Raw genomic sequence first — 57,671 nt, 5'->3', positions numbered from 1 at the left:
CATCAGTATCAAGGAACAATTACCATGCGCAGTGCCTTGACTCAGTCGCGAAACATTCCTGCGATTCGTGCACTACAAGCTGTCGGCATTACTAAAGCCCAAAACTTTATCGGCAAACTTGGTTTCCATTACAACAAACCTTTAGAGTTCCAAAACGGGATCGGTTTATATTCTTCAACTCTGCAAAATGCAGCGGCCTATGCGGCATTTGCTAATGGTGGAACTTATTACAAACCAACCTATGTCCGCAGCGTTGAAACCAACGATGGTGAAACCAAGAACTTTTCTTCCAGCGGTACTCAAGTCATGCAATCGTCAACAGCTTACATGATCACTGATATGCTCAAGGATGTAATTTCCAGTCCGCAAGGAACAGGTAAATTAGCCAACATCAGCGGCCTGTATCAAGCTGGTAAAACCGGTACTAACAGTTATCCTGATGATGTGGCTTCTAAATTCCCAAGCAATGCTGATATGGACTCTTGGTTCAACGGTTATACGAAGCATTATTCAGTTTCGGTTTGGGTCGGTTACGACCATCAATATGAAGCAGGAAATTATTTAACGCCTGCATCATCTGAAATTGCTTCTTATTTCTATAAAAATGCTATGTCATTTATTTCTGCCGGTCAGACTAATACAGATTGGCGGCGACCAAGCAATGTCTATGTGAAATATGTTAATGGTGTCAGAGAACTTTACTTGGCAGGTTCTCCAGGAGCAGGAACAACATCGGCCGATAGTGATGATAAAGCTTCATCACCAGCAGCTTCCAGTTCCAGCTCATCCAGCTCAAGCTCAAGTTCTTCAATCAGCTCGATCGTTTCATCAAGCAGTGTCTTTAGCTCATCGAGCAGCAGCTCATCATCAAGCAGCTCGTCAAGCAGCAGCACGCCATCGAGTAGCAGTGAACCGTCAAGTAGCAGTACGCCATCATCAAGTAGCTCGTCAAGCAGCAGTGCACCATCAAGCAGCTCAAGTTCGAGTTCAAACCCTGCTCAATAATAGTTGATTGAATAATAAGTATTGAAAATTAAAATCCGAAATATTCTTGTAAGTAGTAAACGAGGTTAGACAAATTAATCGTCTAACCTCGTTTTTTTACATTACATTTAGAATTGCCAATTGCTCAGTTTTGGTTGATAAACTAAAAAAAGCCCTACTTAGAGGGCTCATATAATTTCAGTTAAACTTCTATGCCTTAACTTGTTGTTGTCCAAAAGCACAAATTGATAGCAATGGACAGGTTTTACACAAGGGTTTGCGCGCCATACATTGATAACGTCCCCAAAAGATCATCCGATGGTGAGCGGCTATCCAAGATTCTGGTGCTAGTTTTTGTTTTAAAATTCGTTCAATTTCTCCAACATTGGCTGTTGCCGGTACCATTGCCAATCGACGTGCTACCCGTGAAACGTGGGTATCCACTGCTAGAGCTGGAATGTTAAAGCACTCAGCTAAAACTACATTAGCAGTTTTTTGGCCCACTCCCGGCAACTGCATTAATTCAGTTCGTGTTTGCGGGACCTGACCATTAAATTTACTAACCAAGCCTTGAGCACAGCCAATCAAATGCTTGGCTTTATTACGATAAAGACCAATCGTTTTAATCAAAGGAATCACTTCGGCTTCACTAGCAGCCGCTAGTGAAGCTGGATCTGGATATTGAGCAAATAACTGCGGCGTTAAACGATTAACTGCTTTATCAGTTGTCTGGGCACTTAAAATTACGGCCAATAAAAAATGAAATGGATTATCAGCAACCAATGAAGTGGCTGCGTTGGGAAAACGTTCTCCCATAACATCAATCGCCTGCTGTGTTTGAACAGCCGTTAACATTAATGATTGCCTCCTTTTAAATCATCCGAATGCGCCCAGCGTTTCAAAGGAATTTTCGGCTTGTGCTCATCCGGTGAACGATTTAAATTCATTTGCCGGTGTTTCAACTGCCTTTCCCGCTGCCGATCTTTTAATTGCTGAACTTGGGCTGCTGTTTTGATATTCTTCTTTTCCCAACTCAACAAAATTCGATCGATGTATTTTAAACTGTAAGCCTGACTGAGAACAGCTTCTCGTAATGCCAATAATATTAGTTCCGGTTGATAGTGGTCTTCTGAAAACCATTGTTCAATAGTTTCCATTTCAATGGGTGATAGAGTTCGGCCAAATTCTTTTTCAATCGCTTGAAATACCTCACTTTGATCAGTTGCCATTAATTGCTGATCAACCTGCTGATTCTTTTGTCGCTGGAGCCAAAACAGCTTTTCATACATTAAATCAAATTGATAAATGTCATGACTTTTGCCATCTTCATCAGTTACTGATTTAATTTCTAATAATTTCTTTTCAAAAAGTCGATGTAACAGCTGGTAAATCTGACTTGAATCACAATGCATATAACCCGCAATCTTATCAATTGCCGGAAATGAATCGCCCGCCTGAATTGAACTGCTTAATTCCAAAAACAATACCAATTCCTGCTCATTCATCCCCAACTGATGATAATTTTGCAGCAACAGATTTGCCACCGTCATATTACCGGCCCTTAGAAATTGCTGTAACGCTTTTTCCATCTGGTAGGCCTCCAATCTTCAGGTAATAAAAGCGCCAAGGTCGAAACGATCGACACCTGCCGCTTTCTAAAAGTATTAAAATTTCATCACGGATAAATTCGGTTCAGCAAACGTGGAAATGGAATCGACTCGCGAATATGTTCTTCACCAGTTATCCAAGTTATTGCTCGTTCCAGTCCCAAACCAAACCCCGCATGCGGTACACTTCCGTAGCGTCGTAAATCAAGATACCATTCATAGTCAGCTTCGTTCAAACCAGCTTTTTTAATCTGTTCCGTCAAATACTGTGGATCGACTGCTCTTTCCGAGCCGCCAATAATTTCCCCATAGCCTTCAGGAGCTAATAAGTCTGCACAAATGACAACATCATCACGTGTTGGATGTGGCTTCATGTAAAACGGTTTAATTGCTTTAGGGTAGTTCATTACGAAAACCGGTAACTGAAAATGTTCGGCCAAATAAGTTTCCTCAGGAGACCCGAAATCGACACCCCATTCTAAATCACCGAACTTGCCTGAATCCTGTAACATTTTAATTGCTTCATCATAAGAGATTCGCGGATATGGCAATTTAGTATACTTTTCCAAGACTTTTGGATCACGATTTAATAATTTAAGTTCATACTGGCAATTATCCAACACACCTTGAACCAGAAAAGCTACATAGCGTTCCTGAATCTCCAAGCTCTGTTCTTGGTGCATAAAAGCCATCTCCGGCTCGATCATCCAAAATTCAATCAGATGCCGCCGTGTCTTAGATTTTTCTGCTCGGAAAGTCGGGCCAAAAGAAAATACCTTGCCATAAGCCATTGCACCAGCTTCTTCATACAATTGACCTGATTGAGATAAATAAGCGTCACGATCAAAGTATTTGGTATGGAACAGCTCAGTGGTTCCTTCTGGTGCTGAACCGGTTAAAATCGGCGCATCAATCTTAATAAAGCCATTGCGGTTAAAAAATTCATAAGTTGCCCGAATCATTTCATTGCGAATTTTCATAATTGCAAACTGTTTTTTAGAGCGCAGCCATAAATGCCGATGATCCATCAAAAAGTCGACCCCATGTTCCTTAGGGGTAATCGGGTAATCTTCGCTGGCTCCAACCTTTTCAATTCCCGAAATTTCGATTTCATAACCAAAATGTGAGCGAGCATCCTCATGAATCGTGCCAGTAACGTAAAAGCTTTCTTCTTGGCGTAATTCTTTAGCCATTTTGAATAGTTCTTCGCCAACGACACTTTTGACAACTACTCCTTGAAAATAAGCAGTGCCATCACGCAACTGCAAAAAAGCAATTTTCCCGCTCGAACGCTTATTAGTTAACCAGACGCCAATTTTGACCTCCTGATCAACGTGATTTTTAGCGTCGATAATATTGATCGTATCCAACTTCTATTCCCCCTAGACGTACTGCTGCATAAATTCTTTAATCCGCTTAATCGCGGTTTGTAAACTTTCTAAATCTGTTGCATAACTTAAACGAATATGATCCGGCATTCCAAAACCAACACCCGCTACAACTGCTACATGAGCTTTGTCCAGTAGTGCAGCTGCAAATTCTTCGGTTGAAGTAAAACCAGCCAGCTTAACTGCAGCAGCCACCTTCGGGAATAAATAAAAAGCACCTTCTGGTTTCTGTGGCAATTCAAAACCTGGAATTGTAATTAATTCTGGATAAATCGTATTAAGCCGTTTTTCAAAAGCCTGTCGCATCGTTTCAACAACTGTTTGATCGCCAGTTAAAGCGGCTAAAGCAGCATACTGACTAACAGCCGCCAAGTTACTGGTTGCATGACTAATAATGATGTTCATCTTATCAATTATTTCTTGACTTGCCACTGTATAGCCGATCCGCCAGCCTGTCATAGCATAAGCTTTCGACAGTCCGCTAATCAAAATTGTTTGTTTTCTAATTGCTGCTGACAATTGAATCAACGACACAAACTGATGACCGTTATAAACTAATTTACCATACATATCATCAGCTAACAAAATAATATCATGTTCAACTGCCCATTCACCAATTGCTGTCAATTCAGCTTTAGAATAAACTAAGCCGCTGGGGTTTTGCGGTGAATTAATGATGACCGCCCGAGTATGTTCCGTTCGTGCTGCTTCTAATTCAGCAGCCGTTACTCGACCACCGGTTTGCGGTTTAACAAAAACCGGTTTAGCTTCAGCTAATTTAACCTGCTCACCATAACTGACCCAATATGGCAAAGGAATTAAAACTTCATCTCCAGCATCAAATAATGCCTGTGCTAATACGTATAATGAAAACTTGCCGCCAACTGTTACCGTAACTTGACTCGGTTGATAGCTGACACCAAAATCAGCTTGGAGCCGATCACAAATTGCCTGACGTAAAGGCAAGATACCATTGATAGGAGTATAAAAATCAGCCTTGCCTTCATTAATTGCTGTGACAGCTGCCGCTTTAATTGCTGCCGGAGTATGGAAATCCGGTTCACCAACTCCTAGATTAATTACATCAATACCAGCTGCCATCATCTGTTTGGCTTTGGCTGAGAGTGCTAAAGTTGCCGACGGTGAGGCTTGCAAAACTCTTTTAGCAAATTTCATTGGTAAATGCTCCTTTTATATCATCAGATATTTTGAATTGTTTTAACTAATGATCCATTCTTAAAACTAAGCAAAGTGTAGCACATCCGGCCATTCTTGTTTACATAAGTAACTTCCCAAACCGGACGTTTCTTCCATTTCCCCAAAGCTGTTTTAATAATTTTTTGGGGGTGTTCGCTGTTTTTGACAGTTTGCTGTGCCTGCTGGCTGGTAATTCCGCTTTTTCGCTGATAAATGTTAATATGACCACCCTTTTGGGCCACCATTACATAAACCGCTTGATTATCACGATTTTTCCCAGCAACTGTATAAAACGTCTGCTGGCGATTATACCAATAAAAAGCAGACGTAGATTTCAATTTGCCATACTTTTTAGCCATGGTGACCGCACTTTTTCGAGCATCATTCAACGGTGCTGCCGCCTGCCAGTAGATAATGCCAGCTCCGACAATCACTAAGACCAACAAAGCCCAAGCAATTGTTTTTGTCAACCTGCTTCGATGCTGATCAGCTCTTTTCATGAACGCCTCTCTTTTCCAAAAATTCTAATAAACTACTGCTCAATTATAGCAATAAACCACTTTTTTTTGAACCCGGCTGATTGATTTTCACCAAAACTTTGCTAATTCCTTAGAGATTTGGTCTGTCTTTAAGATCTGCAGCGGCATACTTTGCGGCAATGCCTGCTGTAATTGTTGTCCATATTTGCGAGTAACAATTCGGCTGTCCAAGACTATAACAACTCCGTGATCGTTAGGTGTTCGTATCAAGCGGCCGACCCCTTGTTGCAATCGTTGCATTGCTTCCGGCAATGAATAATCCCAAAAAGCTGATTGCTGTTGCTGCCGCAATTGTTTAAAGCGCAATTGATTCAGCGGCGTATCTGGTGAAGAAAAAGGAAGCTGAGCTATAATCAACTGTTCCAGCTGATCTTGCGGTAAATCAATACCTTCCCAAAAGGTTCCCGTTCCCAGTAAAACCATTTTTGAACCTAATGTAAAATTCTTGATGATTTTTTCATTACTGCCGGTAATTCCTTGTGCCAACAAGTGCCGCTTAAATCCAACTCCATTATCTTGCAGTGCCTGATAAACCGTTTCTAATGCTGCTTGCGAATTAAACAAGATCATTGTTTGCTTAGCCGGTGCACCCAAAAGAATTTGGGTTAAGGTTTTTATTAAATACTGTAGATAAGCTGTTCGTTGACTGACAACATCCGGGCCATCATTTCCAATCAAAGCAAGTGCCTGCTGCCGATAATCAAACAGATCCGGTAATTTAACAAACGGTGTCGTTGCAGGAAGATCCAACTGCTGATAAATAAATTGCTGATGTTTGCCTGGCAGCGTCAAGCTGGCACCGATAAAAATTGTCTGGGCAAAATTTTGATAAACTTGATTTTCTAAGAAATCGGCCGTCTGAAATGCACCAAACAAAGCATGCAGGTGCGCTGTTTGATGTGTTAACGGCAAACGTAATTTGAGGTAACCAGATGTTCCCCAGCTTTCAACTTGCGGTAAATCAAAATACTGCCAAGCTGTCAATTCTTGCAGCAGCTGCGTCAACCAATCACTCAAGTCAGCCACAAAGTTACTAGCTGTCGTATCGAGCCGCTGCCTGAATGCCGGTGTCTTAAATTTTGCTTGCAGTTTTAAAAATAATTCCAACAGTTGCTCTCCTGCTGCGGCAACTGCTTGAAAATCGTTAATGTTTTCTTTAATAAAGCCATAAATATCTTTTAATGAAATAAAATCTTCAAAAATTGCTGCGGTTGGTTTGGCTGGCAGTATAAACCGTTCGATGATTTTTCCACGAATTTCTGGAACGCGCTGATCGATCAAACGCACCAGCCGAATTAATTTATGCGCTTGCTGAACCGGCAGTAAACCTTGAGCAAGTAAATCTTTCAACGAAAAAGACTGCTGTGATTGCATCATTACCAGTAAAGTATCACTTTGAATCTTGATTTGATCAAAATCCAATTGCCGTTGACTTGCCAATAAGGCTGTTTGATTTAAATGCTGGGCCTCGTCAATAATTAAAAAACGCTGTTGATTTCCCAATTCGGCTGCATGCTGCAGCAAATAAGCATGATTGGTGACCACTAAATCAGCAGTTGTCAGTTGTTGCCGCTGGCGTCTCAGAAAATCATAGGGATAAAATACACTTTGTGGATTCAAACCAGACCAACCAGTATGACGAATCTGTTCAAAAAGCGGATCTTGATACTTAGTTAAATGCAATTCAGCCAAGTCACCCGTTTTTGTCGCTAACAGCCAAACTAAAATCCTTAACTGCAGCAAACGTGCTTGTCCAGTTTGTGGCTGCTTTAAAGAAGCTGAAAACTTAGCCAGATCCAAATAATGAAAACTGCCCTTAAAAACGGCAATATTAAAATTAAACGGTAATAACTGCTGCAGCAAGGGAACAACTTGATCAACCAGTTGATTTTGCAATGCCGTCGTTGCCGTGCTGACAACACAAGTCCGTTCATGCACCGCTTCATATAATGCCGGCACTAGATACCCCAAAGTCTTGCCTAAACCAGTTGGAGCTTCAACCAGTAATTTAGGCACCCGTTTTTCTAAAGCCTGATGGAGTTGATCCATCATTTCAGCTTGCGGCTGACGCCAATCCAACAACCCAGCAAATAATTTTTGCTTAGCCTGATCATCAGCAGGATAAACTGCTGTTCGTGGCTCGTTAGTTTGAAAACTGCTGCGGCGTAAAACCAAATTATCCACCTTAATCAAATAACTGGGCAGTGCAGCAATTTGCTTTTTTTGTTGCAGTACTTCAACAAAACAATCACCGGTTTGCCGTAAAAATGAATTTCGAAAATGACAAAGAAGCTTTAGAACCGGTATTGGCAGCTGAGCAATCATTCGCTGCAGCAATAAAAAAAGTTCAGCAGTAGCTGCTGCATCGCTATCAGCTTGATGCGGTCGTTCATGTGTCAAATTCAAATATGAACTTAAATAATTCAATTTGAAACTTGATAGTGTCGGCAGCAGTGTCTGACTTAATTGCACCGTATCAATTCCGGCCAAATCAAGCGAAGGATAGCCGATCCGCTCCAATTCCATATTCAAAAAGTTATAATCAAAATTAATATTATGCGCCACAAAAGTTGTATTTTGCAGTAATGCATAAATTGTTGGCGCAACATCTTCAAATAAAGGTGCTTTGCGCAATTGTTCCGGTTTTATTTTAGTTAGCTGTTGAATTTCTTGTGTTAAGGGCTGCTGCGGATTAACCAAAGTATTAAAAGTGTTAATAATCTGGTGATTTTTTAAAAAAACACAACTAAATTGAATTAACCGGCGCTGACCGTTTAATTCAGTTCCAGTTGTTTCCAAATCAACAACCGCATAAGTTATTCCTGATTTCATAATTATCTGCCTTTCCGAAAAAGGATCCAATCGTCATTTTATCATACTCAGCCAATTTAAAAAATTGCCTAATGATGACCAAATTCACCTTAAACTATCAATTACCCAGCCAGCTTTAAATCGCGACCAGCATTCAAGTAATCAGATACGTAAAAACAGCTAGTAAAAATCATTGTGCACTTCAAGCAGCTGCTATTAGTTTGTTTAAGATATATTTAGTTTTTAAATTCCATTTTTGTAGTATTATTATTATTGTGAAATTAAAAAAGGAAAAGGAGCTATCCGTTTTGGCTTCTAACAAAAATATAAAATCCGGTTTAGGACAAAGCCACGCTAAAATAATCTTGATTGGAGAACACTCAGTCGTTTATGGCAAGCCATCAATCGCATTGCCCTTGTCTGCAGTCAAAACTACTGCTCACATTACCTCGCTGGCAACAAAACAGATTTTAATCGAATGCCGTTATTTTTCAGGTGTTTTAACAGCGATGCCGGAAAGCATGCATGGTTTGCAGCATCTCATTAAATATATTCTGGAACAAAAATTGCTGACAACCAAATTAACTGCTGGAATAAAGATTAAAATAACCAGTCAGCTTCCAGAAGAACGTGGGATGGGTTCCTCTGCTGCGGTTGCAGTAGCTGTAACGCGAGCACTATATGACTATTTTAATCAATCGTTAAGTCAACAAGAATTATTAAAACTGGTCAATATTGCCGAAATTGATACCCATGGTAATCCCAGCGGCTTAGATGCGGCAACCTCTGCCAGTTCCCAGCCAATTTGGATGATAAAGGGAAAGCAACTGATAACCATCCCGATTAAGTTAGATGCTTGGCTTTTAATCTGCGATAGCGGTATTAAAGGTAAAACCGGCGAAGCAGTAGCCAGTGTTAAGCAGCGCCTGCATGATTATCCAGAAGAAACCAAAAAATTATTAACCAAGTTGGAAAAAGCGGCTTTAGTTGCACGAACTCAATTAGAAAACAATGATGTTACCGGCTTAGGTAAAACATTTTCAGCAGCTCAACAAGCTTTAGCAGCCTTGGGTGTCAGCAGCCCCCGGTTGGATAATCTGATAAAATTAAGTTTGCATTATGGTTCTTTAGGAAGCAAATTGACTGGTGGTGGCCGCGGTGGTTGTTTTATCTGTCTGATGCCGACTGAAGCAGCGGCACAAAAAGCAGCCCAGCTTTTAAAACAAGCAGGCGCAGCAGATTATTGGATTCAACCGCTATCTTCAAAGGAGAATTTATAATGACTAGTCAAAAAGCAAGTGCCCGCGCACATACAAACATTGCCTTAATTAAATATTGGGGAAAAAAAGATCAGCAATTGATACTGCCGATGAATGGCAGTTTATCACTTACGCTGGATCATTTTTACACAGATACTACGGTTGAATTTAATTCAGCATTTACAGAAGATACTTTCTATTTAAATCAAAAAAAACTTGACGCTATCAAAGTCAGTCCCTTTTTAGATCTTGTGCGCCAATTAAATCCCCAAGCCGGATATGCTCATGTTATTTCAAAAAATCATGTTCCCAATGCTGCCGGCTTGGCTTCTTCGGCTTCAGCTTTTGCTGCTTTAGCACTGGCAGCCAGTACTGCTGCCGGTTTAAAGCTTTCACGCCGCGACTTATCTCGTTTAGCACGCCGTGGATCCGGTTCTGCAACTCGCTCGATCTATGGCGGCTTTGTTGAATGGCTGCCGGGAACCTCTGATCAAGATTCATACGCTGTCCCTATTGACGAAAAAGTTGATTGGGATATTGAAATGTTGGCAATTATTATTGATCGAAAACAAAAGAAGGTTTCCAGTCGTGAAGGAATGCAGCGAGTGGTTGCCACCTCACCTTTTTATCCAGCGTGGGTAAAAAGCACTAATACAGATTTAATAGCCGCTGTCAAAGCCGTCAAGCAGCATAATTTAAAACTGCTGGGACAATTAGCTGAGTCGAATGCTTTACGGATGCATGCCTTGAATCTCAGCGCTCGGCCACCTTTTTCTTATTTCGAACCACAAAGTCTGGTGGCAATGAATATAATTGAAAAGTTGCGTTCACAGGGGGTTTGCTGTTATTATACATTAGATGCCGGACCAAACGTAAAAGTCATTTGTTCAACAGCTGAAAGCCGCCAAATTATTAGCGCGCTCTCAGCTGCCTTTGCGCCCGAACAAATTATTGAAGCTTTTCCAGGCCCAGGTGCTAAACTTATTGAATGTTAAAAACTATTTGTCGAAGGGACATGATTTTTTGATTACGGTCAAAGCTCCGGGAAAACTCTACATAGCTGGTGAATACGCTGTTGTGGAAACCGGTTATCCTGCAATCCTAGTGGCACTTAACCAATTCGTGACGGTCACGGTGCAAGAAAGTAATGATTACGGTTCGATCTATTCCAAACAATATCAAGAAAATTCACTGTTTTGGAAACGCGAAGGCAACAATATGGTCTTCGATAACCGTGATAATCCATTCCATTATATTTTATCAGCGATTCGCTTAACTGAAAGCTACGCTCAATTACTGGGCAAACAAATGAAATGCTATCATTTAAAAATCGATAGCGAACTAGACAGTCCTGATGGCAAGAAGTATGGTTTAGGCAGCTCAGCGGCAGTAACCGTTGCAACAATCAAAGCCCTTTGCCGTTTCTATCAACTGTCGATAAGCAAAGATCAGCTATTTAAATTAGCTGCTATTGCTCATCTTGATATCCAGGGAAACGGTTCTTTAGGTGATATTGCTGCCAGCGTTTATGGCGGTTGGATCGCCTACCGTTCATTCGATCGAAAATGGCTGCGCAGTGCTCGCCATCAATTATCATTGAAAAAATTGATCAGTGTTGCCTGGCCGCAATTACAAATTGAATTACTGACACCGCCAAAGAATTTGAAATTACTGATCGGTTGGACCGGATCACCCGCATCAACCTCACATCTGGTTGATGCTGTTGGTGTCAAAATCGCAGAAAACAAGGCTGGCTACCAGCATTTTCTGCATGAAAGCAAAGCTTGTCTAAAACGAATGATCAAAGGCTTTCAAAGTCAAAGTTTGCTATTGATTCAAAAAGAAATTCGTTATAATCGCAAATTGTTGCAGACGCTTGGCAATCTTAGCAATGTTCAAATTGAAACTCCCCTTCTTCGCCAACTTTGTGAATCAGCCGAACAAAGTCATGGTGCAGCCAAAACATCTGGTGCTGGTGGCGGTGATTGCGGAATAGTTGTAATTGAGCAACAGATCGATACCCATGATTTACTGGATTCTTGGGAAAAAGCCGGCATTGAACAGTTGGATCTGCATGTTCATCAAGTAATTGATTAAATTGCATTTTTAGAAAGGATGAGTTTGGTGTATATTCAACACTCCCACCGTAAAGATGAGCACGTTTTTTTAGCAGAAAAATTCTATCAAGCTCATACGGCTAATGGATTAGCTGAGATCCGCCTTATTCCCAATAACCTACCCGAAATTTCTGTAACAGAAGTTGATTTATCAACAACTTTGGCTGGAAAAAAAATAGCCGTACCTTTTTTTATTAATGCTATGTCGGGCGGTAGTCCAGCAACCGGCAAACTAAATCAACGCTTAGCTGCTGCTGCTGCACAAACAAAAATTCCGATGGCAACCGGTTCACAAAGTATTGCCTTGCAGTTTCCGCAAGCTGAAACCAGTTTTAAAGTCGTCCGGCAAACAATGCCGCAGGGACTGGTAATTGGCAACATTGGTGCCAACCACAATTTGGCTGACGCTCAAGCTGCCGTCGACATGCTGCAAGCTGATTTATTGGAAATCCATCTCAATGCCGCGCAAGAAATTGTTATGACTGAAGGTGACCGCCAATTTTATTGGAAAGATAATTTGCAAGAAATTGTTGCTGGACTTTCGGTACCGGTAATTGTTAAGGAAGTTGGTTTTGGCATTGCGCCAGCAACTTTGCGGCAGTTACGAAAGCTTGGCGTCCGAAACGTCGATCTTTCTGGGCACGGTGGAACTAATTTTGCTAAAATTGAAAATCAGCGCCGTCGACAAAAAGACTTCGCACTGCTGAATAATTTTGGTTTGACAACAGCAGAAACTTTACTAGCCAGTCAAAGTCTAGCTGCTGATTTTTCTTTCACCGCTTCTGGCGGAATCCGTGATGCCTTGGATATTATTAAATGCTTAATTTTAGGCGCAGATAATGTTGGCATTTCCGGTCTGTTTTTGCATACTTTAATTAAAGAAGATGTGGATGGACTAATCAACTTGATTGAAAAGCTAAAAGAGCAATTGAAAAGCTTGATGGCTTTACTGGGATGTGCCAATATATCTCAGCTACGACAGCTTCCATACTTGCTTTCACCAGAATTACTTAATTTTAAACAACAATTAAAATAAACTAAAACACCAGCTGATTTTCGTCCAGCTGGTGTTTTTATTCTAGTTAAGTTAATAGCTAATTTCCATAACGCAATCGCAAGCCCTTAGGAAAAGCATTTTTTAAAGTTCCCTGCGTTAATTTGCCAAAACAAAATGCTTTTTGTTGGCAGGTCAGCAAATACCAGCCGTTTGACAACTGGTTAAACTCAGTTGCTTGCAACGGCAATCCCTTCACATACTGATTCCATTGCTCAGGCGTCAACTCAATTACTCTTTTTGAACTAGCTGGAGCTAAAGCCAGTGCTAACGAATAAGTCGGTTCAAAACGACCCTTTTTAAAAGTTCCCAATTCTAATCCCGGCCGTAAAAAATGCAATTTAGAAATATCCGGCCAAGTGATTGGGTAATAATACAATCGATCATTAAAAACCCGTAAATCAGCCTGAGCGACCCAATTTGCTGCTAATACAGTTTGCGCAAATGTCTGCCAATACTTTTTTTCCGTAGCAGTTAATCCCCGAAAAATTGATCGGTTATTTTTATTTTTCTTAGTTCGGCTGGTTGTAGTTGTCGGTTCAATTGGTGTGGCAGTAATTTTAAATTTAGCAATAAAATGACCTTCACCTTGAAAATGATGCGGAAATAACCGTACACAATGCCGTAACTCAGCTTGCCCTGCTGCCCATTCTGGACGGCCACTTTCCATTCCCGGCCATTTCTTGATCGGCAAAATTTCGGCTACTTGTGGCTGCTCTAATAGCCAAGCTGCAATCTGCTCATCTTCTTCAGGAGCAAAAGTACAGGTCGAGTAAATCAGCTCGCCACCTGGTTTAAGCATCTGCAGTGCACTAGTCAAAATTTTTTGCTGCCGGGTTGCACATTCCGCAGAATAATCCGGTGACCAATATTCAACGGCTGCTGGGTCTTTGCGAAACATCCCTTCTCCTGAACACGGAGCATCTACTAAAATCTTATCAAAAAAGCCCTTGAAGGTGTTAACTAACCGATCGGGCCGTTCATTGAGCAATAAAACGTTTTTGGCACCAATTCGTTCCAAATTCTCAGCTAAAACTTTACCCCGTTGGCGATTAATTTCGTTTGCAACCAACAAACCCTGACCAGCTAATTTGCCAGCTAACTGCGTTGATTTTCCTCCCGGAGCTGCACATAGATCCAATACTTTATCTCCTGGCTGAACAGCTGCTGCTTCGGCAACATACATTGCACTTGGATCCTGACTGTAAATATAACCAGTCTGATGTTCAAGCGAACGTCCAGCCACTTCACCATAAAACCCTGTTGGGACATAAGCGATTGGTTTAGACAAATCAGCCTGAACAGTTCGCCAATTTGCTCGCAATGGATTTAAACGAAATCCCTTAACGATCGACTGCTGCAGGCTGGCAAAAAAAGCTGGTGCTTCAGTTTGCAATAAAGCCTGATATTTAGTTATAAACGCAGTTGGTAAATTTAAACTCACCAATCAAACCTCCCGTTTAACCAGCGAATTCAGCCGGATAATCAAATACAAATTAGCAACAATGAAGATGCTGCCTACAAATAGCAACAGTAGCAAATAATCATACATATTAAAAATAATCATTCCCGCAATTAAACCAAATATGAGCCCTACGCCGCTAAAAAGTGCATAATAACACCATTCCTCAAAAATAAATGTCTGTGATGTTTTCTGTAAAAAGCGGGCCTCATGATAGCGTTGGCGCGCAAGCAACCGCCACAAAACAGTTCCCAAAATAAAGCCGATCACTACGACCAGCAATCCTAAAACTTCAGCCCAATGAGCAACCGTCCAGCTTCCTTGTGAAACAAACAGTTTCTTTGACTTTAACCGTGAGATCTTATCCAATGGCAGGGCGGCTTTCAACTGACTGCTGGTTAGTTTCTGCTTGCCATCCACAATTATTCGAAAATGATTTGCCAACAGTTTTTTGCGAGCTGAAGTACTTGGTAAAATAAATAACTGCCGATCCAAGTCTGAGCGATACTTATCGCCCATAATTCCCAAAACTGGATAATAATGACCATGACGTTTTAAATAACTTTGATCTTTAGGTGTATATAATTTATTCTTCCAATCTTTACCAACAACCATTACCGAAACATCTGATTTGAAATCGCCGGCGGGAAAAAAACTGCCACTGATCATCGGCGGTGCAGCAAAATCACCCGTTCCAAAAAAATAAGTAGTGTTCTTTTTGGGACTTTGAAAGTGAATCTGCAAGCTGGGCAGCTTTTGGTCCTGATCGATCTTGTTTTCAAATTCTTCAATTGTTAACGGCTTTTTTAAAACCACATGATAAGCATCAAGTGAGAGATTATGATTGTTTAATTGAATAATCAAATCTCGTTCTTGAATTTTAAAGAAAATAAATACACTCAAAAAAGCTAGTAAAGCAGTATAAATTACTAGCCACAGTCTTTTTTTCAGCAAAGATCATTCTCCTGACTTCTAATAAATCCCTAATGCCATCTTGGCATAACGGGTCATGCGGTCAATTGTCCAAGCCGGTTCCCAAATAAATTGAACATCAACTTGCTTAATTTCTGGTAATGGTTGTAATGCACGCTCAACCATATCGGCCAAAATATCCGTTAATGGACATCCCATGGTCGTTAAGGTCATTTTAATTTGACATAGACCGCTTTTATCCAGATTTACTTCATAAATTAATCCTAGATTAACAATATCGACCCCTAATTCCGGATCAACAACATCTTCTAGTTTTTCAATAATCTCATCTTTAATTTGTTCAACACTTTTTTCTGCCATTTTTTCCTCCAAAATTACCGTCAGCAGCAACTACTGTGCAAAATACTCATGAAATTTTTGCGCCATTTCCAAGGTCGTCGGATAGGATACTTTATGTCCCGCTCCCTGAGTCGTTGTAAAAGTAACATTCTGAGCATAGGAGTGATCTTTAATCCGCTCATAAAAATCTTTAGTTGGCTGGTATGGTACCATCGGATCAGCTGAACCGTGCCAGAAATGAACTGGTCGGCTGGCAATTTTTTGCGGTTCTTGTGAAAGATCAATTACTGCCAACTGTGAAAGCTGCTGTTCAACATAGGCCGGATCAACATCTTGCATCCCAGGAATTTTAGTTAGTAACTTCCGGGCAAATTTAACCGGACAAGGTGACCCCATTAAACAAACAGCTGCGGTAATTTGTGGATAAACTCGCAATAAAGCGCAAGTTGTGATCCCACCCATTGATAGTCCGCTGACACCGATTTGATGTTGATAAATGCCAACACTTTTTTCATAAGCTTTTGTTAAAATAGGAAATTCCTTAACTGAATTAGCAATGATCTGCCAAAATTCAAGCTGATGTTCTTCAGCAGGACCAGCTACCTGTCTTTGTCCATGATAAAGCGCATCCGGCATGACAACACGAAAGCCCTGGCGTGCAAGCTCATATCCTTGAGTCAGAACCTTTTCTTTACAACCCATCCACCCATGGTAGAAAAAGACCAATGGCAAAACTTCATTTGCTAAGCCTGCATCTATTAATTCTAAAACGGGAATTTGTTTAACCGTTTTTTCAGTTACCGTGATCATACCTTCGCCTCCAAATTGTAATGTCTTTATTATACAACGGAATCCGGCGTAATCTCTAGTAAATCAGCATTTTTTGTGCTATCTTAAACATTATGAGTCTAAATTTAAGAGGTGGCTTTGTTAATGGAACAGAAATTAATTGCACTTGATCTTGATGGAACTACCCTCAATGCTAAATCAATGTTAACCGTCCGAACTAAACTTGTTTTAGAACAGGCTAAACAAGCTGGTCATATCGTTTCGATCGTAACCGGACGCCCTTACCGGATTTCCGCTAATTATTATGATGAATTGCATTTAAAAACACCAATGATCAATTTTAATGGTGCTTTGGGTCATATTCCGCATCATCAGTGGAACAAAGAATATCAAAAAACATTTTCACGTGAAGTTGTATTCGATTTATTAACCCACAAAAACGAATTAGGAATCAAAGTTATTGCTGCTGAAGCTAAGGACACTTTGTTAGTTGATCAGCCACAAGACTTTCATTCTGAATTTTTTCCGAATGACGTTTCAAAACAGCAGGCTTTGACAAAAGACAGCTTAAAAAATGATCCAGCTGCTGCAACCTTGATGATTGAAACGCAAAAAGAAGCTACCACTGCTGCTTGGATTAAAGAAAAATACCATCATGAAGTCGCAGTCGGTGTTTGGGGCGGACCAGCTCCAGTTATTGAACTTGAACCACAAGGAATCAGTAAAGCTTTTGGTCTAGCTTACTTAGCCGATAGTTATCATATTAAACGCCAAAACATTATTGCCTTTGGTGATGAGCATAATGATCGGGAAATGCTTGAATATGCCGGCTTAGGTGTTGCTATGAAAAACGGTACTGACAATATCAAAAAAATTGCTAATGATATTACTAAATTTGACAATCAACACGATGGTTTGGCCAATTATTTAGCAGATTATTTGCAGTTAGCCAAATAAATATTTCTTTAGGATTATCGGGACTGGCCAAAAGTAATTTTTGTCCAGTCTTATTTGTTTTACGGTTAAAGCTATTCGGCAATTAATTACATTACCAAGTAGCTGGTAAAATCGCTCGCGGAAAGCTTGTTTTCCACCAAAGCCCAAGAGCTAAAAATATCGAAAAAAAGCGGGCAACGCAAAATTTTAATTTGTGTCGCCCGCTTTGCTGTTAAATTAATTTTCTTTATTACCACTATTTGAGTGCTCTAAACTAGTTCATTCTGTTACATCACAATTTAACATGTCAGCATAAGTTTCCCGCCGAATAATTAACTTCGCCTGACCGTCTTCACAGAAAACAACGGCCGGACGCGGATTGCGATTATAATTGCTGGCCATAGTGTAACCATACGCTCCGGTTGAAGGGATAGCTAAGATATCACCTGGATGAGTGATCGGTAAAGCCGCGCTTCTAACTAAAATATCCCCTGATTCGCAATACTTGCCAACGACCGTCACAATTTGTTCATCCAAAGCCTGTGGACGTGCCGCCAAGAAAGCTTCGTATTTCGCCTGATACAAAGCTGGGCGGATATTGTCACCCATTCCTCCATCAACCGCCACAAAATGGCAAACTCCTTCAACATCTTTTCGCGAACCAACAGTATACAAGGTCGTCGCTGCCTCACCGGCAATTGCTCGACCCGGTTCGATCCAGATTTCTGGAAGTGGTAGTTGTGCTTTTTTGATCCGCTGTTTAACTTCGGTAATGATTTTAGTAGTAAATTCTTCTGGTGGTAAAGGCTGATCAGCTTCGGTATACTTGGTTCCAAAACCACCGCCTAAATTTAAAATCTCCGCAGTAAAATCAAACTCCTGCTGCCATTTTTGCAGCAATTCAACCATTTTGTCTACCGCCATTAAGAAACCATTAACTGCAAAGATCTGTGAACCAATATGACAATGGACCCCGCGAACTTTCATCCGCGGATTAGCTAATAATTCTTGTAACGCCCGGTCAGCTTGACCGCTAAGAATATCAAAACCAAACTTAGAATTTTGTTGTCCCGTAGAAATATACCGGTGTGTTTCAGCTTCAATTCCGGGAGCGACTCGCAAAACAACTGAGATCTCGGTATTTTTTTGCTGTAAAATTTCAGCTAAGAACTTGATTTCCTGAAAATTATCGACAACAATACAGCCAATTTGGGCATCAACTGCCATTTCTAATTCAGCCGGTAATTTATTATTTCCGTGAAATTCAATTTTTTCCGGCGGCATCCCGCCCTTCAAAGCTGCGTATAATTCGCCGCCAGAAACGACATCACAGCCAAGACCAGCTTGTGCAACCAAATGATACATTGCTAACGCTGAAAAAGCTTTACTGGCATAAGTTACGCGATAAGGCAATTCAGCTTTTTCAAAGGCCTGTTTGAAGTGTTTTATCGTAGTTTTGATTTGTTTGACATCATAAGCAATCACTGGTGTACCGAATTCTTTAACAATCTCTAAAGAATCTACTCCTCCGATTTCTAAATGTCCTGCCTGATTAATCGCAACTGTATCTGCTATTTTTGTCAACTTCAAACATCCTCCCAATTAATAAATAAACCCGCCTAACAGCAAAAACAGCCGGGGGCTAACCTCCGACTGTCCTTAATGTCTACTTTTCATCACTCTTAAGCACTCCACCAACGCTATAGCGATTCGGCTGCATTTCATTAAGAATAACGTGGACATGTTCAGCCGGGGCTCCCGTATTTTTGGTAACAGCCGAGGTAACATCTTCCACCAAGTGTTTAAGCTGATCCTCTGAACGGCCAGCAAGCAAATCAATATGTATAAGTGGCATCCCAATTCCCCTTTTCTCTAATTTGATACACGAATTATTAACTCTATTAAACCAAATATAAGATTAGAAAGCAATTAAAAATCAACAATTTTTCTAAAAAAGCAATTTTTGGATGCTAACGAGATAATATTTATTAATAAACAAAACTGTTATACTAAAGGTAAGAATTTTGTAAAGGAAAGGTCCCACAAATGGAAAGAAAAACTTTTTCAGCTTGTACCAGTATTTTAGTCGGCAGGCAGGCAACTGTCGACGGATCAACAATGATTGCCCGTACTGAAGATGCCAAAACAGCTTGGCCAAAATATTTTGTTGTTCATCCACATCAAGTATTACAAGCCGAACCGCAATTTGTTTCACCCGATAATGGGTTTACGATGACACTGCCCAAAATTCGCGGAAAATACACCGCTACTCCTGAATGGACTGATAAATACGGCATTTTTGAAGAATCTGGAATCAATGAGTACGGCGTCGCTATGAGTGCTACCGAAAGTGCTTATGCTAATGAACGGGTATTAGGTGCCGATCCCCTAGTTGAAAAAGGAATTGGCGAAGAAGCAATGGTGACCATTACCTTGCCATATATCAAATCAGCACGAGCCGGCGTAAAGTACTTGGGTCAATTGATCGAAAAATACGGCGCCAGCGAAACAAATGGTGTTTTGTTTTCCGATCAATCTGAGGTCTGGTATTTAGAAATTGCAACCGGTCATTATTGGGCTGCTCAGCGGATACCTGATAATTGTTATGCGGTTGTTGCTAATCAGCTGGCTATCCAAAATATTGATTTTAATGATCCGCATAATTTCCTAACCGCCAAAGGATTAAAACAGTTTGTACTCAACAATCACTTAAACAGTTCTCGGAGTAATTTTAATTTTCGAGAAATTTTCGGAACACAGGATCAAAGTGATACTGTCTATAACACGCCACGTGTTTGGTATGGTCAGCGCTATTTTAATCCGCAAAGCAAACAAGATCCACAAAGTCAGCAATTACCATTTGTCCGCCAAGCTGAGCGCTTAATCTACCGAGAAGATCTAGAATATTTACTTGGTTCACATTACCAAGGGACTGTCTATGATCCCTTAAGCCGGCAAAATACCGCTTTAAATCATAAATTTCGCCCAATTAGCTTAGCTAAGACCCAAGAAGCACACATTTTGCAGCTGCGGCCTGAATATCCGGCAGCGTTGAGTGGTCTTCATTGGTTGGCCCTAGGTGTAACTGCGCAAAGTATTTTTGTACCATTTTATGCTGGAATCACACAAACACCGACAAGTTATCAGCGCGGAAATGCAACCTACAGTTCTGATTCTGCTTATTGGCAATTTAAATTATTGGGAATTTTAGTTGATGCTCACTATCATCTTTTCGGCGACTCTTTAGCTGCCTTACAAAAAGAAGTTCGCATTCAACTTAATCAAAACGTTCGGCAAACTGACCAGCAAGCCCAAAACTTGTCCAATAAAAAACTGGCTGAGTTTTTAACCCAAGCCAGTTTGAAAAACGCTGCTTATGTGTCGCAAAAGATCAATGAATTAACTGCAGAACTAATTACTACTGCTACAGCTTTATCACCACTTGATTTTAAGACTGATGAGAACTTATAATTCTTATTTACTAAACCGATTCCGGCGAAATTGCTTCCAGCATCAGTGCGGCTGTTAATTCGCCGGCATTAGCTCCTGTTAGTCGTAACATTTGATTTTTGGGGTTTAAATCTAGTTTCATCTGCTGATCCATATACATTTTACTGTAACCCTTGATTTTGAAATTGCCGATATTTGAGGCAAGATCTTGATCATAATCATGGAGGTCCAGTCGATCGTCAGCCAATAAAACCCGGAAAACAGATGCTAAAGTACAACTTCCGACCCGAGAAAATGCTCCAACTCCGTCATCAAAATCTAATAACAGAACTTGATTAGCTGTTTGGTCTTGAGCTTTCTTGATTTTAGCTGCCGCTGAGGGCGTAACTGTTAAATACATGAAATTACCTCCTTGTTGTTTAATTAATTTTGACATGCATACTTTAGATTAGCAATCATTTTGCCTAGTACATCGATGAAAGGAACATTCTAATGCAAAAAATAATCGCTAAAACCGGAGAAATTATTTTTCCTAGTTCAAAGGGCATTATTCAAATCGACATCCAACAGCGGATTCTACCAACAACAAAATATTTGATTATTACTCATTTGACGCCATTAATTTTAGCTAAGCTGCAAAAAAACACCGACCCAGAGCTTAAAATTAAAGTTTCTTATGAATTATATTACTTGCTGCAAAAATTACAACGAGTCCGCTTACTCGAACCAATAAACCAGTTCCAGCAATTTCAAATCATTCCGGTTGGTTTCACGCAGCAATTTGGTGAAATTTCTTTGACTGCTTATCGCAATGACGACTCATTGACTGGTTCGCTAGCTTTATTAATTAAGACAAATGAACAGACTTTAGGATATTGTGCCGCGTTTGCTTTAGCCGGACCGCACCTCAAGCGCATTCACCGCTGGCAAAAAATTTTTCGTCAAGCAGGAATAACTCTATTTTTAACCAGTCAAACCATGTTTCAACCAGCTGCCCCTAACAGTTTCAGTGGTGAGGTCGGCTTGTTGCATCACTGGGAAAAATTCTTGAATCGGCATCAGGGATTGTTAGGTGTTCAGTTGAGCCCTTGGAACCCCGAAAGACTGCAACGTTACTTAGTCTTAGCTGCTGCACACCAACGCAAAGTATTCTTAGAACCACATTTTGCTAGCTTGTTGTCCCACTTTAGTGAACGAACAACTGATTGGACTACGCAAAAAACGGCAACGATTGAGCAAGCTGTCCAAGTTGGTGGCGTTTGGCAATTAAAGAAACAACAAGCTGCCATTCCAGCAACTGCAGTTTTTATTGATCCGGCCTGCCAAGCAGCCGACGAATTAACTCTGATCCTTGAAAAACTTGCTGAGCCCCAACAGCAAAAATTATTGCAGCAATTAGGCCAACCGCAATTGCAAATAATTTAAAAATACAGCTAACTTGGTTTTAATAATTAGTAGACCAAGTTAGCTGTATTTTTTATTTAAGATATTCTGCAAAAAAATGACCAACTTTTTGAGAATAACGTTTAGGATGATCGTAATATGACATTGCATGGGCCGCATGTGGAACTACCCATAATTGCTTAGGACCTGCAGTTGCGTGATAATTTTGATAAACCATCTTAGTCGGCACAAAATTATCACTACCTCCATGAATAAAGAAGGTCGGTAAATGGTTGTGATGTAGTTGAGTAAGTGCACTAGCCCGGTTGAAACTAAAACCAGTATGCTGTTTTACAGCCCAATCAGCCGTCGTAATTAATGGTTGCGCCGGTAAATTAAACTGGGCTTTAAGTTCCTGCGTTAACTCAGCTTCAATACTTGAATAGCCGGCGTCTTCGCAAATTGCTTTAACTTGTCGCGGCAAATGTTCTCCGCTAAGCATCATCACCGTTGCACCACCCATGCTGACTCCAAATAAACCGATTTTTTGCTGAGAGCCTTGCTTATTCAATAATAGATGCAGCCACTTTAAATAATCAAGCCGATCAGACCACCCAAAACCAACATACTTACCTTCACTGCCAACAGCTCCACGATCATCGGGAGCTAAAACATTGTAGCCTTGTCGATGAAATAAGCGAATATAACTAGCCATTGAACGATGATTCTCTCGATAACCATGGGCTACAACAATCGTTTTATTGCTTTTTTGACTGGCGGGAAAATAAACCGCATGTAATTGAAGATTCTGACCAGCCGATTTTTCATACCAATTTTGTTGAGCAGTCTGATCTAACCAATGCTGATCCTTAACCACCAACTTTTGTTTAGCTGATTTATACTTAGTGATCAGTCGTGGTTGCGGTTCAAAAGCATAGTAATACAAATATTGACTGGCTGCGAATAATCCCCCGATTACAACCGCCATAAAACAACTGATTATCAATAACCAATGTTTTTTAATTAACTTTAACATTCTCTATCCCTACAATCCCTAATTTTCGGCTATCAAAGAATCGGTGATAGCAGCCGTGAAAAATATTGTTTAAATCGCAGCCAACGTGATTGGGCAGCAAAATCAGCCAAGGTCAATTTAGTTGAATTTTTGACATCGGCCATAAAGGTCTGGCGCAATTCTTCACTGAATTCCGGATCATACAAAAAAGCATTTGACTCAAAATTAAGTTTAAAACTGCGATAATCCAAATTTGCAGAACCAACTGATGAAATGTGCCCATCAACAACCAGCACTTTGGCATGTAAGAAGCCTTTCTCATATTGATAAATCTCGACTCCGTTTTCTAACAGTGCGTGCGCGTAGTATTGCGTTGCTCGATACACAAAAGGATGGTCCGGCATTGAAGGAATCATAATCTTAACCTTAATCCCAGAAAAAGCAGCCAACGAAAGAGCTTCGTACAATGAATCATCTGGAATCAAATATGGTGTCTGAATCAGAACTTCATGATCAGCATTATTGATCATCTTAATATATCCCAATTTGATTTTTTGAACTTTACTTTCAGGACCACTGGAAACTATTTGAATTCCAACATTGCCGCTAGGCGTACTTAATGGAAAATAATTCTCATGATACGTAACTTTTTTATCTTTACCAGTTGCATTCCAATCCATAAAAAATCTTGACTGCATGGCCACTACTGCATTCCCGGTAATCTTGATATGTGTATCTCGCCAGTTACCGAATTTGGACGAGCGACCTAAATACTGATCACCCACATTAAAACCACCAATATAGCCAATATTGCCATCAATAATCACCAGTTTACGGTGATCACGATAGTTCAAACGCAGATTGGGGAATGAACGATAAGAACCAAAAAAAGGTTCAGCCGAGCCGCCAAGTTCTTCTAATTTTTGAAAAAATTTATGTGTCGTTCCTCGTGAACCAAAACCATCATAAATCACCCGGACCTTAACCCCGGCTGCTGCTTTTTGTTCCAGTAACTCACGTAATTGATTACCAATTTGATCATTATAAAAAGTATAATATTCAATATGGACATGATCTTTAGCTGCTTTAATATCTGCAAATAATTGAGCAAATTTTTGTTCCCCATTCGTGAACAACTTGACCCGATTATATTTAGTTAAAATCGACTTGTCGGTTTCTAAAAATAAATGCACCATTTGCCGTGATGTATCTGTGAGTTCATCTGCTGGTAATAAATCTTTTTGATGCCACTGTTCTTTTTGCAAATTTACTAGCTGGTCAAGGCCCATTTGCTGCTGGGTTTTGATATCATAAATATCATCACGCGACAGCTTCTTGCCAACAAATAAATACATAATAAAGCCAATAACCGGTAGCAGTAATAACACTAATAGCCAAGCCCAAGTAGCTGCAATATCGCGTTTTTCTTTAAAAACAGTAAAAAGTGCAAAAATCAAGTTCAAGAAAAAAATTATTCCCACCAAAATACTGACAATGTGCACGAATTTCCACCTTCTAACTTAAAATTAAATTAAGCAATTAAAAAATCCTTAACAAGCATCAGTTTACACTGTTACTAGCAATTTGTCATTTTTAACCCCTAGTGATTAATATTTTATTTGCTGGAACCGAACCACTTTTGGTTAATTTTAGCCAATGTTCCATTCTTTGCCAAAACTTTTAAACCACGATTAATTTTCTTACGCAGCGTTACATCACCTTTTCGCATTCCAACAGCAAAATCTTCCGTTGGAAAACCGATCACTAACTTACGGTAACTGCTGGCATCTGGTTGATGTTTAATATAATAATCTGCATACACGCTATCAATCAACAATCCCTGAATTCGACCTGCATTTAAATCTAAGAAAGCATCATTGAATGTACTGTATTGAACCGTATGCTTAACATATTTTTTTAAGTATTGTGGAGAATCTTCAAATGATTCATAGCCGGAAGATCCACTTTGGACTCCCAACGTTTTTCCCTGCATTTTGGCAGCCTGTTTGATTCCAGCAGCTTTTTTAGTAACTAAAATCTGTCGATTCTTTAGATAAGTATCACTGAAGGCCACTGTCCGTTCACGTGCTGGATTTTTAGTATAACCATTCCAAATTAAATCAATCGTTCCATTTCGTAATTCAGTTTCCTTCATTGACCAATCAATTGTTTGAAAATCAACTTTAATTCCGTAGAGTTTAAAGACTGCTCGCGCCAAGTCAATATCATAACCAACCAATTTACCACTTTTTTCTCGAAAGCCCATCGGTACAAAACTGTCATCTAAACCCACTACCACCCGCTGACGCTGAGCAATTTTCGGCCAAGTATCAGTAGTATTTGCTCGTTGTTTAACGCTGGTACAACCGGCCAACAGGAATAGTGAAACACCAGCTAATAAGCTCAAGAGGATGCTTTTATACCTCATTTTTTTCAATTCACTCACCCCTTTTTGATAACTCATTGCTGCGGCTCTAATTTAAAGGTTTGATCAGCAATTTGCCGTGCAAATTCCCAATCATGAGTAACAACAATTTGGGTAATACCGGCTTGTTTTAACTGTAAAATAATTTTTTTGACAGCATCTCGTAACCCGGGATCCAAAGCTGAAGTTGGTTCGTCATAACATAAGATCTTGGGTTTCATTGCCAAGGCACGTGCAATTGCCACCCGTTGTTTTTGACCACCTGAGAGCTGATAAGGATACAAATCAGCCTTATCACTTAACGACAAACGTTCCAATAACTTTTCAGCTGTTTGTTTGGCTTGCTTAGCTGATTGCTTTAAAGCTAATTCGGGTGCCAAAGTAATGTTATCAATTACTTTAAGATGCGGAAATAACTGATAATCTTGAAAAACCACTCCAATAACTGCATCGTTTTCATGCGGAGCTGTCGGATTAAATGATTGACCATCAATCAGCATTTCGCCTGCATCTAAAGTTTCCAGACCGCTGATGCAGCGTAAAAGTGTCGTTTTCCCACCACCGGATTGACCGACAATACACAAGATTTTCCCATCTTCAATTTTCAAGTTCAAATCATGCCAGACAGTTCGCTGATTAAAAGACTTACTAATATTTTTTAACTCCAACATTTTATTTGCCCCCTATTTCCAATAACTGTAATGACGTTCGAACTTGCGTAAAACAAAGGTCAAAACAGCCGTTAACAATAAATAAATAATTCCCACTAAGACCAGTGGAATTAAAGTTACATCCCGACTGGTTGCCACATTGCCAGCTCGCAGCAGATCACCTAAGCCGATAACATAGACTAAGCTGGAATCTTTAATTAAATTGATAACTTCATTTCCGATTGAAGGCAAAACAATTTTAACCACCTGCGGAGTTACAATTTTACGAATTGTCTGCCAATAACTCAAACGTAAAACTTTAGCACTTTCATACTGACCTTTAGGAATTGATTGCAGCCCACCACGAAAAATTTCAGCAAAATAGGCAGTATAATTTAAAATAAAGGCAAATAAAGCAGCATCATAGCGTTGCAAAGTAAAAATTCCATTACCGATCAACGGTAAACCATAAAACACAAAAATCAGCTGCAGCAATAATGGCGTTCCTCGCATCAGCCAAACATAAAAATGCAAAATAGCTTTCAATGGTTTAAAATGCGATGTTAACCCTAGTCCAACAATCAATCCCAACGGCAACGATCCAACCAATGTCCAAAAAAATATTTCGAGCGTTAACTTGGCTCCCCCCAATAATGAAGGCAAAATCTGTAAAATATAGTGCATCTGGCAACTCCCCTTTTATAAAAAGTACTAACAAAAAAGCCCTCTTAGACAAATTTGTCTAAGAGGGCGCATAACACGCGGTACCACCTCATGTACTCTGTCAGCTCACACTAACAGACTCATCAAGTTCAACCAAACTTTTAAGGGGTAACGGCGCTTCCGGAAAAGTTTACTAGCTTACTACAAGTGTTCAACTTATCAGCTCACAAAAGTGTTTCATTTAAAATTTTCGCAATTTTGCACCAACCAATTGCTCTCTAATAGAAAATTTTTAAATTACTCATTCGCTCACAGCTTTTTCAATAACGATTTCACTTTACCAATAAATCTGCTTTAAGTCAATTTATTTTTTCTTGAACCACGAACGCATCCGCAAAAACAAACCAGGCTTTTCAGCTTGTTCAATATTCATTAACGGTACCGTTTCACCCAGTAAACGACGCGCGATATTTCGATATCCCTGTGCTGCTTGATTATTTTCCTGCAACACGATTGGTTCACCGTGATTCGAAGTCGAAATAACTTGATCATCATCAACAATAATGCCCAACAATTTAATTGATAAATGGCGTGTAATTTCATCAATGTCCATTGTTTGACCATCATTCATTAAATTCAGTCGAATACGATTGATAATCAGCTGTGGCACTTCTTTAAAGTTGCGCTGTTCTAGTAAACCAATTACCCGATCTGCATCACGTACAGCAGAAATCTCAGGTGTTGAAACAACAATCGCCGTATCAGCTCCGGCAACCGCATTAACAAATCCTTGTTCAATTCCGGCTGGACAATCAATTAAAACAAAATCAAAATCTGGTTTTAACTCCAACACAATTTTTTTAACTTGTTCTGGTGTTAAATCGGTTTTTTCTGCGTTTTGAGCAGCTGGTAATAAGAAAAGCTTATTTTCAAATCGCTTATCTTTAATCAAAGCCTGCTGTAATTTGGCCCGGCCATTTGCAACATCAACAATATCGTAGATAATTCGATTATCCAATCCCAAAATAACATCAAGATTTCTCAGTCCGATATCCAAATCCAGCAAACAAACTTTTTTTCCTTGCAAAGCTAAAGCCGTTCCCAAATTAGCCGAAGTAGTCGTCTTGCCCACTCCACCTTTGCCAGAAGTAATCACAATCGCTTTTCCCATCTTTTAAAGTCCCCCCGTCCGTGCAAAAAGCTTTGGTCGAATTTGCTTGACCTGTTCTCTTTTAGTATAGTCTAAGACATGTAAATCATTAACATAAGCTGCTGTTTCAGCTGTCACCGCCTGTTTTTCTTGGGCAATAATTGCTATCGCATCCGAAATTCGGATCTGTTGTGCGCGGTGAAAATCGCCTACGATCACTGCTGCTGAATCATTAGGATAACCAGCTTGTAAAATTCCCTCACAATTTCCAAGCAAAAAAATACTGCCAGTTGTCCGCAGCATCCCACCTTGATGTAAAGTACCGATAAACAAAACATCACCGGTCAATTCCTTTACTTGTCCATTGCGGATAATTCCGCCTTCCAAATGCAAACTCTTTTGCTGCAATATTTCACGTGCTTGACTTGTCAAAATAACGTCAGCTGAAAACTTATAAATTGTAAACTGCGGATAGGCACTTACAATTGCTTCAATTGCTTTTCTTTGCTCAGCTAATAATAAACGGGTTCCAGTTGTAATCTCAAATGCAACTGACTCCTGCTGATTAAAAGTTTGTTTAACACTCAAATCAGCAAATAACAGTTTCAGTTCTTTTAAGATATCGGTAAAACTGGCACTATCTTTTAGACTAATTTCATAACCGTCGTTATGTCCCTTGAGAACAATGCTTTTCATGTTCAGGCACTCCTATTCTGAGAAAAATGCTCAAAAAATTTCTTCAACGGTAAATACAAAATGACAAAAGCTGCTAAATTATAAGCTAACGTTGGTCCTAGAGTTTCTCCGATAAAAGTTGCCACTGAAGCATCAGTATATGATATCAAAGAAAAAATCCCATAAAACAAAAATGTAATTACCGTAATGTCAATTAGACATATTAATAGTACCACAATAAATGATGGGGTGAAAAAACGAAACATTAACAATGTTAAATAGACTATCAATGGTAAAAGCATAATCATTGGACCAATAATACCTGTGTAATAAGCATCAAAAATTGCTCCAGCGATAATTGACCACAGATAAGGATGATCAATTTCGCCAAAACATAAAGCCATAACCAGCCAAACGACGATCAAACGACTCTCAATTGAAGAACTAACTTGAAAAAAATTAGCCGCAAATAAATTACTGAAAATGCCATCCAGTAATAAACTGATCAATAGACCCAGTGGAAAAAAATAACGTAACTTAGAAATTCTCATTTACTTTTCACACCCTCTAATCAGCTCTTTTAGCAACAGAAACAATTTCCAAATCAGACAAATCTGCCGCCGGTTTGATCAAAACTTTAGAAGCTAAACCATAGTCATCTTTTTCAACCTTAGCAACCCGACCGACATACAGCCCTTCTGGTGAATTACCGCCCAAACCGGAAGTGATGACCCGATCACCTTTTTCAATCTTCTTTTGTGAAGTAATTTGACCCATTGTCAATAAATTGGTGTTTTGGCTGTATCCGGTAATTAATCCATTAATATTGCCAGACTTGCTCAAAACTTGCGTTGCGAATTGATTAGAACTGCTGTCCTCATTACTGATCAGCTCTACTTTACTTGAAGCTGAATTAACTTCAATGACGCGGCCAATTAAACCGTGTTGCGAAACTACCGCTTGATTCTTCTTGATTCCTGACAATGATCCTTTGTTAATGATTAATTGGTTTTGCCATGAAGAAGGTGCCCGCGAAACCACCGCCGCTGAAACTAAATCAAAATTAGTCAAACTGCTTTTTAATTTTAATTCAGTTTTCAATTTTTTATTTTCACTAGTTAGTGTTTGATTACGAACTTTTTCTGAAGCTAAACTATCAACCTGTTTTTTTAATTGTTGATTTTCACTATAGGTATTCAACAGTTCTGAAACTGATGTCCCAACTGTTTTAATTCCACTGACTGGAGCTCCAACAACTTGATTTACAACACCAACCGCACTATTACCGAATTGTTGAACAACTGTTGGTGTTTTACGATTATTACGGATCACAATTGAGAAGGCAATTAGCGAAAAACCGATGATTAAAGTGATTAAAATAATAACCAATCTTTTGTTAAAAAAGAATCTTTGCATTTTGACCTCCAAAAAGACGAAAGCGTATCAAAATTAAGAGGCTGGCAATAAGCCCCAACCTCCCAAACGATACGCCATTTTTCGTCACTATTATTTTTTCTTCATCACATCAATATTTTTCAACGACTCACCTGTACCGATTGCTACACAATCGAGTGGTTCAGAGGCAATAAAGACTGGCACCTTAGTTGCTTCTGAAATAACTTCAGGCAAGTGACGCAATTGTGCTCCGCCGCCAGTCAAAACGATTCCATGATCAATTACATCAGCCGCAATTTCTGGTGATGTTTCTTCCAATGTTTCCTTAATTGCAGCAATTATTTCTTGAATTACTTCCTGAATTGCTCGGGCAACATCATCCGCTTTAATTTCAATCGTTTTTGGTAAACCGGTAATCAAATCGCGACCACGAATTGTCTGTTTATCAAGTTCTGCAGCTTTTTCAATTGAAGCCGACGCAATATCAATTTTTAATTTTTCAGTTGTTCGTTCACCAATTAGCAAATTGAAGTGCTGTCTGACATAAGAAGTAATTGATTCATCAATTTTATCCCCTGCCATTCGGATTGAACGACTGGATACGATCCCACCTAAAGAAATTGTTGCAACATCAGTAGTTCCACCGCCAATATCAACAACCATACTTCCAGTCGGATCCATTACCGGCAAACCGGCTCCAATAGCCGCTGCAAATGGTTCTTCGATCACATAAGCGTCATGTGCTCCCGCTACCCGTGTAGCATCAATGACCGCCCGTTTTTCAACTTCAGTAACCCCGCTAGGAACGCAAACCATAACATAAGGTTTGCCAGCACGATGACCAATTGCCTTATCAATATAATACTTCATCATGGCAACTGTGGTATCATAATCGGCAATCACACCATCTTTCATTGGCCGGATCGCCACAATACTTGCTGGAGTACGACCGATCATATCGCGAGCTTCCGAACCAACTGATACAATTTCACCAGTTTTTGTATTTTTAGCTACCACTGAAGGTTCACGCAAAACAATTCCCTTTCCCTCAGCATAGACAATTGTATTAGCTGTTCCTAAATCAATTCCAATATTTTTCGTTCCTAATCCGAACACTTATTTTCATCCCTTCACAAACCGTCTCTTTGATTAATTGCTTGAGACTTTAGTCACATATATTAATTATAGCATACCTTTTTCAACAGCGTTCAGACAAATTAGCTGTGGCTTTTATTTACCTATCTACCATACCTGATTTAAGCTAAATTTAAAAGCGGTCAGTCGATTCTTAAGTATTATTTATAACTCACTCAGCACAATCCTAACCGTTTGCCAACTCTTTTGGCCATTTGCCAATGTAAGAGCAAGCCTTTCACCAACAACTAGAGTTTTACAACTATCTGTTGCTGTCACTGGGAGAACAAACAAAAATACTATTATCTAAAAAATGAATTAGTTTAATAAATCATAACTTTTTGAGTATCAAAATACACAATCTTCTAAATAGTAAATTAACATTCCCATTTATAACACTATTGAAAGTCTACCATAAGGCTATTCGTCCGACAAGAAATAAACCAATATTTAATCAAATTTTAGCTGGTATTGAGAAAATGAAAACTAATTTCAGATTAATTATTTTAAAGCTTCTTGTTCACGTAAGCTTAAATATTCATTTGATCCAATAATCAAATGATCCAGCAACGCAATTCCCAGAAGCTGACCGCATTGTTCTAACCGTTTAGTCAATCGCAAATCATTAGTTGAGGGTGTTGGATCGCCGCTGGGATGATTATGGGCAACAATAATTCTGGCAGTTGGGTAATGCAATGCATAATTAAATATTTCTCGTGGATGAACCGTTGCTGCATCCAGTGTTCCCTTAAATAAAATTTTACGTGCCATTACTTGATTTTTTGTATCTAGCAGCAAAACGATCAATATCTCCTGCTGGTATAAACCAAATTCATCTACCAACTGATTGCCAAGTTGACAACTGCCGATCACCTGACCCAATATCATTTTGGGCCGTTTGGCTAAACGTTCGGCAAATTCACACAAAAGATTTCCTTGTCTGGCAGCAAGCGGACTGCCTAACCACTGCTGCCAATCAGCAGGTACAAAGAATTTTAACTGGCGCAAATCAATGTGCTGCTCAAAAAAATCAACTACCCGTTGCTTGGCATCCGGCAAATTACTAAAACTCTTTAAAATCATTAATAATAATTCCTGATCAGTTAGTGATCCAGCTTGTTGCAACTCCAGCTTTTGGATAATTAACTTCTCTGATAAATTTTGCTTCATAAAAAAAGCCCCCTTCTAATTAACAAATACGCTAATTAAAAAGGAGACGAATATTAATCTTGAATAAAATCACGGACTGCCGCTAAATCTGGTAGTACAGCCGCAGCTTTAGCAGCAATTTTAGGTGTCGGTTTAATTAAGTCCGGCACCATGATGCCCGGAATCTCAGCTTGGTTGGCTGCCAAGATACCATTAACAGAATCTTCCAGCACTAAAGACGCTTGTTTAGACGGAGCCCCAGCCTGTCGCCAAGCTTTCTCAAAAATATCGGGAGCCGGCTTAGCATTAGCAACATCATCTCCCGAAGTAATTTCATCAAAAACACCTTGCATATGTGAACGTTCCAGGAAAAAGTCAATTGCTTCCCGGTCATTGCTGGAAGCTAAAACCTGTTTGATTTTATTTTTTCGCAAAAAGTGATTAAGCTCCAAAAAACCTTTTTTTAGAGGCAATCCATGAGCCGCCACTTCTTGTTGCACATGATCGTGACTCAAAGTAATGAATTTCTCAATTAGTGAGCGACTGCCATAATCAAGGCTCATTTGCCGTAGCATTTGCCCATTTCCAGCTCCAATGTATTGACGATAGTATTCTAAATCAAAATCCATCCCTAATTTCTTAGCAGCAAATAAGTTCGATTGGAAATAGACCTTTTCAGAATCAAACACTAATCCATCCATATCAAAAATCATTAATTTCAAATTCATAATTTAAATCCTTTCCTTCAGTCAACAAAATAATGCCGCACATCTGAAATAAAATACAAAGAACCGCAAAACAACAGTAAATCATCCGCTGACATCCGTTGAATCGTCTGCACTAAAGCTTGCCGCCAATCAGGACAATAGGTTGTTCGCGATGCCGCCGCTAACTGTTGTTCTGCTGCCAATGGCCGCGGTGCCGCAAAACTAGTCAACGTCAATTCTAACTGCGGAACTTTCAACAACTCAGCGATCATTGCCTGTGGTTGTTTGTCAGCCAAAATTGCTGTAATTGCATAAACTTTGACACCTTTAAAATAAGTCTGCAAAGTCTGCCGCAACTCCTGAAAAGCTGCCAAATTGTGAGCCCCGTCTAAAACAACCAGTGGATGCTGATTGATCGGTTCGAAGCGCCCCGGCCATTTTGTTTGTGCCAGCGCTTGCTGAACTGCTCCAACCTGCCAGTTTAATTGCATTTGTTTAGCCGCCAATAAAAAAGCTGTCAATGCTACCGCTGCATTGGCTGGTTGAAAACTACCTAACAATGAAACATGAAGATTCTTCAAATGCTGATCTAATCCTTGATAATAAATCGCTTCTCCCCATGTCGCTGCTGGTTTAACGGTAACTGTAAAGTCTTGATTTAATTGATAGATCGGTGCGGCTTTAGCTTTAGCCTGTTGACAAATAACCGTTAAAGCTGCCGGTGGGATTTCTCCCAAAACAACTGGTCGCTGGTTTTTAATAATTCCTGCCTTATGCGTGGCAATTTCGGTTAGCGTATCTCCCAATAATTTAGCATGATCATGAGCAACCGTGGTGATTACAGATACAAGTGGATCAATTATATTAGTCGAATCAAATTTGCCTCCGATTCCTACTTCAATAATTGTAATATCAGGTTGTTTTTTAGCAAAATATAAAAACATAATCGCCGTGATAATCTCAAATTCAGTTGGTCCGCCGCCGTGGTTTTCCAAACGCTGATCAAGTTCGCTAACTACCGGCTGAACTTGATTCACCAATTCAACCAGCTCTTGATCGCTAATCATCTGGCCATCAAAGGTAATTCGGTCATTGAAACGAATAATAAACGGTGAAGTATAGGTGCCGACATGCAGCCCTTGTTTTAAAAAAAGCTCTCGTAAAAAAGCTGTCACCGAACCTTTGCCATTCGTTCCCGTTACATGAATCGTCTTAAATTTTCTTTCTGGATGCCCTAACTCAGCAGCGAACAACCGCATTCGATCCAACTGTGGACTTTTCTTGAATTTGGTGCGACCATGAATAAATGCCAAAGCTGCTTGATAATCTTTAACCGTCAATTACTTTTGCCTCCCGCTCTTCTCTTTCATATTTTAACTTAAATTGCCATGAAAAAAAACACTAAAGCATCTATCTCGGCAAGGATAATCAACTTTAATTAGTTAAAATAAATACTTGCATGCTTACCAAAAGGGGCCGCCATCAATTTAAACAATTGATCAATGGCAACCCCTAAAGTAAAATGCATTTTGATACACTGTAATTCTTTAGCAAAAAAATTCTTAAAAAGAGAATAAATAATTAACCTGCTTGTAGATCCTTGATCCGCTGTTGCGCAGCAGCTTCTTTAGCTTGATAATCAGCTAATTTAGCTTTTTCAGCCGCAACAACTTTTTCTGGTGCCTTAGCAGTAAAGTTCTGATTTGCTAATTTCTTTTGTGCCCGCGCAACTTCAGCAGCAAATTTGGCAGCTTCTTTTTGCATTCGCTTGATCTCTTCATTTAAATCAATCAAGTCAGCCAATGGTAAGTAAACTTCAGCTCCAGTAATTACTGATGTTAACGATAATTTTGGTGCTTTAACTGTCTCATCAATTATCAATTCACGTGGGTGGCAGAAGCGTTCGATATAATCATGGTTAGTCTCAAAGATCTGTTTAACCTCAGCCGATGCTGGTTTGATCAGAATTTCAATTGCACTTGATAACGGTGCATTGACCTCAGCCCGACTATTTCGAACTGCTTTAATTAACTCAATCAAATTTTTCATTTGTTTTTCAGCTGTCGGATCTGAATACTCCTGATGGACTACCGGATATGCAGCGTTAACCAATGACTGCCCTTGATGTGGCATCGTCAACCAAATTTTTTCTGTAACAAATGGCATTATCGGATGCAACAATCGCAAAGTCTGATCTAAAACATAGCACAGAATCTGTTGCGTCTTAGCTTTAGTTGCTTGATTTTCATCATTGAGATCTTGTTTGGACATTTCAATATACCAATCACAAAAATCATCCCAAATGAAATTATACAGTGCCCGACCAGCTTCACCAAATTCGAAACTATCAAATAACCGTGTAACATCGGCAATTGTTTGATTTAAACGACTGATGATCCACTTGTCAGCCAATTTCCAAGTACTTTTAGCTGGCAAAACGGCTTGCGTGTCGGCATCCAAATTCATAATTACGAAACGACTGGCATTCCAAATTTTATTAATGAAATTCCAAGCAGCGTCCATTTTCTTATAACTGAACCGGACATCTTGCCCCGGTGCAGAACCATTTGATAAAAACCAGCGTAAAGCATCAGCACCATATTTATCAATAACATCCATTGGATCAATTCCGTTGCCTAATGATTTACTCATTTTGCGACCTTGTTCATCCCGGATCAGTCCATGGATCAAGACATGTTTAAACGGCCTTCTGCCAGTAAATTCCAAACTTTGAAAAATCATCCGTGAAACCCAGAAGAAAATAATATCATAGCCGGTAACTAAAGTGTCAGTTGGAAAATATCGCTTAAAATCAGCTGCATCTTCATCCGGCCAACCCATCGTTGAAAATGGCCATAAAGCACTTGAAAACCAAGTATCTAAAACATCGGGATCCTGATCCCAATTTTCAGGGTCTTTAGGAGCCTCTTCACCAACATAAACTTCACCGGTTTTTTTATGATACCAAGCTGGGATCTGATGTCCCCACCATAATTGACGTGAAATAACCCAATCATGAACATTTTCCATCCATTGAGAGAAAGTATTTTCAAACCGATCAGGAACAAAATCAACCCGATCAGCTGTCTTTTGATTCTTCAATGCCGCTTCTGCCAAAGGTTTCATTTTAACAAACCATTGTGTTGACAAACGCGCTTCAACTTGGACCCCAGTTCTTTCGGAATGACCAACACTATGAACAATAGGCTCAACTCGCAGTAAATAATCTTGTGCTTTCAGATCAGCCACAATTGCCTTACGAGCCGCAAAACGATCCAACCCTTCATATTTACCAGCATTTTCATTCATGGTTGCATCTTCATTCATGGTATTGATTCGTTCCAAATGATGCCGATTACCAACACCGAAGTCATTAGGATCATGGGCCGGCGTAATTTTTACCATCCCAGTTCCAAATTCAGGATCAACATAATCATCGGCAATAATTGGAATCTGACGTCCCTGCAGTGGTAAGACCAGCATTTTGCCCACTAAAGCTTGATAACGTTCATCTTTAGGATTAACTGCCACTGCCACATCACCCATCATCGTTTCTGGACGAGTTGTCGCAATTTCAATATAATGTTGGCCATTGTAAGTATCCTCTGGATCAAGGAAAGGGTATTTGACATGATAAAATGCACCCTTGGTATCTTTATGAATAACTTCAATATCGGATAAAGCCGTTCGTGCCTTCGGGTCCCAATTAATAATATATTCGCCACGATAGATCAATCCCTTTTGATATAAAGCTACAAAAACTCGGCGAACAGCTTTTGACAATCCTTCATCCAAAGTAAAACGTTCTCGATCGTAGTCCAAGGACAAACCTAACTTAGCCCACTGCTGGTGAATAATGTCTGCGTATTCTTTTTTCCATTTCCAAACAGTGGCAATGAATTTTTCTCGTCCCAAATCATATCGCGAAATATTTTTTTCTGCTAAACGAGCTTCAACTTTCGCCTGCGTAGCAATTCCGGCATGATCCATTCCTGGCAGCCACAGCGTATCATAACCCTGCATCCTTTTCTGACGAATAACCATATCCTGCAAAGTAGTATCCCACGCATGGCCTAAATGCAGTTTGCCGGTAACATTGGGCGGCGGAATTACAATTGAATATGGTTTAGCCGTTGTATCCCCACTTGGACGAAATAATTTTTCATCCAACCAAGTTTGATAACGGCCCGGTTCAACTTGTTGTGGATCATATTTGGTTGACATTTTAATTTCACGCGTCATTTCAAATTCCTCCTTCAAAATTTGGCAATTTCCAAAAAAAATAGCCGTCCTATCTATACATAGGACGACAAAAGCCGCGGTACCACCTAAATTGAGTTTACTCCGCTCAAACAACTGTTAACGGGAACTTCTCCCGACTGGGCTTACTAAATTAACTTCAATCCAGTGGCTCACGAACTACATTCAAATCACAGTTAGAGAATCTCTCACCAGTTGATTCATTCGCTGACTAACTATCGCATTTGAACCTCTCGATCATTGCCTTTATGCGCTATCTTATCCTTAATTGTTAAAATCGTCAAGTATTTTATAAAAATTGTGCAAATGACGGCTGTTCTTCCGTCAAAAATTTTTCACCGGCTTTGATCTCAGTAATCTTGATACCAGCTAAAGCTCGCTGCATCAAACCAGCCACGTCTAAACGACTTTCATAGTTTCGAGCTCGGTCGAGTCGTGGTTTAGTTTTCGGTGCAGGTGGTGCAAATATTGTACAGCAATCTTCAAATGGCATAATCGACAAATCAAAAGTTCCAATTTTTTCAGCAATTTCAATAATTTCATTTTTATCTAATGAAACAACTGGTCGTAAAATCGGCAGATTAGTTACATCATTGATAGCAACCATACTTTCAAGCGTCTGAGAAGCTACTTGTCCCAACGATTCACCGTTAAAAATTGCTAACGCTTCACGTTTTTGCGCAATCGCAGCTGCTATCCGCAACATAAACCGCCGCTGAACGGTCATCAAATACCCTTCTGGCACATCATGTTTAACTGTTTCTTGAATCTCGGTAAATGGCACCTGAATAAATTTAATACTGCCGCCAAATGCCGCCAATTTACCCGTTAATTCCTGAGCTTTGTGCAAAGCCTGCTCACTAGTATACGGTGGACTGAAGAAGTGGACCATTTCCAAATCAACGCCCCGTTTTAAAGCCAAATAACCGGCAACCGGCGAATCAATGCCACCTGAAATCATTAATAATCCCTTACCAGCAGTTCCCACCGGCAAACCGCCAGCGCCTTGAATCGTTTCACCTGATAAGAAAATACCATTTTTACGAATTTCAACTCGCAAAGTTAAATCAGGATTCTTCATTTTAACTTTAATGCCTGGCAGATTATCCAAAATATAGCCGCCCAGCAGATCATTCATTTGATTGGTATCCAACTGAAAATCATGATCTGAACGACGGGTATTGATCTTAAAAGTCATCCCCGGTTGAAATTTTTCTTTAATCATTGCCAATGCGGTTGTTTTAACTGTTTCTAATTCACGTTCGACCCGAATTGACGGTGAAAAATTTTGAATGCCAAAAACCTGCTGCAACCGTTCCATTACTTGATGACTGTCAGCTCCGTTCAGCTGAATATGCATCCGATCGCGTTGTGCTTTGACTACCACCTGAGCAAAGTCATGCAGTACTGCTCGGGTATTAAAAGCCAATCGATCAATAAAGCTGCGGCGATTTTTGCCTTTAGTTGATAATTCGCCATAGCGAACCATAATTTCTGTATATTCCAATTATCCTTCTCCTTAAGAATTGATTTTTGCAAACCGATGGTATAACTGATCAAAAACCTGCATAAATTCTTTAGCTTCAGCTAACGTATTGTGCTCATCCAAACTAACTCTAATTGCTGAAGTGGCAATTTTCTCAGGAATTTTCATAGCATGTAAAGTTCCAGAAATAACATGTTTTTTTGAAGAGCAGGCACTGGTAGTTGAAATATAAATTTGCTGAGCTTCAAAAGCATGCACGATCGTTTCCCCACGAACACCATCAATCGTAAAACACAAGATATGCGGCGCAAACGTCTGATCCATTTGTGAAAACATCGTAACTTTTGGATATTTAACTAATTCATCATGTAAATACTTTTTTATTTTTGCCTGCTGCTGAACCTTAGCTGTTTCGTCTTCCTTTAAGAGTCTTAATGCACGTGCCATGGCTGCAATTGCCGGAAGATTTTCAGTTCCGCTGCGTAGATTTTTTTCCTGTCCGCCACCGCTCATTAAAGCAGCAAGCTTGCGCCCACGCCGTTTATACATGATACCTATTCCGCGCGGTGCATGGAACTTATGACCTGAAAAAGTTACAAAATCGACGCGATCATTCATAATCATTGCTTGAATTCCCTTGCCGATTCCTTGAACAGCATCAATATGATAATGAATTTTAGGATACTTCTGCAAGATTTTCGCAATTTCTAATTGTGGCTGGATTGCCCCAATCTCATTATTAACTGCCATAATTGAAACCAGAATCGTGTCTGGACGAATTGCAGCAGCTAAGTCAGCTGGTGAAATATGACCAGTTTGATCAACTGGCAGATAGGTTACTTCAAAGCCCAATTTTTCTAACTGAGCTAATGAATTAAGGACCGCCGGATGTTCAACGCTGGAAGCAATAATATGTTTTCCATAAACATGCTTCTCAATTGCTGTTCCTTTAATAACCCAGTTATCGCCCTCAGTTCCACCACTGGTAAAGTAGATCTCATCAGGATGCACACCAAGTAAATCAGCAATTTGCTGTCTTGATTGTTCCAACAGACCATATGCTTGTTCACCTAATTCATGCAATGATGATGGATTGCCCCAAACTTTTTGTGATACCTGATCATAAGTGGCTAAAACTGCCGGTGCAATCTTAGTTGTCGCACTATTATCAAAATAAATCATTTTTCTATCCTCCAACTTTTACAAAACTCGCGAAAAAAAACAGCAAATTAATTCTTGCCGCTTACTTACTATTTGTCAATAATAAAATCTATTTTTTCGGATTTTTAGCATAATATTCATCTTCAAGCTTCTGATAAGCTCCCGGTTCAACTTGGTCAACAGCTGTGGCAATTTTTTCAAGACTTGCCGCATAATCATAGTCTTGATTAAAAAGCTGCCCCGCCTGCTGAGCTGCTTGTGCAACTTCCGGATAACGTGTTTTATAGCGATTAGCATACTGCAATAAAACTTCTGCCAACGCTGCACTATCAGCAATATCATTTGATTTTTCGGCTAATTTGTCCAAATCGGCTTGAATGTCCAGCATTTGCTTGGTAATAGCTGCTAAATCAATTTTAGCTTGATCTAGATCTGTCATTAATTTCTCAATTTCTTTGCTGACAGTAAAGAAAAATTCTAAATAATTCTGCGGTAATCCTGGCAAATTTTGTTTACCTAACTGCCGTCGAATACGATGAATCTCCAAGTCAAATTCTTGTGCCGCTTGGCGGGCTTCTTTTTCTTCACGCCACAAGCCCTGTACGCTTTGATTGATTTTTGCTTGTTGCTGCTCAATTTCTGCTAATTTTTCCGCCTGTTGTTTTTGCTGCTGCTGTACTTCGGAATAAATCGGCCTTTTCTCAAGGATTTCTTGTTCTGTCTGTTTAAAATCATGTTCAATTTGGTTTAATTGTTCTTCTAACTTTCGCCCATTTTCCATTTCATGATGATTGAAAGTATAATTCTGCTGTAAGCGTTCCAACTCAACTAAAAGTTCTCGTTGTTGCGATCGAGCATGACGAATAAATTGTTTTAATTTCGGGCGCTGCTGTGATACGGCTTGCTGGGCCTTTATTTCAGCTTCCAACAAATCGTATAATGAATTAATCTGCTGATCAATTTCCTGATCACGTTTAACGGCAGCCGGCAGTTTCAATTCTTTTAAGTCTACGATATTCTCAGCTAATTCTGACTGTAACTGAGTCAGTTGCGCAGCGACATCTTGTTTAAAACCATAATTTTGTTTTTCCAACTGCTGCGTCCCCTGTTCCAGCTCTGTCAGTTGTTCCGGAAAAACATTTTTCAGATTCCGATAAAGTGCCGGAATTTGTTTTAATTGCTGTGACAATACCGCAGTATCTTTTTCCAACTGGGATAGCTCTTGATCAGCCGCCAGATAGTCTCCCTGCCGGGCTAATTTGCCATAATGATCAAATGAAGCTTCTAATTTGCCTAAATTTTCTTCTAATTGATCAATACTTGACCCAAACAAAAAGTTCTTGGCCAACAGCGTTTTCCGCAACTGCTGATAACGCTGCTCCAATTCTTGTTGCTTTTTTTGATGAAGTTGATTGCTGCTCTTTAAATTGGTAATCTCTTGATTGGTTTTTTTCTGTAACTCAACTGCATCATGCAATTTAGTAGTAATCTTATCCAGCTCGCGTTTTACTTCAATAAAACGATAATGACTACAAGCTTCTTGCAATTCACTCAAGTGTTCCGAAATCTCAGGCAGACGATGGTTAACCAGATAAAGATAGCTCTGCTTAGTCTGCTTAAAATGTTCCAATGTTTTCCCGGAAAGATGAACTTCTTGTATATTGGCTAAATCATCATTGAGCGATGACTGGACGATTGTATTAGCCTGCTGCTGCCGTTGTACAATTTCCTGTGCATATTTACGTTGCAGGTAAAAAAATATCGCATATCCAATCACTGCTACAACTATAATTATACCCAAAATCAGTGTCATCTGTTCCACACTCCTAAATTTTTGCAATCGCCCGCAAGCCACTTGCTTTATTCCGGTATCAAAGTTAAAATCTAATTCTGATTATAACATAAGTAACTACTGAGATACACGAATCTACCATAGGAAACGAGGTAAATTATGAATAAAAATAATCTTTTGGTTAAACAAACTGCTGCTTTGATAACTGACGAATCAAATTTAATTGCTAATTTAGCTAATGTAGCTTCCTTACTTTATACTGAATTACCTGACGTCAGCTGGGTCGGTTTTTACTGCTATCATCCAACTGACCAGCAATTAATTCTTGGACCTTTCCAAGGCAAACCAGCTTGTACTAGGATACCAGCTGGACAAGGTGTCTGTGGTCAAGCTTGGCAAAAAGAAAAAACACTGGTCGTTCCTGATGTTCATCAATTTGCCGGTCATATTGCCTGTGATGCAGCTACTAATTCCGAAATTGTCATTCCATTGAAAAATGCTAAGATCACTTGGGGAGTTTTGGATCTTGACTCCAACAGTTTTGACCACTTTTCAGCAGCCGATCAAATACTTTTAGAGGAAATTGCTGAATTAATTGGTCCTTTGTATCAGTCGGCTTGACGAACTTAATTCGATTTGCTATGATTAAGTTTGTGTAAAATAATGCAGCAGTCTGTGGTAAGCTCGTCAACATTTACTTGCCAAGTATGGTTCAATTAGTAACTTTTCGGCTGCAAAAGCGAAAATTGCAAAAGCAAATGCACGAATACTAAACAGATATTCGCTTATTTTACTCCAAAAAATATTTATTGGAGGATTTTTTTATGTCTCGTTATACAGGTCCAAGTTGGAAAATTTCTCGTCGTCTCGGAATTTCATTGAGCAGCACTGGTAAAGAATTATCACGTCGCCCATATGCTCCTGGCGACCATGGTCAAAACAATCGCCGCAAATTATCTGAATATGGTTTGCAGTTGCGTGAAAAACAGAAGTTACGTATGATGTATGGTATGTCAGAACGCCAGTTTGCTAATTTATTCGCTCGTGCCGGCAAAATTCGTGAAGGTCGTCATGGTGACAACTTCATGGTATTACTGGAACGTCGTTTAGACAACTTGGTTTACCGTTTAGGTTTGGCAACTACCCGCCGTCAGGCTCGTCAGTTGGTTAACCACGGTCATATCACAGTTAATGGTAAACGAGTTGATATTCCTTCATATGAAGTTTCTGTCGGCGATGTTATTTCATTGCGCGAACGTTCAAAGGAATTGAAAGTTGTCAAAGAAGCACTTGAAGCAGTTGTTGGTCGTCCAGCATATGTTTCATTTGATGACAACAAACTCGAAGGCAGTTTAGTTCGTTTACCACAACGTGACGAATTAGAGGCTGAAATCGACGAATCACTGATTGTTGAATATTACAACAAACTGTAATTTAGTTATTGATTATGTGAGTGATACTGATTATCAAAGCTTACAATTAATTGGTTTAGCTTACTTAGACTGTTTATCCTTATCAAGGGTAAGCAGTCTTTTTTGTAGCAAAAGATTAATTAGCAAAATTGGCGACAATAATTCTAAATAAAAACATATGTAAAAAGCAGTCACACGCGACTGCTTTTTAATTACTCCTATTTGTCTGATTAAATTTAGCAATTCATATTAATTAGTATTTAAAATCTGGAAGTGATATTTTCGAATATGTTCTTTTAAAAATTCCAGATACATCTGCGCAATCGGTGATAATTCTAATTGTTTATGTTTTAACCAGCCAATTGTACTCACTTCATTAACATCCAAGGGAATCGAAACAATTTTATCGTCATTTAAATCACTACTGATGATACCGGAACTGATCGTGTAGCCATTAATGCCAACCATTAAATTAAAAATAGTTGCCCGATCGCTGACTTTAACATTCATTTTATAATTCCGATTACTTAAAATCTCTTCTTCAAAATAAAACGAGTTATTATCCCCCTGCTCATAAGATAGATAAGGATAATCACTTAGATCAGCCAATTTGAGCGACTTCTTTTGTGTCAAAGGATTATCGCGACTGACAAAAACATGTGGTTTAACATGAAACAACGGATGAAACTCAAGACTGTTATCGCGAAATAAATTCTGCAATACTTTTTCATTAAAACGATTTACATACAATACCCCTAATTCACTTTTAAAACTTGCTAAATCCTTAATAATATTTTCGGTTTCTGTTTCTTGTAAAGTAAATTGAAATTCTTCCGTATTAACATTTTTAATTAGTTCGACGAATGCATGAACAACAAATGCATAATGCTGCGCCGAAACTGAAAAAAGCTGCTTCCGTAAAACTTGTTTCTTGTATTTTTGATCAAGCAAGCTGACCTGATCCAAAATTTGATTAGCATAAGCCATAAATTCACGACCATCATTGGTCAAGCTGACTCCTCTTTGCTGCCGCAATAAAATTTGAATACCCATCTCTGCTTCGAGTTCTTTGATTGCCTTGGACAAACTCGGCTGAGTCAAAAAAAGCTCCTTGGCAGCTACATTGATTGATCCGCAGTCGACTATCTTTTCCAGATATTTCAATTGTTGCAACCGCATTTTCATCCCCCCATGATTAATTATAACTACAAACTATAGTTAACAATAATTTAAAACAATAAAAGCTTATTGATTTATAACTATAAACTATATCAAATTATGCTAAACGTCAATTATTAAAATTACCGCTTTCATGATACAGTAAACATTAAACAAAAGGGGGACTTTATTATGACAACTACCATCATTGGTTTTCCGCGAATCGGTGCCCAACGAGAATTAAAATTTGCAACTGAAAAATACTTTCGGCAAAAAATCACTGCTGAGCAACTGCTCCAAACTGGAAAAGAATTACGAAAAAGGCATTGGCAATTACTACAGAATGCCGGAATTAATCAAATTCCCAGCAATGATTTCTCATTCTATGATAATTTATTGGATACCGCCTTTTTATTTCACGCCCTACCGCAAGAAATTGCAACAGCCAACCTTTCCGCATTGGACAAGTACTTTGCTTTAGCCCGCGGATACCAAGGACCTGCCGGTGATTTCAAGGCTTGGCCAATGAAAAAATGGTTTAACACTAATTATCATTATTTAGTCCCACAACTAACTAAAACAACCAAATTTTATTACGACGGCGGCAAAATTAAAGATGAATTTTGCGAAGCGCTCCGTTTAGGAATTAAAACCCGCCCAACGATCATTGGACCTTTTACATTATTGCACCTTTCCGAATTTGTCGCTGGTGCCGATGCTGATGATTTTACAGCCGATTTACTGACGGCCTATACAAACTTAATTCAGGATTTAACTGCTGCCGGTGCTGAATGGCTGCAAATTGATGAGCCAGCCCTTGTTTATGATCTATCGGCAACGCAAATCGACTGGTTCAATAATTTCTATCAACAGTTACTGGCAGCCAAAGGTCCACTTAAAATCTTGCTGCAAACCTATTTTGGTGATGTACGTGATATTTATTCCAGTCTGATCAAACTGGACTTTGATGGTATAGGACTTGATTTGATAGAAGGCAAAAAAAATGCTGCGTTGATTCAAAGCGGGTTCCCAGCAAATAAAACTTTATTCGCCGGAGTTGTTAATGGTAAAAATATCTGGCGCAATCACTATCAAAAGACTTTAACTTTATTAGAGCAGCTATCCGTAGCAAATTTAACGTTAACTACTTCTTGTTCTTTGCTTCACATTCCTTATAGTGTCCAAACTGAATCATTTGCACCAGAAATTAAACAACATTTCGCTTTTGCTCAAGAAAAATTAACCGAGTTGACTCAGCTTGACCAGCTGTATAACCATCAACAGCCTGATTGGCTAAAACAAAATCAGCAGCTTTTTGCTCAACCGCGAGTAAAAGAAGATCCTGAGCTGAAAGAAAAAATAGCTCAGTTGACTGCCAAAGATTTTGTTCGCCAGCCAGCATTTCAGCAACGGCGTCAACTTCAGCGCAAGGCACTCAATTTGCCATTACTGCCAACAACAACCATCGGCTCTTTCCCGCAAACAAAAACTATCAAAAAAATGCGAGCGGCTTGGCGGAAACAAGAAATTTCAGCTGATCAATACCGAACCTTTATTCAGCAACAGATCAAAACATGGGTAAAATGGCAAGAAGATGCTGGTTTTGATGTTCTTGTTCATGGTGAATTTGAACGTAATGATATGGTTGAATATTTTGGTCAGCATCTGGATGGTTATTTGTTTACCAAAAACGGTTGGGTACAGTCATATGGTACTCGCGGTGTCAAACCACCGATTATTTGGGGTGATGTTGTCCGAAAAAGCCCTATCACCGTTGAATGGTCAACTTATGCTCAAAGCTTAACAGCCAAACCCGTTAAAGGAATGCTGACTGGTCCGGTCACGATCTTAAATTGGTCTTTCCCTCGAGAAGATATTTCGTTAAAAGAAGCTACTTGGCAGTTAGCTTTAGCAATTCAAGCTGAAGTACTTGACTTGGAAGCACACGGAATCAAAATCATTCAGATCGATGAAGCCGCCTTGCGCGAAAAATTACCATTACGAAAAAGTGATTGGAATTCAGAATATCTTTCTTGGGCCATCCCGGCTTTTCGACTGGTCCATAGCCAAGTCAAACCACAAACGCAGATTCATACCCATATGTGCTACAGCGAATTCGGCGATATTATTCCAGCAATTGATGAAATGGATGCTGATGTAATTTCATTTGAAGCATCACGTTCCAATCTCGAAATTTTGCAGCAACTGCAAGATCAGCATTTTAAGACCTTGGTTGGTCCTGGAGTTTATGACATTCATTCACCACGAGTTCCAACTAAAGAGGAAATTGTTGCTGAGTTGCATGAAATTTTGCGCAAAGTTCCCGCCGAAAATGTTTGGGTCAACCCTGATTGTGGTCTAAAAACACGACAAGAAAAAGAAACCAAAGCTAGTTTACTGAACTTAACAGCAGCAGCACGGCAAGTCCGAAGGGAGTTGCAGTCTAATGAGTAGTTTTGAAGAAACTTCAGGTCTTTCATTTGAAGTTTTTCCACCTAAAACAGCGGTCAGTAATCAAAAAATTTATCAAACATTGCATGACTTACAAGATTTGCGGCCAAATTTTATCAGTGTCACTAGTAGCAATCGCACACTTAACTTTGAAAACTCGACCCTTAAATTAGCTGATTATGTCCAAAATACTTTAGGAATTCCCGGAGTTGTCCATTTAACTGCGCGTTACTTTGACAAATCACAGATCGATCAGGTGTTAATCGAATTAAAAAAACTGGGAATCAAAAACATTTTGGTACTGCGTGGCGATTTGGCACCCGGTTGTCCGCCCAAAAAGGATTTTAACCACGCCAGCGATTTGATGACTTATATTAAATCACAAGACAGCAGCTTTCGGCTTTTTGGTGCTTGTTATCCAGAAAGTCATCCCGAATCGCCCGATAAGGTCAGTGATATCCATCACCTCAAAGCAAAAGTTGCCGCGGGTTGTGATTGTTTGATTACGCAAATGTTTTTCTCCAACGATACTTTTTATCAATTTCAGGAAAACTGCGCGCTAGCTGATATTGATGTGCCTTTATTAGCCGGTATCATGCCCATTGTCAATCGGGCTCAAGCTTTGCATGTTCTAAAGCAAAGTGAATGCCATTTACCGGCTAAATTTACACTAATGCTTGATCGTTATCAAAACGACCCTGAAGCATTAAGAGCAACTGGTTTAGCTTACGCCATCAATCAAATAACCGATTTAGTGACCAATCAAATTGCGGGAGTTCATCTTTATACAATGAACCAGCCGGCTGTCGCTCGGTATATTTATCAAGCAACCAAATCATTATTTACAGCCACCTGTTCGCCTTATTGAATTTCTGAAATTATTTAATAATTGCTAAAAAAGACTCTGCTGATTACTGAATAGCAGAGCCCTTTTTAGCTATCTAAAATTTAGTGGTCATTAAACTCATTTTTTAAGCAGTTGCGTTAAAATCAACTTAGCCAGCGGACGTGGACTGCCCATTTTCAACTGCTGAAAAATTCTTAAATCTGTCGTTTGATGTGCCGTTAGGAAGAACAATTGATTCGAATTGCGTGGTTGATATTTTAAATAAATGTTCGGCATAATTACGTCCAAAACACCATTGACCAAATTCAAATCAGCAGCCAGCCGTTTTAAGGCTGTCAGGTATGAAGGATCAAGCTCGGAAAATAACTCCAAATATTCTTCACCGTTTTGATAACTGCTATCAAAACGCAACAGCAACTGCACGCCACGTGGCAAAACAGTAGTCAACTGCTGTCCCTGCTCAGCTAAAGTAGCTGTTTCAATTGCTGCAAAAGGAAAAATTCGCCGCTGCTGCTGAAATAAAACCTGCTTTTGCTTAATTAATTGTTCAATTGTCGACCGTCCATTTCCAACTACCTGCTGGGGCAAACGTTCTAAAACACTCAACGGTTCCCCACCAGCAATTAAAACCCGATAACAAGTTCCCGGCTGGGCCTGTTCAACTAAGCAGCCCTGATCGTGTTGTAAAACTTGTTTAATTTGCTGCCATAATTCAGCTGCGGTCGGTGGCAAACGAAAAACTCGGCTGCCAGTCTGATAGCGACCCTTTAGCGCAACTGCGGCTTGAGCAAAATCAGCATATTTTTCCTCAAATTCGGTCCGATTGCGAATCAACCATTGTGCTGGAACCTGCCAGCCAGCTGCGGCTGCTAATTGACTAGCTAATTGTCGATCATGCCAACACCTTTGCCCCAAATTACCGGTATCATCGGTTAGTAAACCATCGCCAATTAACTTATCAGCAATTTTAACCAGATGTTCTGTCGGTGAAATCAGCTGGAATGTTTTTCCCTGAGCAAATGCTGCTGTTAATAATGCAGCTGAATTATGATCAATCAACTTTTCGTTTTGCCAATTTGCGATTAATCTGGTTTGATTTTTTTGAGCCACCTGCTGTAACTTAGCTTGATTATTCCCTACTTGCCGTAAAACACGACCACTAAGATTCTGGGTTCCATCTGTCAATGATGAACGCCAACGTTCAAAATAAAGCTGAAAGTCTTGATTCATATTGGCAACTCGCCGGTAATCAGCTAAATGATTAAACAGTTTTAAAGCGGTTTTCAATTCAGGAATAACAGCAAATGGGTTGCCAGCTGCTGTTTGCTGACTTAAATCAATTCCTTGCTGCAGCTTGTGATCAAGTTTTTCAGTATCAATCCCCGGTGCCGCCCAAAAATAAGCCGTCAATAATTGCAGCAAGTTCAAAACGGCTGGATTTAATCCGGTGCTGTAAAAAGGATCGGCTTCTAACCCGGCATATTCAATCCCAGCAACGATCTCAACCGCTTGCTGTCCCACTAGCATTTTAGTCAAATATGGTCGAAAATTAAGTTTTTTCCAACTGCGATCTGCTAATCGATGCGGAATTACTTGTTGAACTGATCGCGCCTTAGCTGCAAAATGCCGCTGCCAATAGCTGCTGCGCTGCAACTTGGCAGTTCCTTGCGGAGTAGCCGCTGTTAAATAAAGAAAGATCCAGTGATATTGATTTAACCGCTGTAAAATTTTTAAATAGATTTGTGAACGATAAGTCAAATAATTAATTCCAAGTGCCTTAAATTTTTCCTGATAACTTTGCTGCAGCAAAGCTTCCGGTAGCTGCCAGCGAATTGTAACCCCCTGATCAGCTGAGGTAAGAGTCGAACTCGGATTTAAAAAATAATCCTTACCCAATGTCTGAACCAGAAGCTGAGTTTCCAGCTCCAACCGTTGCAAAACTCCGGCTTTAGATAACCAATTAGGCGTCTGCAGTATTAGCAAGTCTGATGCATTTGTCCAAGCCAAGTTTTCCCCAGCAGCATCTGGTAGCAATTGCTGCAAATTAACCGTTTTGCCAGTTGACTGATAAACTTGATGGGTAACTGTCAATTGCCAACGAAAACGTGTTGCGGCTGCCAAAAATTTATTTGTTTTCAACCAATTTCCTAAATCATCAAATTCCATTTAATTTTCCTCCGTCTGCTGATTCAATTTCATTATAACAAATCCAGCTTTTTTTGCTGAGAAATCAACTATTTGTTAATGGACACCCTCTTACTTACTGTTGAATTTAAGAAAACATTATAAAATGTTATAATAAGATGGTTATTGTTTCGTCAGAAAGGAGGCAGCGGAGATGAAACCACTCGCTTTTCGGATGCGACCACAAGTAATTGATGAAGTTATCGGTCAGCAGCATCTGGTAGGTCCCGGTAAAATTATTCGTAGAATGGTGACTGCTAAAATGTTATCATCAATGATTTTATACGGGCCGCCCGGCACTGGTAAAACCAGCATTGCAAACGCAATTGCCGGCTCCACTAAATACGCTTTGCGAACGCTGAATGCGGCGACCGACTCGAAAAAAGAATTAGAAGCTGTAGCTGCTGAAGCTAAAATGAGCGGAACCGTTATTTTATTATTGGATGAGATCCACCGTTTAACCAAACCTAAACAGGATTTTTTATTACCTCACTTGGAAAACGGCCGAATCATTTTGATCGGCGCTACCACCGAAAATCCTTACATCGCAATTAACCCGGCAATTCGTAGTCGAACCCAAATTTTTGAAGTTAAACCACTAAGTGAAAGTGACATTAAAACGGCAATTCAGCGGGCCTTGAGGGACCCGGAACGCGGTTTAGGCAAATTAAAAATCAAATTAGATCCAGCTGCCGAACAATTATTGACCCAAGCAACGCATGGTGACTTGCGAAGTGTTTTAAATGCCTTGGAGCTGGCCGCTAAGTCAACACCACCGGATAAAGAAAATCAAGAAATTCATTTAACACTTGCAGTAATTGAGGAGTGTATCCAACACAAAGCATTGGTTCAAGATAAAGATGGCGATGCCCATTATGATGTAATTTCGGCCTTTCAAAAATCGATTCGCGGTTCTGATACCGATGCTGCTTTACATTATCTAGCCCGGTTATTAGCGGCCGGCGATTTAGTTAGCGTTTTTCGCCGTTTATTGACAATTGCTTACGAAGATATCGGTTTAGCCAACCCGACTGCTGCAGCTCACACGGTCGCGGCAATCACGGCTGCTGAAAAAATCGGTTTGCCGGAAGCAAGAATTCCGTTAGCCGCAGCGGTGATCGAATTATGTCTTTCACCTAAATCCAATGCAGCAATTACTGCTATTGATGCTGCGTTAAAAGATATTAAGCAAGGAACTTACGGTGAAATTCCCGCTCATTTAAAAGATGCTCATTATCAAGGAGCACAAAAACTCGGTCACGGCATCGACTATAAATATCCTCATGATTTCAATCATGATTGGATCGCACAACAATATCTACCTGACAAATTACAAAATAAAAGCTATTTCCAACCCAAAGGCAATAGTCGCTTTGAAGAAAATTTAAAGGAACGTTATCAACGCTTAAAAACAGCCCAAAAACAACAATTACCGCCACATGCGTAATTTGAAAAGCTTACTGGGATATGCTAAGATAAAGACAAATCTGAGATGTACGCGTTATCTCACAACGTAAGGTTGACCGAACAACTATATAATTGGTCTTTGGGATGAATTATTAATAGCACGCCTTATTACAAGGAAACTAGCGGTAATTCTATCAAGGACCCCCTGCTTGTCAGCGGGTTCAACTACAGAGATGATTAACGGCATCATGCGGATTATACAAAGTTTATCTTTGGCGAGGCTGCAGTAATTATTTGCTGCAGCCTTTGATTTAGCTATTATCTAAAAAAGGAAGATGCACCGTGAATTATTTGATCAACATCTTGGCCGGTCTTTTGACTATTATTCTCTTGATTTTAGGGTTGTACCTATTCAAACAACGTCAAACTGAACTTTTTCAACAGGCTGCTGCTAAAAATCATGGTTTAAATAGAGTATTCATAATTTTAGGAACTATTTTAATTGTTCTAGCAATTTTAACCGCTGTAGCAATTTTACTGCAATCGGTTTTATGGCTAGCCTTAATTTTAATCTGTGATGCAGTTATTGTTATCTTGGTACCGTTCTTACTGCTGGCAGCTTTTCCGCAAAATCGTTAAATTTTTAGTTTTGTATTTCCTTGCTACTTAAGGTAAAATAAAGGTGAGGAAAAGAAAGGGTGATGACAATGTTACAGCAATATAATAATATTCTTGTCCCAATTGACGGCTCTAAAGAAGCTGAGTTGGCTTTTAAAAAAGCTGTTGCTGTTACTCGCCGAAATGGTGAGACAGCTAAATTGCATTTACTGCATGTCGTTGACACACGAGCTTTCCAAAACATCTCCAGTTTCGACACAGCAATGGTTGAACAAGTTACCGAAACCGCAAAAAAGACACTTGAAAAATATGTCGCTGAAGCTAAGGCTGCTGGTTTAAAAAACATTGATTATTCCATCGAATATGGTGCTCCTAAAGTAATTATTGCTAAAGACATTCCAGCTGAAAAAGATGTCGATTTAATTATGATTGGAGCTACCGGTTTGAACGCCGTTGAAAGATTATTAATCGGCTCAGTTACCGAATATGTTACTCGGACGGCTGCTTGTGATGTTTTAGTCGTTCGGACTGATTTAGATAATAAACCGGTGCTGGCTGAAAAGAAACCGAAAAAATAAAAAAATATAACCACCTGTCAAACAGAGTGGTTTGCTCTAGGGCTATAAGCCCTTGCCAGCGTCTCAAGGCGCTGGTTTTTTTATATCAAAGTCAAACTGCATTTGCTACCGTTTGAAAGGGTTTTCACACTCTCTAACACTCAATTTACTAACTACTTGAGCATGCTTTTCTTGATCTTGAATGTATTTTTGATGGTTGCTTCATTCGTTCTCACTGTACTAACGTAATATCCTTCTAACCCCAAATGTCAATATGCAAATTTAAAATATAAATTTGCATATTGATCGAACATTATTAATACACTTTTATCTTCCAAATACTCCATAAAACTTGAAACACTTATTTTCGGTGGAGTACTTAAAAACAAATGCACATGATCTGGCATCATATGTCTCTCTAAATTTTTTACACCTTTGTACTGACATAATAATCTAATATCGTTTTGTAAATCTCGTCGATATTGATTATATATGATTTTTCTTCTATACTTTGGTGTGAATACAACATGGTATTTGCATAACCATTTTGTATGTGCAAGACTATTTAGTTTATTTGCCAATTCTTAGCGTCCCCTTTCGATTTTTAAATGTTTGGCTTTGACACCTACATTCTAAATCTTATGGGGGCGTTTTGGTTTAACCCCTTGCTTTTCCACCCGCAATTTCGCACGCATGCGAGCTCAACTAGGTCCAAAGATAATAATAAAAATTGGTACTATAGAAAATATTTCTATCAGTACCAAATATTTTATAGAACCCTAACTTTTAAGGGTCACTTCAGTTTTACCCAAAACTTAGTAACAAATCTTTATTTTGCTACTTATTTTGAGCTCTAACCCTAACTTGATTTAGTGCTTGATAACGATTTTGATTTTGAATTTCATTATAAATATCAAGGTTACCACTCATGTCTTCAATAGTAACAACTAAAGCGTAAGGAATATTATTATTCCCATCTTCCCATCTACCAAATAGTTCTAACCAAATTTGCCAATCTCCTGCATTAAATTTAGAAAACATTTTACTAAACTGATGGCAAATATCCCATTTTTTCCTACTTTCTTTTGTAGCAGGTTGTACAGAAGCTAAAGTACCATTTTCTTGAGATTTTTTTAATGAGGCTCTTACGTACGCACTAAGGTATTCAGTCCCTTTTGTTCTATCAACAGGTGGTTTTGAAAGACAGGTAACCGTCACTTTTGCAACGTTTCTTCCTGGCTGTGCAGCTAATAATTTAGGCATATAAATTTTAACACGTTCCTTTTTTTCTCTATTTAAAAAGCCTCTTCTTACAAAGGTAACTTTAGATGGTGAAGAAAACTTGCTATCATCAACTGTGGATAAACCTCTACCATACAAATTATGAAACAAACTCAATTCATCTTCATCAATGTTATCTTCATCCCACAGAATTTTTGCATTATGATACAGCAACGCTTTAGAAATAAGTAAATCATTATCAGGTACTATTTGACTAATTTCAGCTAAATCTCCAGAAACTATCGGAGCAGCAAAACTAGTACCAGAATCAGGAAGTAATTGTCCCTCACTGTTCATGACTAAAGAATATTCATCAAAGGGTGTAATTGGAGTGCTACCACGATATATTATTGTTCCACTATATGCCGATACATCAGGCTTTGAAAAGCCAGAAAATCCAGGTCCTTTTCTACTATACGGAGCAATCATATTTTTCTCAGACAAACTTGTTGGATGTTTTTCGGCACAAATTGCACCTACCGTTATTCCTAGCATTGAGTCTGCAGGAGAAGATATAATAGAATCATCATCATCAATAATATCTGAAAGATTGTTTTCTGTTTGCCATAAATTATGATTTCCAGCCGATAAAACAAACTGAACATCTTTTTTTAATTGAATAGCATCAATTTCATAACCAATAATACTCATTTCATCAGCTTCTATAGGAACTGATGTATTTGCAGATAAATTATAAATCTTTGATATATCTGAATACTTATTAACTGCTTCTTGGATTCTTCGAATCATTACATTTTCAGGGACTGAACCATCAAGTATACGACAATCAATTACCCTAGCTCTAGGGGAATAATTTGATTTACTTGTTTTTTCTTTAAAGTGTCTGAAAATTACTTTACTTGCTACTTTGGTGACATGGGAGAAATCTTTTCCTTTAAAATCATGGGGCTGCCATGTATCCCAGATTAGAGGAGATAAATTACTTGGAAATGTAATTCCTGAGTCTAAGACGGTAACTATAGGTAGCAAATCAAGATTTGTTTGATTTGATATAGTTACTTTTTCGTGCTTGTTTTGAACACTCAAATTTAAATTTACTTCAAAAAAACGGGTTTCTTCTATTCTATAAATCGCACTATCATTTTCGTAATTTGAAAGTGAAGACGATGGAATGACTGCTCTAACAACCAAAGTATCATCTGACAATGAATAGGGATTATCTTGCAGTTCACCATTATCTCTTTTTATTTTAGCAATCATATTCTTTAAAGCTATATCTTTATCTGTCTTAACTAATTTGGGAATAAACATAAACTGTACATCAATTTTGACAGGGGGAGTTGCACCAAGATAAATTTTCTTGTTTAAATCACTGGCATTTTTTTGCGTTCCAAGATATGAAGAAAAATTTTCAATATAGTCAAATTTTGTTTTTCTTGAGCCGTTTTCAGTATATGTTTGAACCCGATTTTTTAAAATTTCAAATTTTTGTTTGGTAGTTGTTACAACTGCTGTTCTTTCGGATTTAACAGCATTAATTGTTAATCCCAAGCTTGAAAAATCATCATCTTTATACTGTATTTTGTTTCCTTCAGCAACATCAACCTTAAAAACTAATGTTTCACTATCATCTAAAGAATTTGAGTTACTTTTATTTCTAGCTTCTTCCTCAATATTTTTTAAACTTGCAGATAATTTAGGACCATGTTCACTGTATACAATATCAATTTCTTTTTGACGACTGGTTAATTTTTTTGGAACTTCTATTACTTCTTCATCTGAAATCCAAAAATGTGGTTTTTTCCCTTGATCCATTGCCGTTTCTCCTTTATTTATTAAATTTATAACTCAATGTTGATTTTGGAATTCCTGTTATTTTTTCCAAATCTCTAATAGAAATTCCGTTGTTATTTAAAGTTTTTAAAGCATTGATAAAATCATCACTGGCTTCACTTAAAAACAGTGAAGTATGGTTTAACCATATTGAAGCAATTTCATCAGATAATATCTTGTTTGAAGATTTATTTAATATAGAATACTTAATCAAGGATTCAACAAATGTTTTAATTTCTGAACCATTCATACCCTCAGTTAACCTAATTATCATTCGTAAATCTTTATCTTTTAAAAGAATTGAATTATTTATATTTTGTTTAATTATTTGTTCTCTTTGTTCAGAAGTAGGAAGTTCAAGAAGAATTGCAAAATTAAATCTTCGCCAAATAGCTGAATCAAGCATATGATGATGGTTCGTTGCTGCAATTAAAAAAACATTATTGGGTAACTCATCCATATTTTGCAATAGAGTAGTCACTACACGTTTTAATTCTCCAAGTTCGTTAGAATCATCTCTTTTTTTAGCAATAGCATCAAATTCATCGAGAAATAATACTATATTTTTGTCTCGAACATAATCAAAAATTTTTTTAATATTTGTTCCAGTTTGCCCCAAGTAAGATGAAACCAAACCATCTAATTTTACATAAGCAATAGGTAATTCAAGTTCTCCAGCTAATGCATTAGCTGTCATTGTTTTTCCACATCCTGGAGGACCACAAAACAAAATACGATTCGTGGGAGAAACTCCCTTTTTTAAAAACTCTTTTGACATCTTTCTTTCCGCAATTACTTGTTTAAGTGAATCCTTTGTTTTGTTTGATAAAGCAACGTTCTCTAATTTTATCGAAGGATGAACTATTTCCAATAAATCAAGTGTACTATCTTTATCTTTAGGTAAAAAAGTAACACCTTGGGATTGAAATGAGCCAGTGGAACCGTAAGAGTTATTTTGTTCTTTATTTGATTCGTTTTGCTTGTAAGCCCTTTTTAAAGAAGTAGATAATGAAAGATTTCCTTTTTTTTCTTCATCACTAGCCAAATTGGACAATGCTGTCTCAAAAGAATATTCATTCCCACTACTATGTGCTTTGATTAAATCAATAATAAGTTTTGCTTTCATAAAAACACGCCTTTTCTTGTCCTATATTGGACTTGTGATATAAGTTTACTATAACAGCAGTAATTAGTCAACCGCTATTCATTATTATATTGGACGCAGTTGGACATGAAAATGGATATAAATAAGTAACCTTAAGTATTTCTAGAATGAAAAAGAGCGCCTATAGATTTGGTAGGATGATCTAACTTATATTTTGGTATGTAAATATTAGGTTTGAATAGATGCACATAAAACACTGAAATTGCACTTTTTTTCTTATTTTTAGTGTTTTATAGATTCTTATACTTTTGAATATTGCTTGATATTACCGTATTTTTCGACCCAAACTCAGAGTGAGAAAATTGAAACTCTAGTTTTAACAAAAGCCTCCAGGATTATACTAAGAGGCTGAAAAAACTAATAAGTCAATGAAAAATTGTTCACAGAACGCTAGGAATTGGCAAATAAACTAAATATCCTTGCACATACAAAAGTATAGAAGAAAAGTCATATATAAATATCGACGAGATTTACAAAATGATGTTAGATTATTATGTCGGTACAAAGGTGTAAAAAATTATAGAGGTGCATATGATGCCAAATCGTGTGTATTTGCTTTTAAGTATTCCGCCAAAAATAAGTATTTCAAGTTTTATGGGATATTTAAAAAGGAAAAGTGCATTAACGATGTTCGATCTACATGCGAATTTAAAGTATAAATTTGGAAATCGCCAATTGTGTGATCAAGATGTTGTTGAGCGACTTTTAAATAATATGTCTGATGAATTGAAAAAAGCTTATAATCATTACCAAACATTGCTTCAAGCGGTTCATCAAAAGGATTGTAAATTCCTAATAAAATTGTCTGAATCAGCTGCCGGAATGCCTGAACCAATCATAACCACCCGTCAAACGGGTGGTTTGCTCTAGGGCTATAAGCCCTATGT

50 protein-coding genes, 2 pseudogenes and 2 other annotated features (1 of these 54 running past the window's edge) are annotated in these 57,671 nt (G+C 38.9%); of the genes and pseudogenes, 16 read left to right on the top strand and 36 right to left on the bottom strand.

Going from position 1 to position 57,671, the window contains the following annotated elements:
• Positions 1 to 1,005, top strand: the final stretch of a protein-coding gene (locus tag FC89_RS01210; RefSeq protein WP_057870725.1) for a transglycosylase domain-containing protein. It extends 1,335 nt beyond the left edge of the window; 1,005 of the gene's 2,340 nt are visible here — the last part of the coding sequence; its start codon lies off the left edge, out of view; the stop codon is at positions 1,003 to 1,005.
• Between the two features lie 189 nt (positions 1,006 to 1,194).
• On the opposite strand, the gene nth is transcribed toward FC89_RS01210, so the two are convergent.
• From nth to FC89_RS01180, 6 genes are all read right to left on the bottom strand, one after another.
• Positions 1,195 to 1,839 (bottom strand): endonuclease III, encoded by a 645-nt coding sequence (nth, locus tag FC89_RS01205; RefSeq protein ID WP_057870724.1) that lies wholly within the window; start codon positions 1,837 to 1,839, stop codon positions 1,195 to 1,197.
• Entirely contained in the window at positions 1,839 to 2,573 is a 735-nt protein-coding gene (locus FC89_RS01200) for a DnaD domain-containing protein (protein WP_057870723.1), read from the bottom strand. The genes nth and FC89_RS01200 overlap by 1 nt, the downstream gene beginning before the upstream one ends.
• An 86-nt stretch (positions 2,574 to 2,659) precedes the next feature.
• Positions 2,660 to 3,961, bottom strand: a complete 1,302-nt coding sequence (gene asnS / locus FC89_RS01195; protein ID WP_057870722.1) for an asparagine--tRNA ligase — start codon at positions 3,959 to 3,961, stop codon at positions 2,660 to 2,662.
• A gap of 12 nt (positions 3,962 to 3,973) precedes the next feature.
• Complete coding sequence (locus tag FC89_RS01190) at positions 3,974 to 5,155, bottom strand: pyridoxal phosphate-dependent aminotransferase (protein ID WP_057870721.1); 1,182 nt, start codon at positions 5,153 to 5,155, stop codon at positions 3,974 to 3,976.
• Between the two features lie 23 nt (positions 5,156 to 5,178).
• A complete protein-coding gene (locus FC89_RS01185; RefSeq protein ID WP_057870720.1) occupies positions 5,179 to 5,676 on the bottom strand; it encodes a cell wall elongation regulator TseB-like domain-containing protein in 498 nt (165 codons plus the stop codon).
• 87 nt (positions 5,677 to 5,763) lie between these two features.
• Positions 5,764 to 8,547 carry a helicase C-terminal domain-containing protein gene (locus FC89_RS01180; RefSeq protein WP_083485376.1) on the bottom strand — a complete coding sequence of 928 codons (2,784 nt, stop codon included), beginning with the start codon at positions 8,545 to 8,547 and terminating at the stop codon, positions 5,764 to 5,766.
• A 287-nt stretch (positions 8,548 to 8,834) separates the two neighbouring features.
• Here FC89_RS01180 and mvk point away from each other — a divergent pair, with 287 nt between their 5' ends.
• From mvk to fni, 4 genes are read left to right on the top strand one after another with little or no spacing between them, the layout of a single operon-like run.
• Entirely contained in the window at positions 8,835 to 9,806 is a 972-nt protein-coding gene (mvk, locus tag FC89_RS01175; protein ID WP_157060624.1) for a mevalonate kinase, read from the top strand.
• Positions 9,806 to 10,780 carry a diphosphomevalonate decarboxylase gene (gene mvaD, locus FC89_RS01170; RefSeq protein ID WP_057870719.1) on the top strand — a complete coding sequence of 325 codons (975 nt, stop codon included), beginning with the start codon at positions 9,806 to 9,808 and terminating at the stop codon, positions 10,778 to 10,780. The genes mvk and mvaD overlap by 1 nt, the downstream gene beginning before the upstream one ends.
• Before the next feature lie 28 nt (positions 10,781 to 10,808).
• Positions 10,809 to 11,882: a phosphomevalonate kinase gene (locus FC89_RS01165; RefSeq protein WP_057870800.1), complete on the top strand. Its 1,074-nt coding sequence runs from the start codon at positions 10,809 to 10,811 to the stop codon at positions 11,880 to 11,882.
• Positions 11,883 to 11,909: 27 nt separating this feature from the next.
• Positions 11,910 to 12,938, top strand: a complete 1,029-nt coding sequence (fni, locus tag FC89_RS01160) for a type 2 isopentenyl-diphosphate Delta-isomerase (protein WP_157060623.1) — start codon at positions 11,910 to 11,912, stop codon at positions 12,936 to 12,938.
• A gap of 58 nt (positions 12,939 to 12,996) precedes the next feature.
• On the opposite strand, the gene FC89_RS01155 is transcribed toward fni, so the two are convergent.
• Genes FC89_RS01155 through FC89_RS01140 form a run of 4 tightly spaced genes read right to left on the bottom strand, consistent with a single transcriptional unit; the run spans position 12,997 to position 16,500 of the window.
• On the bottom strand, positions 12,997 to 14,400 hold the full coding sequence (locus FC89_RS01155; protein WP_057870717.1) for an RsmF rRNA methyltransferase first C-terminal domain-containing protein: 1,404 nt from the start codon (positions 14,398 to 14,400) through the stop codon (positions 12,997 to 12,999).
• A 3-nt stretch (positions 14,401 to 14,403) separates the two neighbouring features.
• On the bottom strand, positions 14,404 to 15,372 hold the full coding sequence (locus tag FC89_RS01150) for an ABC transporter permease (RefSeq protein WP_057870716.1): 969 nt from the start codon (positions 15,370 to 15,372) through the stop codon (positions 14,404 to 14,406).
• An 18-nt stretch (positions 15,373 to 15,390) separates the two neighbouring features.
• Positions 15,391 to 15,711, bottom strand: a complete 321-nt coding sequence (locus FC89_RS01145) for a metal-sulfur cluster assembly factor (protein ID WP_057870715.1) — start codon at positions 15,709 to 15,711, stop codon at positions 15,391 to 15,393.
• Positions 15,712 to 15,741: 30 nt separating this feature from the next.
• Positions 15,742 to 16,500, bottom strand: a complete 759-nt coding sequence (locus FC89_RS01140; protein WP_057870714.1) for an alpha/beta fold hydrolase — start codon at positions 16,498 to 16,500, stop codon at positions 15,742 to 15,744.
• A 123-nt stretch (positions 16,501 to 16,623) separates the two neighbouring features.
• Between FC89_RS01140 and FC89_RS01135 the strand changes: the two genes are divergently transcribed.
• A complete protein-coding gene (locus FC89_RS01135; RefSeq protein WP_057870713.1) occupies positions 16,624 to 17,436 on the top strand; it encodes a Cof-type HAD-IIB family hydrolase in 813 nt (270 codons plus the stop codon).
• Positions 17,437 to 17,694: 258 nt separating this feature from the next.
• Here FC89_RS01135 and lysA read toward each other — a convergent pair whose 3' ends face one another.
• Entirely contained in the window at positions 17,695 to 18,999 is a 1,305-nt protein-coding gene (lysA, locus tag FC89_RS01130) for a diaminopimelate decarboxylase (RefSeq protein WP_057870712.1), read from the bottom strand.
• Between the two features lie 82 nt (positions 19,000 to 19,081).
• On the bottom strand, positions 19,082 to 19,276 hold the full coding sequence (locus tag FC89_RS01125) for a 2-hydroxymuconate tautomerase (protein WP_477218322.1): 195 nt from the start codon (positions 19,274 to 19,276) through the stop codon (positions 19,082 to 19,084).
• Positions 19,277 to 19,461: 185 nt separating this feature from the next.
• On the opposite strand from FC89_RS01125, the gene FC89_RS01120 reads away from it, so the two are divergent.
• Positions 19,462 to 20,886, top strand: coding sequence for a C69 family dipeptidase (locus FC89_RS01120; protein WP_057870710.1), 1,425 nt, complete (start codon positions 19,462 to 19,464; stop codon positions 20,884 to 20,886).
• 10 nt (positions 20,887 to 20,896) lie between these two features.
• Here FC89_RS01120 and FC89_RS01115 read toward each other — a convergent pair whose 3' ends face one another.
• Positions 20,897 to 21,265 carry an iron-sulfur cluster biosynthesis family protein gene (locus FC89_RS01115; protein WP_057870709.1) on the bottom strand — a complete coding sequence of 123 codons (369 nt, stop codon included), beginning with the start codon at positions 21,263 to 21,265 and terminating at the stop codon, positions 20,897 to 20,899.
• A 92-nt stretch (positions 21,266 to 21,357) separates the two neighbouring features.
• Between FC89_RS01115 and FC89_RS01110 the strand changes: the two genes are divergently transcribed.
• Positions 21,358 to 22,290, top strand: coding sequence for a hypothetical protein (locus FC89_RS01110; protein WP_057870708.1), 933 nt, complete (start codon positions 21,358 to 21,360; stop codon positions 22,288 to 22,290).
• A 52-nt stretch (positions 22,291 to 22,342) separates the two neighbouring features.
• Here FC89_RS01110 and FC89_RS01105 read toward each other — a convergent pair whose 3' ends face one another.
• From FC89_RS01105 to ezrA, 17 genes are all read right to left on the bottom strand, one after another.
• The gene (locus FC89_RS01105; RefSeq protein WP_057870707.1) at positions 22,343 to 23,284 is read right to left on the bottom strand and encodes an alpha/beta hydrolase; all 942 of its coding nucleotides are present in this window, start codon (positions 23,282 to 23,284) and stop codon (positions 22,343 to 22,345) included.
• 32 nt (positions 23,285 to 23,316) lie between these two features.
• Entirely contained in the window at positions 23,317 to 24,765 is a 1,449-nt protein-coding gene (gene cls / locus FC89_RS01100) for a cardiolipin synthase (RefSeq protein ID WP_057870706.1), read from the bottom strand.
• A gap of 113 nt (positions 24,766 to 24,878) precedes the next feature.
• Entirely contained in the window at positions 24,879 to 25,691 is an 813-nt protein-coding gene (locus FC89_RS01095) for an amino acid ABC transporter substrate-binding protein (protein WP_415590293.1), read from the bottom strand.
• Positions 25,692 to 25,723: 32 nt separating this feature from the next.
• Positions 25,724 to 26,359 (bottom strand): amino acid ABC transporter ATP-binding protein, encoded by a 636-nt coding sequence (locus tag FC89_RS01090; protein ID WP_057870705.1) that lies wholly within the window; start codon positions 26,357 to 26,359, stop codon positions 25,724 to 25,726.
• A 12-nt stretch (positions 26,360 to 26,371) separates the two neighbouring features.
• Positions 26,372 to 27,022, bottom strand: coding sequence for an amino acid ABC transporter permease (locus FC89_RS01085; protein WP_057870704.1), 651 nt, complete (start codon positions 27,020 to 27,022; stop codon positions 26,372 to 26,374).
• A gap of 59 nt (positions 27,023 to 27,081) precedes the next feature.
• Positions 27,082 to 27,323: a binding site (T-box leader), on the bottom strand.
• A 42-nt stretch (positions 27,324 to 27,365) separates the two neighbouring features.
• Entirely contained in the window at positions 27,366 to 28,172 is an 807-nt protein-coding gene (gene minD, locus FC89_RS01080) for a septum site-determining protein MinD (protein WP_057870703.1), read from the bottom strand.
• Positions 28,173 to 28,175: 3 nt separating this feature from the next.
• Positions 28,176 to 28,847: a septum site-determining protein MinC gene (locus FC89_RS01075; RefSeq protein WP_057870702.1), complete on the bottom strand. Its 672-nt coding sequence runs from the start codon at positions 28,845 to 28,847 to the stop codon at positions 28,176 to 28,178.
• A 2-nt stretch (positions 28,848 to 28,849) separates the two neighbouring features.
• On the bottom strand, positions 28,850 to 29,377 hold the full coding sequence (gene mreD, locus FC89_RS01070) for a rod shape-determining protein MreD (protein ID WP_057870701.1): 528 nt from the start codon (positions 29,375 to 29,377) through the stop codon (positions 28,850 to 28,852).
• A gap of 16 nt (positions 29,378 to 29,393) precedes the next feature.
• Positions 29,394 to 30,242 (bottom strand): rod shape-determining protein MreC, encoded by an 849-nt coding sequence (gene mreC / locus FC89_RS01065; protein ID WP_057870700.1) that lies wholly within the window; start codon positions 30,240 to 30,242, stop codon positions 29,394 to 29,396.
• 90 nt (positions 30,243 to 30,332) lie between these two features.
• Positions 30,333 to 31,337, bottom strand: coding sequence for a rod shape-determining protein (locus FC89_RS01060; RefSeq protein WP_057870699.1), 1,005 nt, complete (start codon positions 31,335 to 31,337; stop codon positions 30,333 to 30,335).
• Between the two features lie 519 nt (positions 31,338 to 31,856).
• Complete coding sequence (locus FC89_RS01055) at positions 31,857 to 32,525, bottom strand: JAB domain-containing protein (protein ID WP_057870698.1); 669 nt, start codon at positions 32,523 to 32,525, stop codon at positions 31,857 to 31,859.
• 53 nt (positions 32,526 to 32,578) lie between these two features.
• A complete protein-coding gene (locus FC89_RS01050; protein WP_057870697.1) occupies positions 32,579 to 33,232 on the bottom strand; it encodes an HAD family hydrolase in 654 nt (217 codons plus the stop codon).
• Positions 33,233 to 33,249: 17 nt separating this feature from the next.
• Positions 33,250 to 34,551, bottom strand: a complete 1,302-nt coding sequence (locus FC89_RS01045; RefSeq protein ID WP_057870696.1) for a bifunctional folylpolyglutamate synthase/dihydrofolate synthase — start codon at positions 34,549 to 34,551, stop codon at positions 33,250 to 33,252.
• Positions 34,552 to 34,792: 241 nt separating this feature from the next.
• Complete coding sequence (locus FC89_RS01040) at positions 34,793 to 37,453, bottom strand: valine--tRNA ligase (protein WP_057870695.1); 2,661 nt, start codon at positions 37,451 to 37,453, stop codon at positions 34,793 to 34,795.
• Between the two features lie 57 nt (positions 37,454 to 37,510).
• Positions 37,511 to 37,721, bottom strand: a binding site (T-box leader).
• Between the two features lie 39 nt (positions 37,722 to 37,760).
• Positions 37,761 to 38,978: a tRNA uracil 4-sulfurtransferase ThiI gene (thiI, locus tag FC89_RS01035; RefSeq protein WP_057870694.1), complete on the bottom strand. Its 1,218-nt coding sequence runs from the start codon at positions 38,976 to 38,978 to the stop codon at positions 37,761 to 37,763.
• A gap of 12 nt (positions 38,979 to 38,990) precedes the next feature.
• Entirely contained in the window at positions 38,991 to 40,139 is a 1,149-nt protein-coding gene (locus tag FC89_RS01030) for a cysteine desulfurase family protein (protein WP_057870693.1), read from the bottom strand.
• A gap of 88 nt (positions 40,140 to 40,227) precedes the next feature.
• Complete coding sequence (ezrA, locus tag FC89_RS01025) at positions 40,228 to 41,931, bottom strand: septation ring formation regulator EzrA (protein ID WP_057870692.1); 1,704 nt, start codon at positions 41,929 to 41,931, stop codon at positions 40,228 to 40,230.
• Between the two features lie 138 nt (positions 41,932 to 42,069).
• On the opposite strand from ezrA, the gene FC89_RS01020 reads away from it, so the two are divergent.
• Both FC89_RS01020 and rpsD read left to right on the top strand, forming a co-directional pair.
• Positions 42,070 to 42,531, top strand: a complete 462-nt coding sequence (locus tag FC89_RS01020) for a GAF domain-containing protein (protein WP_057870691.1) — start codon at positions 42,070 to 42,072, stop codon at positions 42,529 to 42,531.
• A 203-nt stretch (positions 42,532 to 42,734) separates the two neighbouring features.
• The gene (gene rpsD, locus FC89_RS01015; protein WP_057870690.1) at positions 42,735 to 43,343 is read left to right on the top strand and encodes a 30S ribosomal protein S4; all 609 of its coding nucleotides are present in this window, start codon (positions 42,735 to 42,737) and stop codon (positions 43,341 to 43,343) included.
• A 228-nt stretch (positions 43,344 to 43,571) separates the two neighbouring features.
• On the opposite strand, the gene FC89_RS01010 is transcribed toward rpsD, so the two are convergent.
• Entirely contained in the window at positions 43,572 to 44,501 is a 930-nt protein-coding gene (locus FC89_RS01010) for a LysR family transcriptional regulator (RefSeq protein WP_057870689.1), read from the bottom strand.
• A gap of 171 nt (positions 44,502 to 44,672) precedes the next feature.
• Here FC89_RS01010 and metE point away from each other — a divergent pair, with 171 nt between their 5' ends.
• Positions 44,673 to 46,934: a 5-methyltetrahydropteroyltriglutamate--homocysteine S-methyltransferase gene (gene metE, locus FC89_RS01005; protein WP_057870688.1), complete on the top strand. Its 2,262-nt coding sequence runs from the start codon at positions 44,673 to 44,675 to the stop codon at positions 46,932 to 46,934.
• The gene (metF, locus tag FC89_RS01000; RefSeq protein ID WP_057870687.1) at positions 46,927 to 47,799 is read left to right on the top strand and encodes a methylenetetrahydrofolate reductase [NAD(P)H]; all 873 of its coding nucleotides are present in this window, start codon (positions 46,927 to 46,929) and stop codon (positions 47,797 to 47,799) included. The genes metE and metF overlap by 8 nt, the downstream gene beginning before the upstream one ends.
• Positions 47,800 to 47,895: 96 nt before the next feature.
• Here metF and FC89_RS00995 read toward each other — a convergent pair whose 3' ends face one another.
• The gene (locus FC89_RS00995) at positions 47,896 to 49,944 is read right to left on the bottom strand and encodes a hypothetical protein (RefSeq protein WP_057870686.1); all 2,049 of its coding nucleotides are present in this window, start codon (positions 49,942 to 49,944) and stop codon (positions 47,896 to 47,898) included.
• 172 nt (positions 49,945 to 50,116) lie between these two features.
• Here FC89_RS00995 and FC89_RS00990 point away from each other — a divergent pair, with 172 nt between their 5' ends.
• The 3 genes from FC89_RS00990 to FC89_RS00980 all read left to right on the top strand — a co-directional run bounded on the left by FC89_RS00990 (position 50,117) and on the right by FC89_RS00980 (position 52,565).
• Complete coding sequence (locus tag FC89_RS00990) at positions 50,117 to 51,409, top strand: replication-associated recombination protein A (protein WP_057870685.1); 1,293 nt, start codon at positions 50,117 to 50,119, stop codon at positions 51,407 to 51,409.
• 302 nt (positions 51,410 to 51,711) lie between these two features.
• The gene (locus FC89_RS00985) at positions 51,712 to 52,008 is read left to right on the top strand and encodes a hypothetical protein (RefSeq protein ID WP_057870684.1); all 297 of its coding nucleotides are present in this window, start codon (positions 51,712 to 51,714) and stop codon (positions 52,006 to 52,008) included.
• Between the two features lie 68 nt (positions 52,009 to 52,076).
• Entirely contained in the window at positions 52,077 to 52,565 is a 489-nt protein-coding gene (locus tag FC89_RS00980; protein WP_057870683.1) for a universal stress protein, read from the top strand.
• Positions 52,566 to 52,670: 105 nt separating this feature from the next.
• Here the strand turns inward: FC89_RS00980 and tnpA (FC89_RS00975) are convergent.
• The 3 genes and pseudogenes from tnpA (FC89_RS00975) to FC89_RS00965 all read right to left on the bottom strand — a co-directional run bounded on the left by tnpA (FC89_RS00975) (position 52,671) and on the right by FC89_RS00965 (position 56,745).
• A pseudogene (gene tnpA, locus FC89_RS00975) lies at positions 52,671 to 53,125 on the bottom strand (IS200/IS605 family transposase).
• A gap of 256 nt (positions 53,126 to 53,381) precedes the next feature.
• Positions 53,382 to 55,601, bottom strand: coding sequence for a S8 family peptidase (locus FC89_RS00970; RefSeq protein ID WP_057870682.1), 2,220 nt, complete (start codon positions 55,599 to 55,601; stop codon positions 53,382 to 53,384).
• A 13-nt stretch (positions 55,602 to 55,614) separates the two neighbouring features.
• On the bottom strand, positions 55,615 to 56,745 hold the full coding sequence (locus tag FC89_RS00965; protein WP_057870681.1) for an AAA family ATPase: 1,131 nt from the start codon (positions 56,743 to 56,745) through the stop codon (positions 55,615 to 55,617).
• 452 nt (positions 56,746 to 57,197) lie between these two features.
• Here FC89_RS00965 and tnpA (FC89_RS00960) point away from each other — a divergent pair.
• Positions 57,198 to 57,459: pseudogene (gene tnpA / locus FC89_RS00960) on the top strand (IS200/IS605 family transposase); the annotation flags it as partial.
• On the opposite strand, the gene FC89_RS12485 reads toward tnpA (FC89_RS00960), so the two are convergent.
• Positions 57,377 to 57,619, bottom strand: coding sequence for a hypothetical protein (locus FC89_RS12485; RefSeq protein WP_157060622.1), 243 nt, complete (start codon positions 57,617 to 57,619; stop codon positions 57,377 to 57,379). The pseudogene tnpA (FC89_RS00960) and the gene FC89_RS12485 sit on opposite strands and share 83 nt — an antisense overlap.
• Positions 57,620 to 57,671 lie beyond the last annotated feature (52 nt).

Source organism: Liquorilactobacillus ghanensis DSM 18630 (assembly GCF_001435235.1).
GTDB lineage: Bacteria > Bacillota > Bacilli > Lactobacillales > Lactobacillaceae > Liquorilactobacillus > Liquorilactobacillus ghanensis.
The sequence above is the reverse complement of the archived record's forward strand: the minus strand, read 5'-3'. Positions and strand labels throughout refer to the sequence as shown.

Coding starts and splice junctions, on each gene's coding strand:
- nth (WP_057870724.1), bottom strand. CDS start 1,839: ATGTTAACGGCTGTTCAAACACAGCAGGCGATTGATGTTATGGGAGAA.
- FC89_RS01200 (WP_057870723.1), bottom strand. CDS start 2,573: ATGGAAAAAGCGTTACAGCAATTTCTAAGGGCCGGTAATATGACGGTG.
- FC89_RS01190 (WP_057870721.1), bottom strand. CDS start 5,155: ATGAAATTTGCTAAAAGAGTTTTGCAAGCCTCACCGTCGGCAACTTTA.
- FC89_RS01185 (WP_057870720.1), bottom strand. CDS start 5,676: ATGAAAAGAGCTGATCAGCATCGAAGCAGGTTGACAAAAACAATTGCT.
- FC89_RS01180 (WP_083485376.1), bottom strand. CDS start 8,547: ATGAAATCAGGAATAACTTATGCGGTTGTTGATTTGGAAACAACTGGA.
- mvaD (WP_057870719.1), top strand. CDS start 9,806: ATGACTAGTCAAAAAGCAAGTGCCCGCGCACATACAAACATTGCCTTA.
- FC89_RS01145 (WP_057870715.1), bottom strand. CDS start 15,711: ATGGCAGAAAAAAGTGTTGAACAAATTAAAGATGAGATTATTGAAAAA.
- FC89_RS01140 (WP_057870714.1), bottom strand. CDS start 16,500: ATGATCACGGTAACTGAAAAAACGGTTAAACAAATTCCCGTTTTAGAA.
- FC89_RS01135 (WP_057870713.1), top strand. CDS start 16,624: ATGGAACAGAAATTAATTGCACTTGATCTTGATGGAACTACCCTCAAT.
- FC89_RS01120 (WP_057870710.1), top strand. CDS start 19,462: ATGGAAAGAAAAACTTTTTCAGCTTGTACCAGTATTTTAGTCGGCAGG.
- FC89_RS01115 (WP_057870709.1), bottom strand. CDS start 21,265: ATGTATTTAACAGTTACGCCCTCAGCGGCAGCTAAAATCAAGAAAGCT.
- FC89_RS01110 (WP_057870708.1), top strand. CDS start 21,358: ATGCAAAAAATAATCGCTAAAACCGGAGAAATTATTTTTCCTAGTTCA.
- FC89_RS01105 (WP_057870707.1), bottom strand. CDS start 23,284: ATGTTAAAGTTAATTAAAAAACATTGGTTATTGATAATCAGTTGTTTT.
- FC89_RS01095 (WP_415590293.1), bottom strand. CDS start 25,691: ATGAGGTATAAAAGCATCCTCTTGAGCTTATTAGCTGGTGTTTCACTA.
- FC89_RS01090 (WP_057870705.1), bottom strand. CDS start 26,359: ATGTTGGAGTTAAAAAATATTAGTAAGTCTTTTAATCAGCGAACTGTC.
- FC89_RS01085 (WP_057870704.1), bottom strand. CDS start 27,022: ATGCACTATATTTTACAGATTTTGCCTTCATTATTGGGGGGAGCCAAG.
- minD (WP_057870703.1), bottom strand. CDS start 28,172: ATGGGAAAAGCGATTGTGATTACTTCTGGCAAAGGTGGAGTGGGCAAG.
- FC89_RS01075 (WP_057870702.1), bottom strand. CDS start 28,847: ATGAAAAGCATTGTTCTCAAGGGACATAACGACGGTTATGAAATTAGT.
- mreD (WP_057870701.1), bottom strand. CDS start 29,377: ATGAGAATTTCTAAGTTACGTTATTTTTTTCCACTGGGTCTATTGATC.
- mreC (WP_057870700.1), bottom strand. CDS start 30,242: ATGCAAAGATTCTTTTTTAACAAAAGATTGGTTATTATTTTAATCACT.
- FC89_RS01055 (WP_057870698.1), bottom strand. CDS start 32,525: ATGAAGCAAAATTTATCAGAGAAGTTAATTATCCAAAAGCTGGAGTTG.
- FC89_RS01050 (WP_057870697.1), bottom strand. CDS start 33,232: ATGAATTTGAAATTAATGATTTTTGATATGGATGGATTAGTGTTTGAT.
- FC89_RS01040 (WP_057870695.1), bottom strand. CDS start 37,453: ATGACGCGTGAAATTAAAATGTCAACCAAATATGATCCACAACAAGTT.
- FC89_RS01030 (WP_057870693.1), bottom strand. CDS start 40,139: ATGATTTATTTTGATAATAGTGCGACAACTAAGATTGCACCGGCAGTT.
- ezrA (WP_057870692.1), bottom strand. CDS start 41,931: ATGACACTGATTTTGGGTATAATTATAGTTGTAGCAGTGATTGGATAT.
- FC89_RS01020 (WP_057870691.1), top strand. CDS start 42,070: ATGAATAAAAATAATCTTTTGGTTAAACAAACTGCTGCTTTGATAACT.
- rpsD (WP_057870690.1), top strand. CDS start 42,735: ATGTCTCGTTATACAGGTCCAAGTTGGAAAATTTCTCGTCGTCTCGGA.
- FC89_RS01010 (WP_057870689.1), bottom strand. CDS start 44,501: ATGCGGTTGCAACAATTGAAATATCTGGAAAAGATAGTCGACTGCGGA.
- metE (WP_057870688.1), top strand. CDS start 44,673: ATGACAACTACCATCATTGGTTTTCCGCGAATCGGTGCCCAACGAGAA.
- metF (WP_057870687.1), top strand. CDS start 46,927: ATGAGTAGTTTTGAAGAAACTTCAGGTCTTTCATTTGAAGTTTTTCCA.
- FC89_RS00995 (WP_057870686.1), bottom strand. CDS start 49,944: ATGGAATTTGATGATTTAGGAAATTGGTTGAAAACAAATAAATTTTTG.
- FC89_RS00990 (WP_057870685.1), top strand. CDS start 50,117: ATGAAACCACTCGCTTTTCGGATGCGACCACAAGTAATTGATGAAGTT.
- FC89_RS00980 (WP_057870683.1), top strand. CDS start 52,077: ATGTTACAGCAATATAATAATATTCTTGTCCCAATTGACGGCTCTAAA.
- FC89_RS00970 (WP_057870682.1), bottom strand. CDS start 55,601: ATGGATCAAGGGAAAAAACCACATTTTTGGATTTCAGATGAAGAAGTA.
- FC89_RS00965 (WP_057870681.1), bottom strand. CDS start 56,745: ATGAAAGCAAAACTTATTATTGATTTAATCAAAGCACATAGTAGTGGG.